Raw genomic sequence first — 56,829 nt, 5'->3', positions numbered from 1 at the left:
AAAGCTGGTTCCGAACCATGAGCATCATGCTATGCACTGCCCGCACCACCCCGATCGCGGCGCCTACCGCGCCGCGTGAATCCTGGCTCGCCCGTCTGGTCACGTCCGTACGCCGGCCGTCCCGTGACGAACTGGCCAACGATGCCTACGACTGCGGCAAGCTGTACGGCGAGCACCTCGGTCGCCTGCTGGCGTGGGACCTGTACCGGCCTCTTGTCGAGGCAGCGAAGGTCGGCAACCTCTCCTCGGAGCAGGTGGCCGCGGTCGCGGAGTTCGTCGACGAGTGCGCCACTGAGAAGCTGAACCCGGGTGCACGATGACCACGCCGGGTCCGGTGGCGCCCAACGCTGAGGATGTCCTGATGGCTGCCGCTGACAGCGCCCTAGGACGTCTCCTGAGGACCGTCACGGCGGAGCCTCACCGGCTGTCGGTAGAGGCGCTGGAAGAGCGTCTCGCGGCGCTCCAGGGTCGGCCGGAGGAAGAGATCCGGGCCGGCCTGCAGGAGATCGCCAACGAGCTCGAACTTCACCGCTTGGGCTATGACCACGGGTATGAGGATGGCGACGCTGCGGGGTACGACCGCGCCATCAACGACGCGATCGACCACCCGGACACCTTCGCGGACCGACTGCAGGAGATCCGGTCGTGACCGGCGAGCGCGTAATCGTCACGAGGACGGAGATCGGGCAGTTGCACGAGAAGGCCACCGAGATGCTGGCGATCATCAACGCCATCCTGCAGCGACCCGAACCGACGCCGGTCGAGAAGACCGAAGGCGGTTGGCCGGTCCTCGGACGGGATCCCGAGGAGCAGCCGTGAACCCCTACAGCGACGGCCTGCAGCACGGCTACGCCGACGCACACAAGGCGATCCGGGAGATCCTCGCCCTGGACGTCTCCGACGCCGAGAAGCTGAGGCTGATCGGCCACCGGGTCGCCGACCCGAAGTGGACCGACACCGGCAGTGGTCCAGGATGGCCGCCTGGCGGCGTCGTCGAACTGCCAGACTCACCGGATGACGAAGGAGGAGAGACGCTGTGAGAGATGAAACCGACAAGTGGTTACGCCCGATGGTTGAGGCAGCCGAGATTCGGGAGATCGACATCATGTCGCTGATGTCCGCGGCGACGATGCCCGCGGCCGAAGCCGATGACCCGTGGCTGGACAAGTTGCAGTCGTACGCACCCAGCGGGGCCCTGAGAGGTATCGCCTGGGTGCGGTTCGGCCAACTGCTCCGGCACGAGCTCGGATGGGACGACACCTATCCAGCGTTCCCGGACTACCCCGAGATCCGCGACTAGTTGCCGCAAGCAAAAAGACAGCACCCCCAGCCGAACGGGAAAGGCTGGGGGTGCTGCTGTGTGGGCGCTGGTCGAGTCATTGCCTTTCGCTACGAAGGGCTCTCCGGCCATCCGTTCCGCGGTGGGCCCAGAAGAGTCAGCCGGTCGCGGCGTGGTTGACGCCCCGCTTCGTCCGCGCCGGTGGTCGGCGCCGCGGCTGCTGCACGCCGCCTGTCGTCGTCCCGAGCTGCGCCTCGAGCGCCGCGGTGACCACGTCCGCGAGCGTGACCCCGTCAGCCTCGGCCCTGGCATACGCCGCCGCAACGAGGTCAGCCCGAATCGGTGCGTGCAGCAACCGGAACTCGCTCACGTGACGTCCAGGACCCGGAACGCGTTGTCGACGACGGAGTCCGAACCGGTCCGGAACCACAGCATCGCGCCACGCTGTCCGGTCGGCCGGCCGTTCGTGCCGACGACGTTCTGGATGAGCTCGATGCCGGTCCCGATCCGGTCCGCGATCACGAAATTCCGGAAGTCGCCGTAGAGCAGCACCTTGTTGGTCTGGGTGGCGTTGATGACGCCATCCATGTTGGACAGCTCGTGCAGCGGCCGGTTCAGCAGCCTGCCGTCGGAGATCTCCGGGAACAGCCGCGCGCCCGCGGTGGTCTCCATCTGCGACATCAGGTTGATGATCGGCAGCGCCGCACACCAGCGCGCGTTGGCCTGGAACCGCGGCGGCAGGTTCTCCTGCAGCTTGTACACGTCACCCTTCGCGAACACGTCCGTCGTCGTCGACGCGACGATCGACCCGACCGGCAGCGCGGTGATGATACCGGTCGGCTGCCCGGAGCCGGTGCCGGTCGTGTATGCCGTCGCCATCAGCTGATCGGCGGCGTCGTTCAGGAGGATCCCGAGCTCGTTGGCGAAGTTGCCGCCGGAGTCCATGCCGACCTCGTACGAGAACGGCACCCACGCGTCACCGAAGTACACCGGGATCGGCGCCGGGTCGGTCCCCGGCGTGAGCTCGGTCGCCTCCGCACCCTCGCTCTTCCACTCAGCCGAGACACCGGCAGACGTGACACCCTGCCAGGTGTTCGAGATCGTCTGCACGACGCGGGAGATCTGCCGCAGCGGGTTCGTCGACCCGTCGCTCGTGAGCATGATCGCCGGATCCAGGTTCAGCGGCAGCAGCTCGGAGTTCCCCGAGAGCGTCATCGCCTTGAGCTCGACCTGTACGGCCTTCGCCGTCCGGTAGGCCTCCTGCTCGCGCGCCGACCACAGCAAGTGTCCGCGGCTGGGGTCGGCGAGGAGCTTCCCGAAAGCCTTGCTGTACTCCGGGTCACCGGTCGCGGTCACCCACCGCGCCGCGAGCGTCCGATCACCGGCGTCGGGGAGGTCGAGCAGTCCGTGCGCCTTCTCCGCGGCGTGATCCGGCAGCTTCCGCGCCTTCACCACCTGGTCGAGCACCCGCTTGGCCTGGTCGACGACCGACCGGCCGTACACCGTGCCGCCGTCGGTGGCGCCCGGCTCGGAACCAGACTCGGTGCCGGCCTTGCCACCGTCCAGCGCGTCGTGGACCTTCAGTTCCTCGTTGCACATCTCGATCGCGGCCTCGCGGCGGCGGATGCCGACACGCAGGTTCTCCGCCCGATCGTCGTGGCCCTTCGTCATCGCGGTCGTCAGCTGACTTTTCAGCTGCTCGAGCTCGGCGGCGGAGTCAGCCTTGTACTGCTCAACCTGGGCACGTGTTCCGGCCATGGTTCACCTCTCAGCAAGTTCGTAAGGGGCGACGGTCGCGGGTGCGCACAGGCAGCGGCGGGAGTCGCGGGAATGTCGGGGTGAACCAATCAGCTCGACAAGGCTCATGTTAACCCGCCGTCCGACACGTAGCCGAGTCGGCGCGCTTCTGTCGGGTCCATCTGGCCGGCCATGAACCGGCGCGCGGCCGGGGACAACCTCGGCGCGGATGCGAGCGCGTCGTGCGCCGCGAAACTCAGCTCAGGGTGCTGGAGCTCGAACTCGTCGAAACGCAGACGGTCGATCTCATCCATGGTGGGTCTCCTTCTCGCTGATCTGCGCCCAGATCCGGGCGTGCAGGGCTTCCAGTTCGGCGGGCGGCGTGTACCAGAGGTGCCGGACGTCGCGCCGGCCGCAGCGCTTGCCGTACACGGTCTCCTTGTTCGGGCACATCCCGGTCAGGTGCAAAGCGTCAGGGTCATCGCCGACGAAGTGCGCCCAGCCGCTCTCATCCGGCCCCGGCTCGACCGGAGAGACCGCCTCAGTCCTACGGCGCGCCATCACGCACCCGCCTGTCCGCGTCGGCTCCAGCGGCTCTCAGCGGCCCGCTGCGCCTGTGCAGACCGCGGCGACGGAACCGCGTTGCCCTCCGGATCCGGCAACCCCATCTGCGCGATCAGCTTCGCCAGCACGCCGCGTGTCGCGTTCACCTGCGACACCGCCGGATGCACCCGCGTCTGTCCCAGCGACCCCAGCACGGTCACACCATCGCGCGAGATCGCCGCACGCAGGTCGTCCAGCTGATCCAGGCAACGGCACGCCTCAGCCAGCAACTCGAGCTCGTCGCGGTTCACCTCCCACACCGCGAGCACATCGCGCCAGAACGCGCGCCCACGGGCACCTAGACCGGCCGGCGCTTTCGGCTTAGTCGACATCAGACCTCCAAGTGGAAAACGAGAACAGGCAGTGCTCTGAGGGCGAGACGGGTGGACCGGGGGTCAGTCGTGGGGCCTCGGTTACGTCATGACCCCGCCCCCCCTGTTACGTGACACGGAACGCTCGGGGAGAGATGGCGACTGGCGCGGGGGTCAGCGCGTGGGGATGCTTCCTTGACGGCTTACCGCCCCCCTGGTGGTCGCACTGGTCGCAGCAAGCGCGGCCGGACAGCCAGCGCCTGACCTCGCAGCCGTTGCTTGTGGCACCACAGCTGGTGCAGTTGTCGGCCGTCATGACGCCTCCTGGTGCTCGGAGCACAACCACGTTGGGTCGTAGCGCATCTGCAGGCGCTGGCAGTTCGGGCAGTCGATGGCGGGTTCTGAGCTCTCCTGCGTCCCGTCCGTCCCGGCGTCCCGAGAGCCGTGTTTCCGCAGGTCACGCGGTGGGACGCTGTCTGAGACAGCGTCCGTCCCGTCATCCGTCCCACCCGGATTTGCGGCCTGACCTGCGTGTTCCTCGTCCCCTCGGTCGACGTGGGACGTTGGGACGCTTGGGACGTACCTCCCCCACGGATCGGTCAGGTCAGCGCGGTAGTACCCCTTGGCTTGCTCGCCACCGATCCGGACGTTCCGGGACCGGACACCGTACGGCTTGAGCAGCTTCGCCAACCCACGGTCGGTCAACGGCCTGCCGTACCAGTCCGCCCACGGGGCCTCAGGTACGGCGTGCAGCTTCGCCAGAACCTCCGCCGTGAACATCACCTCGGTGTCCGTGTCGTCGGCCCACAACTCGTACAGGTCGGCCAAGAGGCGTTCGCCCGCGGTGCTCTCCTCGGTCGCTGCCGTGCCGGTCATGATCAGGCAGGCGCGGCGCGCACGGTCCGGCCAGTCCCCGCCGGCATAGTCAGCGACGACCACGAGCGGTTCCCATGTGTCGGCCGCCCGATCCTGTACCGGCATGGTCGGCTCGAGCAGCGTGAGCTTGTCGACGGCCGGACGGATCCAGGCGTGCAGCTTGTCGCGCAGTTCGCGGAGCGCGGGAACGTTGCGGCGCCGGAAAGCCGACACCGTCTCGTTGGGTCCCCGGCGCCTCATGCCGACGATCACAGCGCGGTCCTCGATGGTGTCGGGCATGTCGCCGATGCCACCGAGCACGGCCATCCCGAATGTCGGGCACTCCTCGAGCTGGCGCGCGGTCATGTCCCACCGCAGGTACGGAACGCCGCGGGAGTGGCCGGCGTTGATGAACCCGCGCAGGTCCTCGGCGACGCCGTCCTTGCTGGACTTCTGCCCACCAAAGATCGTGTCCGCCTCGTCGAGCAGAATCGTCGGCGGGTCGTCACCGCCGATCGACCGGACCAGTGCGGCGGTCGAGCAGTTCGCGGTTCTCAGTGGCCGATAGCAGGTCTCGGCGATGATCTCCTGCAGACGGCTCTTGCCGCACCGCTTGATCGGCGACTTGATCACCAACCGGGTGGCGTGCTCCCACGCGGGCTGTGCATGGGTAGCGGCGACGTACAGAGTGACCGCGTCAGCGGCCTCCGCCGATGGGAACACGACGTACTTGGTGAGTGTCGCGTGCAGCTCGTCGAGCAGACGTGCGCCTGACCCCTCTTCGGCGAGCACCTCAGTCATCCACTTGTCGAACTCGGCTTGGTTCTGGGGGTCCATCACGCCACCCCCCGACCGACGAAGTCACCGGAGCGAGGCTTGGCCCACTCGGCGAGGTCGCGTAGGTGCTGCTGATACGTGGGGTCCGCTTCGAGTTGCTCTTGCTGCAGGCAACGGCTGGCGAAGTGGTCAGGGTCGGGGATCAGGTCCCATGGCGACGGCATCCGGCGTTCGCGCGGTGTCGACTGGCCACGGCGGTGGACAGTTCCGTCGTACAGATCGCGGAATCCCAACCCGAGCCCGGCTAGGACTTCCTCGGTCTCGCAGCCGGCGAAGCACGTCACGTGCAGCGGTCCGTCTGGGTTCCGCGGGTTGTTCCGTACGGCGAGCGTCAGTCCGCGGGAGCCGTGCGCAGGGCACTGTGACCGCGCGCCGTTGGCCGACTCGGTGACCTTCAGTCCCGCCGTACGCAGCGCGTCCACAACGTTGTCGTAGGCGGTCATACTGGCCACCCGCCATCTCTCAGCATGACGTGGACCAAACGACTCACGCTGGCGGTCTGGTGCTCTAACGAATCGATACCGTGCCGGTCGTCGACCCGCAGGACGAGCCAACCCTCGGACCGCAACCAGGCGTCACGCTCGGCATCTTTGGCCGCACCTTCCGGTGAGCGGTGAAACCAGCCGTCCACCTCGATAGCGACCTTGATTTTCGGCCACGCGAAGTCGAGCCGATACTTCCCCACGTTGTGCTGCTGCGCGAAGGTATGGCTGGCGCGCACGAGCCGGTAGGCAACACGGTCCTCAAGGTCAGTCCCAGCCTGAAATCCCGCCTCCTCGATGACGCGCTGCATGTGCTGACGGATCGGGGTCGCTCTCATGACTCACCGCCGCGCAGCTTCCACAACGGCTTGAGCTCGGCGAGGTACACGGTCGCGTTCTCACCGCGAGCGGTGGCTTTGCCGGCCGCGCGCTCGGCGGACGCCGCGGTCAGGAAGCAGCGACGTCGGTACTTGCCACCAGTGACCTCGACCACGAGCACGAACGCTCCGTCTACAGCAGTGGCAACGGCGTCCAGTCCGCCGAGTGGGGTTAAAGTGGACTCGAGCTTCTCGCTGTCGCTCCCAGGGGCCGCCTCCGGGCGGCTCTTGTCGTTCACGCGGCTGAGTTGTCGTTCTGTGCGGCACGCTGAGCCGCGATCCACGCATCGAGCTCGGACTCGTAGGCAACCACCTTCCGGCCGAGCTTGAACGTGAACGGCAGCTCACCGCGGTGCCGCTTGTATCGGATCGTTGCCTCAGGCATGCGTGTGCGGTTCGCGATCTCGGGCAGGTCCAACAGTCGATCTGTCACGACCGTTCCCTTTCGGCTAGATGACGTTGGCTCTATGGAACAGTCGTTGGCTATTGACGGTCAAGGCTAAGCGGGGTAGCGTCATTTCCGCTTAGGAATGGAGGCGAGATGCCGAGACCCAAGCCAGCCCGACAGCTGGAGAGCGAGAGAAACCTCGCCGAGCGCATCCGGTACGAGCGTGAGCGCAAGGGGTGGAGCTATGCCGGCCTTGCGGCACGCCTCACCAATGCTGGCTGCGCGATCGACCAATCCGCGCTCTACAAGATCGAGAAGTCTGACCCACCCCGGCGGATCACGGTGGACGAGCTGGTCGGCTTTGCTGCCGTGTTCGGCATCGCCATCGAGGATCTGCTGTTGCCACTCGAGGTCGCGCTGGACCGCGAAGTCCGGGGGTTGCTGAAGGAGTGGCGTAGCAAACGCCGCGAGCTCGACGAGGTGATCGGCAAGATCGCCCAGTACGGCATCGATCATCCCGACTCGGAAGCCTTGTTTGAGGAGATGATGACCGAGGGCGACCGTCGGGCCGCCATCAACTATGCGACGGCCGCCATCGATGAGGCGATCAAGTCAGGCCGGTTCAAGGGCAAGACGATCGAGGACATGAACGCTGCTGCTGCGGCGCAGGGTAAGAAGCGAGGCCGCAGCTAATGGGCTTCACGAAGGATCTGTGGCACAGCACGACCACGGACGCCGAGGGCAACAAGGTCAAGGCGCGGACCGCGCGGTTCGGTAAGGGCCGACGCTGGCTGGCGGTTTGGCACGAAGCTGACGGGCGCGAGCGAACGAAGGCGTTCGAGCGGAAGACCGACGCTGACCGGCACTGGCCGACGCAGGAGACTGACGTCAGCCGCGGCGCGTATATCACCCCGGCTGACGCCGCAACCACGGTCGACCAGTGGTGTGACACCTGGCTCGCTGGGTACGCCACCCGCCGAACGTCGACGGTACGGCAGGCGAAGACTCACGTCGCACTGATCCGGAAGGCGTTCGGCGCGCTACCGCTGACCGGCGTACGTCCCTCGGCAGTACGTAGCTGGTGCGCCCAGCTGAAGGCGGACGGGTACGAGCAGAGCTACGTCTACGCGCTGCATGCAAGGCTCTCGCAGATCATGAGTGACGCCGTGCACGACGGCATCCTGTCGCGAAACCCCTGCAGCCGCCGTACCTCTCCGGGCGCGGGCAAGCAGCGGCCCTACTGCGCGACCACCGAGCAGGTGTGGGCGATCTACGATCTGTTCCCGGAGCACCTGCGCCCAGCGGTCCTACTGGGCGCGTTCGCCGGTCTGCGGATCGCTGAGGCGTGCGGAGCTCGCTCGGAGGATACGGATTTCATGCGCGGCGTCTTCACTCCTGCCGTGCAGTGGCCGGCTGAGCCACTCAAGACAGAGACCAGCAAGACGCCCGTGCCGATCCCCTCGGAGCTGACGCTCGAGCTGTCGGCCGCGGTCGCCCGCTGGGGGAGTGCGTGGCTGGTCACGGATGCGGCTGGTGGGCAGGCGTCGCCGTGGTCGGTGGAGCGCGCGATGCGGACGGCGCGGAAGAAGGTGCCGGGCCTGCCTGAGGGCTTCCGGTTCCAGGACCTCCGCCACTTCCTGGCGAGCCTGCTGATCGCCTCCGGCGCCGACGTGAAGGTCGTACAGGCTCGGCTTCGTCACGCCAGCGCCAAGACCACACTCGACACCTATTCGCATCTGTGGCCGGACGCAGATGAGTCGACCCGCGCCGCCGTTGGTGCAGTGCTGGCGGCACGGGCCGAAGGTCTCACGGAACAGCCACGGAACGCGGGCCGGTCATGACCGCGTCCATGCAGGTCAGAGCAGGGTTACGACCTACACGTCGTAGTAGAGCTCGAACTCGTGCGGGTGGGGGCGGAGCTGGATCGGGGCGATTTCCTGCTCGCGCTTGAGGTCGACCCAGGTCTCGATCAGGTCGGAGGTGAAGACGTCACCCTCGAGCAGGAACGCGTGGTCGGCCTCGAGGGAGTCGATCACCGCCGGGAGCGAGGTGGGGACCTGCGGGATGCCCGCGTGCTCCTCCGGCGGCAGCTCGTAGAGGTCCTTGTCGACCGGGTCGGCCGGCTCGATCTTGTTGCGGATACCGTCCAGGCCGGCCAGCAGCTGGGCCGAGAAGGCCAGGTACGGGTTGGCGGACGGGTCCGGGCAGCGGAACTCGATCCGCTTCGCCTTCGGGTTGGACCCGGTGATCGGGATCCGGATGCAGGCGGACCGGTTGCGCTGCGAGTAGACCAGGTTGACCGGCGCCTCGAAGCCCGGGACCAGGCGGTGGTAGGAGTTCACCGTCGGGTTGGTGAAGGCCAGCAGCGACGGGGCGTGCTTGAGCAGGCCGCCGATGTACCAGCGGGCGATGTCGGACAGGCCGCCGTACCCGGACTCGTCGTAGAACAGCGCGTCACCGTTGGAGAAGAGCGACTGGTGGACGTGCATACCGGAGCCGTTGTCGCCGAAGATCGGCTTCGGCATGAAGGTCGCCGTCTTGCCGGCCGCCCAGGCGGTGTTCTTGACGATGTACTTGAACTTCTGCAGGTTGTCCGCGGTCTTCAGCAGCTCGTCGAAGCGGAAGTTGATCTCTGCCTGACCGGCGGTGCCGACCTCGTGGTGGGCGCGCTCGACGATCAGCCCGGACTTCTCCAGGTTCAGCGTGATCTGGTCGCGCAGGTCACCGAAGTGGTCGGTCGGCGCGACCGGGAAGTAACCACCCTTGTAGCGCACCTTGTACCCGCGGTTGCCGCCGTCCTCGACGCGGCCGGTGTTCCAGGCGCCGGCGACGGAGTCGATCGAGTAGTAGCCCGAGTTCTGCTTGGTCTCGAACCGGACGTCGTCGAAGACGTAGAACTCGGCCTCGGGCGCGAAGAACGCGGTGTCCGCGATGCCGGTCGACTTCAGGTACTCCTGCGCCTTCCGCGCGATGTTGCGCGGGTCACGCGAGTACGCCTCGCCGGTCAGCGGGTCGTGGACGAAGAAGTTGATCGCCAGCGTCTTCGTCCCGCGGAACGTGTCGAGGAAGGCGGTGGTCGGGTCCGGCAGCAGCTTCATGTCCGATTCGTGGATCTGCTGGAACCCGCGGACCGACGAACCGTCGAACATCAGGCCCTCTTCGAACACCTCGGGCCCGAACGACGACACCGGGACGGTGAAGTGCTGCATGATGCCCGGCAGGTCGGAGAACCGGACATCGATGATCTCGATGCCTTCGTCCTTGACGTAGGCGAGCAGCTCCTCAGCGCTGGAAAACATACGTACTCCTAGGGTGGCTCAGAGATTGATCTGAACGTAGGGCCTCGGCATTACTCGGTCGTGACCCCAATGTTTCGCGGATGTTACGCCCAGCGTGTCCGCGCTGACCCACTGGTGTACGGCGGTGACGCCCTGAGATCTCGCGGTCCGCTGTCGGCGGGGCGTGGGCGCTTCCGTAGGCTAGCCATCATGGCATCATCGGCGCAGCCGGGCACAGGACCCTCCGAAGAATTCCGTTTTCCGGGGAACCGGCTCGGCCTGCCACAGGACGGTCCGGGCTCGGTCGCGACGTGGGGCCGGCGCGTCCTCGCGCTGTTCGTGGACTGGCTGATCGCCGCGCTGATCGCGTCAGCGGTCACCTCGAAGCCCATCTGGGCCGGCGGGAACGACTTCAGCACCGCGCAGCTGGTCACGTTCTTCGCGATGACCGCGATCCTGACCGGCCTCGTGGGCGGGACGATCGGTCACCGACTGTGTGGGCTCCGGGTGATCCCGGTCCGCGGCGGTACGACGTACACCTCACAACCCGGCCTGCTCGCCGGTGTGATCCGCGCCGTGCTGATCTGCCTCGTCATCCCTGCAGTGGTTTTCGACCGGGACCGGCGAGGACTCCACGACCTCGCCGCAAAGACGGTCGTCGTCCAGCGACAAGTCAGCGGCGCGTGAGGCGGAGTTGCACGTCGTCTAGGTAACCGGTGCGGAAGCCGGCCTCGGAGTAGGCCAGGTAGAACTCCCACATCCGCTGGAAGGTGCCGTCGAAGCCGAGGGCCTCGATGGCCGGCGAGCGGTCCATGAAGCGGTTCCGCCAGATCCGCAGCGTCCGCGCATAGTCCGCGCCGAGGTGGCGGATCACCTCCGGCCGCAGGCCGGTGTGCCGGGTGGTGACGTCCTCGATCACCTTGATCGACGGGATCAGGCCGCCGGGGAAGATGTACTTCTGCACCCAGGTGAACGTGTTCCGGGTCGCGAGCATCCGCTCGTGCGGCATCACGATCGCCTGCACCACGGCGACCCCGCCCGGCGCCAGCCGTCGCTCGATCGCCTCGAAGTAGACCGGCCAGTACTTCTCGCCGACCGCCTCGATCATCTCCACACTCAGCACGGCGTCGAACTCGCCGATCTGGTCGCGGTAGTCACGCAGCGCCACCTGCACCCGGTCACTCACCCCGGCGTCCGCGATCCGGCGCTGCGCGAGCAACGCCTGCTGCGAGGCGATCGTGATCGCGGTCACCCAGGCGCCACGCTGGGCCGCGCGGATCGCCAGACTGGCCCAGCCACAGCCGATGTCCAGTACGCGCGACCCGGACACAACGCCGGCCGCGTCGAGGATCGAGTCCAGCTTGTTCAGCTGCGCCTGGGTGAGTTCGTCGTACGACGCCGTCGCGAGGTCGGCCGTGACAGCGGAGGAGGCGTCGCCGCCGAAGTACGCCGCGGAGTACGTCAGCGTGGGGTCGAGGAACTCGGAGAACATCGCGTTGCTCAGGTCGTAGTGCCGGCTGACGTTCTCGCGGGCGCCGGCCCGGTCGTTCTCCTGGTCACCCGGCTGTGAGCGGGTCACCAGCCAGCGCAGCGACTGTGCCCACTTCGGCAGCAGGTGCCGGGTCTCCTCGTTGCTGAACCGCTCGGCGAAGGGGACCAGCAGGTCGGCCAGGTCCGTGCCAGGCTCAGGGTCCCAGTCGCCGGCCAGATAGGCCTCGCCGAACCCTGATCCGGCGTCCTGCCCCAGCCGGTCCAGGAAATGTGCTCCCCGGTGGACCCGCATCGCCGGGCCGCCCAGGCCGTAGGTCCGGTTCTCCAGGTGGATCGTGGCCGGCAGGTCCTTGGCGATCAGACGGATCGCGGCCAGCGCGCCGGCCCGGCGTACCGGGTTCGAGCGCGGGCGGGCCAACGTCGGCCACGTCTCCGCCACCGGCTGGTGCACACCCGCCGGTAAAAGATCCGTCATGGTCGTCAACCTCGTGTCCTCGATCCGTCAGCGCCCGCACACAGTCGCACCTTAAGGCCCGACCGCCACCCCACGACGCGACACGAAGGCACACACGTGCCACGTCACGACTGATCAACTGCTGAGCGGCTGCCGGGTTACCGGCAGCTCACTCAGCGAAAGGTGTTCGTTCGCCCCCCGGCGCCGATCAGCGCCCCTGTCAGCGCCCCTGTCAGCGCCCCTTCATGGCCTGCCGTGCGCCCTTGAGGCTGGTCGGGACCGGGCCCTTCGGCATCGGCACCTGCGGGCGGACGGCGTCCAGCGCCTTCAGCCGCTGCAGCAGGTCGGTGATCTCCGACGGCTGCAGCGCCTGCGGCAGCTTCATCACGTGCTTGGTCAGCTTGCGGATGTCGATCTCGCCCTCGCCCTGACCGGCGACGATCTGGATCACCGGGGCGCCACCGGCCACCCGGGTGTGCTTCTTGCCCTCGGCGGCGAGCAGGTTCTTCACCCGGCTCGGCTGGCCCTCGCCGACCAGGACGATGCCCGGCCGGCCGACGACGCGGTGCACGATGTCGGCGTTCTTGGTGACCGCGATCGCGGGCGTCACGGTCCAGCCCCGGCGCAGCGTCTGCAGCGCGGACGCGGCCGCACCGGCCTGCCCCTCGATCTGGCTGTACGCCGCCTTCTCGACCTTGCGGCCGAAGATGATGGTGGCGGCCAGGAACCCGAGCGCGACACCGAGCGGGATCCAGATCATCAGCGGTCCGACCAGGAAACCGAGCAGGACGAACACGGCGACGACACCGAGGAAGATCCCGGCGAGCACCAGGCCGACCGTCGGGTCGGACTTCTTGGTCAGCTTGTACGCGGACCGGATCTGCTTGAGCCGACTGGTCTTCTCTTCGGGCGCGTCGTTCTTGGCCATGTCTCCCGGGTCCTTACTGAGCCTTTTGAGCGGAGTTCATCCGCGATTCCACAGCCTGACGGTACAGCCGACCGGCCCGGTACGACGAACGCACGAGCGGTCCCGACATCACTCCGGCGAAACCGATCGCCTCGGCCTCGTCCTGCAGTTCCACGAACTCCTCCGGCTTGACCCACCGCTCGACCGGGTGGTGCCGCACCGAGGGGCGCAGGTACTGGGTGATCGTGATGATCTCGCAGCCGGCGTCGTACAGGTCGAGCAGCGCCTGGCTGACCTCCTCGCGGGTCTCGCCCATGCCGAGGATCAGGTTGGACTTGGTCACCAGGCCGTAGTCCCGGGCCTGGGTGATGACGTTCAGCGAGCGCTCGTAGCGGAACCCGGGCCGGATCCGGCGGAAGATCCGCGGCACCGTCTCGACGTTGTGCGCGAACACCTCCGGCCGGGACGAGAACACCTCGGCCAGCTGCTCCGGTGCGGCGTTGAAGTCCGGCGCCAGCATCTCCACGCCGGTGCCCGGGTTGAGCTCGTGGATCTGGCGGATCGTCTCGGCGTACAGCCAGGCGCCGCCGTCGTCCAGGTCGTCGCGGGCGACGCCGGTCACGGTCGCGTACCGCAGGCCCATGGTCCGGACCGACTCGGCCACCCGGCGCGGCTCGTCGCGGTCCAGGTCCTCCGGCTTGCCGGTGTCGATCTGGCAGAAGTCACAGCGCCGGGTGCACTGGTCGCCGCCGATGAGGAACGTGGCCTCGCGGTCCTCCCAGCACTCGAAGATGTTCGGGCAGCCGGCTTCCTGGCACACCGTGTGCAGTCCCTCGGACTTCACGAGTTTCTGCAGCGCCTGGTACTCCGGGCCCATCTTGGCGCGGGTCTTGATCCACTCGGGTTTGCGCTCGATCGGGGTCTCCGCGTTGCGCACCTCGAGCCTGAGCAGTTTCCGTCCTTCTGGGGCGATGGTCACGCCCTCAAGGGTACGCGGCCCCGGTCAGCAGCCATCCACCCGTAGGCTGACGAGCTATGTCCACGCTCGAACTCGGTACGGCGTCGTCGAACGCCGAGCCCGGGACACCACCGGCCACCGGGACGACGGTGCAGGGCTGGGTGCGGCCCGGTCCGTCCCCGAAGCAGCGCAGCAACGACATCCTGCTGGGTCTGGCGATGGCCCTGGCCGGCGTCATCGGGACCGAGCTGGCCCGGGGCGCCGCCCCGATGCACGTCGACCTGGGGATCGGCGGGGTCGAGGCGTACGTACTGAGCGCGGCGATCGCCCTGCCGCTGTGCTTCCGGCGCCGCTTCCCGATCCCGGTGATGCTGGCGGTCGCGGTGCTGTTCGTGGTCAACGGCGAGCGGGCAACCTTCGCCTTCAGTGCGAACCTGGTCAGCCAGTCGAGCATGTTCATGGCGATCTACGCCGCGGTCGCCTGGGCCCGGGACCGGCGTCTGGTGAAGGCCTCGGCGGCGCTGGTGTTCGTCGCCATGTTCGGCTGGCTGACGATCAACTTCGTCAAGGCGCTGCGCAACAACGAGATCGAAGGGCCGAACCACGCACTGCTGTCGCCGTACGTGTCCAGCGTCATCATCACGCTCGCGCTGAACGCCCTGTACTTCTTCGGTGCCTACTTCTGGGGCCGCACCGCGTGGGGGATCGCCCGGCAGCGATACGAGCTCGAGCAGCAGGCCGCCGAGCTCGCCACCCAGCAGGAGGCGAACGCCCGGCGCGCGGTGATCGACGAGCGGCTGCGGATCTCCCGCGAGCTGCACGACGTCGTCGCGCACCACATCAGCAGCATCGGCGTCCAGGCCGGCGGTGCCCGCCGCGTGATGGACACCGACCCGGACGCGGCCAAGGACGCGCTCAGCGTGATCGAGCACTCCAGCCGCACCGCCGTGAACGAGATGCGCCAATTGCTCGGCATGCTCCGCGCGGCAGACCCGGACCTGGACATCGACGCACCCGTCGTCAAGGAGCCGCAGGCAGGCGCCGACCGGCTGCCCGCGCTGATCGCGGAGGTGAACGGCGAGGGCCTGTCCGTCGGATTCCACCAGATCGGTGCACCGGTCCGGCTGCCGGAGACCGTGTCGGTGTCGGTCTACCGGATCGCCCAGGAAGCCCTGACGAACGTACGCCGCCACTCGACAGCGCGCAGTGCGCACATCACATTGCGTTATCTCGGTGACGCGGTCGAGCTCGAGGTCCTCGACGACGGCCGGCCGAAACACGCGCCGGTGGGGAGCCGGCTGGGCCATGTCGGGATCCGTGAGAGGGTCGGTCTGCTCGGCGGCGAGAGCGAGATCGGGCCGCGTCCGGTCGGTGGCTTCCGGGTCCGGGTCCGGATCCCGCTCGACCCGCAGAACCGCCCACCGGCCCCGAATCCACTGGCCCCGAATCCGCCGGCCCCGAATCCGCTGGCCCCGAAGGAGAGTTCGGAATGACCGAGACCGCCCCGATGCGGGTGCTGCTCGTGGACGACCAGGACCTGGTCCGCGCCGGCTTCCGGATGATCCTGTCGGTCGAGCCGGACATCGAGGTGGTCGGTGAGGCCGCCGACGGCGAGAAGGCGATCGAGCTCGCGCTGGCGTTGCGGCCGGACGTCGTACTGATGGATGTCCAGATGCCCGGCATGGACGGGATCACCTCGACCCAGCAGATCGTCGCGGCCGACGCCGGCAAGGTCGTGATCCTGACCACGTTCGACCGCGACGACTACCTGTTCGAGTCGCTCGGCGCCGGGGCCAGCGGGTTCCTGCTGAAGAACACCGCGCCCGAGGACCTGGTCGACGCGATCCAGGTCGTGCACTCCGGCCACGCCCTGCTCGCGCCGGAGGTGACCCGCCGGGTGATCAAGCGGTTCACCGGCGGCGGCGAACGCGTCTACCGCCCGGACCTGCTGGCCGAGCTGACCGACCGGGAGCGCGAGGTCCTCGGCCTGATCGCCCGCGGCCTCACCAACACCGAGATCGCCAACCAGCTCTTCGTCGGCGAGGCCACCGTCAAGACCCACGTCTCCCGCGTGCTGCTCAAACTCGGCCTCCGCGACCGGGTCCAGGCCGTCGTCTTCGCCTACGAATGCGGCCTAGTCACCCCCGGCGACGACGCCTCCTCCTGATCCGTCCACCCCGCGGATGACCTGCGTGATCACCCGCGCGGACGACGTGCGCGCGTACCTGTCCTGACTAGCTTGGGGAGTGTCGGGCAGCGGTCCGGCGGGGGCTGAGCTGATTGGGAACGGTGACGGATGCTGAGGGTGGCTGGGCTCACTCGGCGATTCGGTGCGCAACTGGCGCTGGACGATGTGACTTTCGACGTGGTGCCGGGGCGGATGACCGGGTTCGTCGGGGCCAACGGGGCCGGTAAGACGACGGCGATGCGGATCATTCTCGGCGTGCTGGCCGCCAGCGCCGGCGAGGTGAGCTGGCAGGGCGAGCGGCTGACCCAGGAGGTACGGCGTGACTTCGGCTACATGCCCGAGGAACGTGGGCTGTACCCGAAGATGAAGATCCGCGACCAGCTGGTGTTCTTCGGCCGGCTGCACGGACTGGACCCGGACCGGGCCGCCGAGCGGGTCGACAAGCTGCTCGAACGACTCGGGCTGGCCGAGCGGGCAACCGACGTACTCGAGGCGCTGTCACTGGGCAACCAGCAGCGGGTGCAGATCGCGGCCGCGCTGGTGCACGAGCCGATCGCGCTGGTGCTGGACGAGCCGTTCAGCGGTCTCGACCCGCTCGCCGTCGACGCGATGGTGGACCTGCTCCGAGAGGAGGTCACCGACGAGGTGCCGGTGCTGTTCTCCAGCCATCAGCTCGACCTGGTCGAGCGGTTGTGCGACGACCTCGTCGTCCTGTCCCGCGGCAAAGTCGTTGCCGCAGGCCCCGTTGCCGACCTGGCCGCCGGACCTTCTTCGACGTACAGGCTCAGGGTGGACGGCGACGCGGGCTGGCTGCGCGACGTCCGCGGCATCCAGGTCCGCGACGTCGCCGGCGGTACGGCGCTCTTCGACGTCGAGGACGACGGTGCTGTTCAGCAGATCCTTCAGCAGGCGATCGCCCGTGGTCCGGTGCTCGAGTTCGGGCCGGAACGGGTGGCACTGAGCGACGTCTTCCGGGAGGCGACCCGATGAACGACCGTACTCTCGACCGGCCCCTTGATCGGGCATGGATGCTGATCGCCCAGCGCGAGGTGAGCACCAAGCTCCGGGACAAGACCTTCATCGGTTCGACCGTGGTGATGCTGCTGATCGTGATGGCCGCGGTGATCCTCCCCGCGGTGCTCGCCGGGCGCGGTGGCGCCGACAAGATCGCCGTGATCGACGACGCCGGCGCCAAGATCGTGCAGCAGGCGTCGACGACCAAGGGCGGTGACGGCTTCGAGGTGACCCGGGCAGCGGATCGGCCGGCCGCCGAGCAGCTCGTCACGAGCGGCGACGTCAAGGCAGCGCTGCTGCCCGGGCAGAACGGGTACGTCGTCCTCGGGAAGGACCGCGTCGACTCCGGGCTCGAGAGCGCGCTGCGCGAGGCGGCGGTGAACGTCGGCATGGAACAGAACGCGGCGCAGGCGGGGCTGACGCCTGACGAGCTGCGGGCCGGCACCAAGGTTGAGTTGCAGCTGCTGAAGCCCGGTCCGTTGCCGGACATCGTGTCCGACTTCGTCAACATCGGGCTGGCGCTGGTGTTCTACATGACCGCGCTCGGCTTCGGCATGATGATCGCGCAGAGCGTCGTACAGGAGAAGGAGAGCCGGGTCGTCGAGATTCTGGCCGCCGCGGTGCCGATCCGGTCGCTGCTGTGGGGCAAGGTGCTCGGCAACACCGCGCTCGCGCTCGGACAGATCGTGGTGATCGCGGGGACGTCGCTCATCGGGCTGCTGATCACCGACCAGGCCGACATCCTCGAGGTTGTCGCGCCGGTGGCCGGCTGGTTCGTGGTGTTCTTCGTGCTTGGGTTCGTCGCACTGGCCGGACTGTGGGCGGTGGCCGGCTCGCTGGCCACCCGGCAGGAGGACCTCGGGTCGACCACGCTGCCGGGGCAGATGATCCTGATGATCCCGTTCTTCTTCTCGGTGTTCGCCGGGTCGTCGGCCAAGACGGTCGCCTCGTTCATCCCGATCGCGTCGTCGATGTCGATGCCGGGCCGGATGCTGACCGAGGACGTACCGCTCTGGCAGCCGCTGGTGGCGATCGCGATCCTGCTCGCCGCGACCGTATTGATCATCCGCCTCGGCGCTCGCCTGTACGAGCGGACGCTGCTGCAGACCGGCCGCCGGCTCGGTTACCGGGAGGCGCTGGCGCTCGACGCGTCCTGACTCATCGTCACGGCCGGGCCGCGTGTTACACAGATGGCCCGGCTGTGACGAAACCGCAATGTTGGGTACCTGTGTGCTGTGCCTACACCTGGACTACGGTCTCAACGCATGAACGTCGAGCTGCGCCACCTGCGGGTGGTGGTCCTAGTGGCAGAAGCGGGGTCCGTCGGACGGGCCGCCCGCTGGCTGAAGGTGAGTCAGCCGAGCCTGACCGCGCAGCTCAAGCGGATCGAGGCGGCGTTCGGCGGCGAGCTGTTCGAGCGCTCCCGCACCGGGGTCACGCCGACGCCTCTGGGCCGGTACGCCGTCGATCGAGCCCGCGCGATCCTGGTCGACGTAGATCACCTGTCCGCGACCGTGTCCGCGATGACGGCGGTCGAGTCCAGTGCGGCCCGGCTCGGCGGGTTCCCGACCGCGCCGATGTCGGGGATCGCGTCGCGGCTGCGCGACCACGGCGAGATCGAGCAGGTCAGCATCGAGGTCGAGTGGTCCACCAGCGTGCTGCTGCAGCAGCTGGAGAGCGGGCGGCTCGACTTCGCGCTGCTACGGGAGTTCCCCGGGTTCGAGCTGCGGCTGCCGAGCGGCGTCGAGGCGATCACGGTCGTCGAGTCGGAGTCGGCGTACGTCGTGATGTCGGCCGACCACCCGATGGCGGTGGGCTCGCGGGCCCGCGGGGAGATCCAGCTGTCCACGCTGTCGGACGAGGAATGGATCGGGGAGCCGCCGGACGACAGCGGGTTCCACGTGCTGTTCCGGGCGGCGTGCGAGTCGGCCGGGTTCCAGCCGAAGGTCGAGCACCACTCGGTCGACACGTCCGTGCTGATGGGGTTCGTGACGAGTGGTCAGGGTGTCGCGCTGATCTCGCCGACGTCGTACCGGATGCTCTCCTCCGACGTCACCACGCGCACCCTGGTCGGCGACCCGATCCACCGCAAGCTGCTGCTGGCCTGGAGCACGGACTCACCGCGGGCGCAGATGGCGCCCGACGTGCTCGCGATGGCGACCGCGGCGTACGACGAGGCCATCACCGAGCACGCCCGGCGCGATCAGCACCAGCGCATGCACGTCGCTTGAACGCCTACGTTCCGGCGGGCCTGACAACCGGGACCTCGAACGCGGTGAAGTGGAACTCCCCGGTGTCCTCGGGGTCCTCCATCCGCTCCCGATACTGAGACCCCACCTGCTCCTTAGGACCCGGCACCTTCTCCGCCTTGCTCCCGGAAGCCTTCTGCTCCGGCACTTTCTGCTCCGCCGTAGGCTCTTCCTTCACCTCGGGCGCCTTCTGCTCCGCCGCGGGCTCTTCCTTCACCTCAGGCGCGCTCTGCTCCGCCGCGGGCTGCTGGTTCACCTCAGCCGTCGGGGCTGGCTCCTTCACCTCCGGCGCACTCTGCACCGCGGCCGGCTCTTCCTTCACCTCCGGCGCACTCTGCACCGCGGCCGGCTCTTCCTTCACCTCCGGCGCCTTCTGCTCCGCGGCCGGCTCTTCCTTCACCGCGACCGGCTCGGGCTCCTTCGCCGCCGGCGTCTCCGGCTTCGGGTCGGCCGGCACCTCCGACTTCGGTTCGGCCGGCGGCTCCGCCGTTTCCGGCTCGGCCGGCGTTTCCGCCTTCGGCGCAGCCGGGGCGACCTGCGTTACCTCGAGGTCGGCCGGAGGAGTCTGCTCCGCTCGCGGTTCTACTCGGGGCGCTTCCTGCGTCGGCTCGTCCTCGGGCTCAGCTACTGCTGTGTCCTCCGGCCCGGCTTCCGCGGGCTCGTCCGCCGGAGGAGTGGCCGGCACCTGGACCGTCTCGTCACGGTCCGTCGGCACGAGCACCGTCTCGTCTGGGTCGTTGCCTGGGGCATCGTTCTCGGGGAACTGGGTGGTCTGGTCAATGCCCCCGACCGGGAACTGCGAGGTCTGATCGTCCGCCTGGTTACGCGGGCGAACCGGCTCCGGATCCTCGTCGAACAGGTCGTCGAACCGGCTCCTCGTTTCGTAACCGGCGTACTGACCGCCCACCGGATAGGTGCTCCCGGCAACCGGGTACACCGACGCGGCATCCGCCTCCTCCTGCGCCTGCGCGACCTCCTGCTCGCGCTGCAGTCGCTCCGCCTCGACCCGCTCCCGCCGCCGGCGCTGCACACCGTGCACCATCAGCTGGATCGCGTAGACCAGCGAGATCACCGCGAGGATCGGTACGACGCCGTTCAGCGTGTACTGCTTCGACCCCTCGATCATCCCGGTGGTCACCCCGGGGACGTCGTTCAGGAAGTTCGTGGTCCGGTTCGGGATCCAGAGCCAGCAGTAGATCAGCGTGCCGAAGGCGAGGAACGCCCCCAGCGCGCCGGCGCCGGTGAAGTACGACACCACGGCCCAGAAGATCAGCGCGCCGATACCGTAGGCAAGCGCCATCTCCTTCGTATTCAGCTCGATACCGCCCGGCGCCGCGAGTACTCCGAACACCGCCGGCCCGGCGAGCGCTACGGCCACTCCGAGCAAGAACCCAAGAAATTTGGACACACCTCCAAGGTAGCGACGTTTTGCCGTCTCGCCCCGCAGACACTTCGGCACCACACGGAAGGGCAATCGCTTGCCTAAGGTAGATCCATGCGCCGTCCCAACATCCTGGTTGTCCTGTCCGACGAGCACACGGCCTCGGCAACGGGGTGGGCCGGGCACCAGCACGTCCGGACGCCGCATCTGGATCAGCTGGCCGCGGAGGGTGTCTCGTTCGACCGCGCGTACACGAACAGCCCTATGTGTGTGCCTTCCCGGCTCTCGCTGATGGCCGGGCAGTACGTGCACCAGATCGGGGCCTGGGACAACGGAGTGATCCCCGGGCCGTCGTTTCGCACGTGGGGTCACCATCTGCGCGAGGCCGGTTACACCTCGGTGATCGCCGGGCGCACCCACTTCAACGGACCGGACCGGCTGCTCGGGTTCGACCGTCGGCCGACCGACGACCTGGACTTCTGGCTCGACCACAGCGGCCGTCCACTTCGTCGTACGGCGGAGTGGCGGCGGCCGTCCAACTCCCACGTGACCGAAAACGGCCCTGGCGACCACGTCCACACCAGGCACGACGTCGAGGCGACCGACGCCGCACTGGAGTTCCTGGGTGATCCTGGACCGGATCCGTTCCTGCTGTACGTCGGGTATATGCATCCGCACTTCCCGTTGGTCGCACCGCCGTCGTTCCGCGCTCTCTACGATCCGGCCGACGTCGAACCGCCGTTGGCTACGGGCCACCAGCACCCGGTGATTTCGCTGCTGCGGCACGGTTTCCGCAACGACGAGCCGCTGACGGAGGAGCAGGTGCGTGAAGCGACCGTTTGCTACTGGGCGCTGATCAGTCACCTGGACCACCAGATCGGTCGGCTACTGGCGGCGGTGCCTGACGACACGGTCGTCATCTACACGGGTGACCACGGCGAGATGGCCGGCCACCACGGCATCTGGCAGAAGCAGTGCTTCTACGAGCCCGCCGTACGCATCCCTCTGCTGCTTCGCCATCCGTCCCAGCCCCCGGCTCGGATCGCCTCGCACGTCAGCCTGATCGATGTGCTCCCAACCCTCCGAGACATCGCTGGTCTGGCTCCCGACCCGGCTCTTCCCGGTGTGAGTCTGCTGGACCCTGTCGATCGACCGGTGTTGTCGGAGTACCACGCGCAGGGGATGGTCGACGGCGGTTTCATGCTGAAGTCCGGTCCGTGGAAGTACTGCTACTACGGTGCCGGGCAGCAGCCGCAAGTCTTCAACCTCGACACCGATCCGCTCGAGCTCCACGACCTCTCGACGGACGAGGCCCTGGTGGCCAAGCTCGATTCCGAACTTCGATCGATCGTGGACCCCGACCGGATCGACGTACTCGCGAAGTCCGACCAGGCGGAGCGCCTGGCCACCGTGCCGAGAGGATGATTCTGCTTGTCCGCGCCCAACATTCTGCTGATCGTTTCCGATGACCATGGCTACGCCGATCGCGGCGTACAGGGCGTCCATCACGACGTACGAACGCCTGCCCTTGATCGGCTCGCGGCGGAGGGAGTCAGCTGCACCGACGCGTACGTGACGGCGCCGATCTGCAGTCCGTCGCGAGCCGCGATCATCTCCGGGCGGTATCAGCAGCGGTGGGGCGGTCAGTGGTTCGACTCGGCCGCGTTCCCGCCGGACGACGTACCGACACTGGCGGAGATCCTGCGGGACCAGGGGTATCGCACGGGGTACTTCGGCAAGGTGCACTACGGGGGAGAGGCGGTCGGTGATCGGGCCTGTCCGCCGCATCATGGGTTCGAGGAGACGCTGTACGGGTTGGCCGGTCAGTCGTTCGGACGGCTCAACTACCTCCACCACTCGGAGAACGCGGTCTCGTCGTACGGGCAGCCGGCGGCGCATCACATGGCGGTCCAACCGTTGCTGTCCGGGGACGAACCGGTCGAGCACGAGGGTTTCCTGACCGCGGAGCTGGGACGGCGGGCGGCCGAGTTCATCACCGGTTCGGACGAGCGACCGTACTTCTGCATGCTCGCGTTCAACGCCGTGCACAACTTCTGCTGGCAGCTACCGGAGGCCGAGCTCGTGGCTCGCGGTCTCCCCACCTTCCGCGACTGGACACCGGACGTCGACGGCTCCTACACCGATTGGTACGACGACGTGATCGTGCCGAACCTGCCGCACGGGCGGGAGTACTACCTCGCGCAGCTGGAACTGATGGACGCCGAGATCGGACGACTGCTCGAGCTGGTCGACGACGACACCATCGTCGTCTACGTCACCGACAACGGCGGCTCGACCTGCAACTTCGGCGACAACGCGCCGTTGCGCGGCACGAAGTACACGCTCTGGGACGGCGGCATCCGCATCCCGATGCTCTGGCGCTGGCCGGCCCGGCTCCCGGCCGGTCGTCGTACGGACGCCCTAGTCAGCACCCTCGACCTAGTCCCAACCCTCGCCGCCGCAGCCGGCGCGACGGTCGCCGGCGCCGACGGTCTCGACATCCTTCCCGTGCTGTCCGGCGAGTCAGACGCCGCCCACGACACCCTCCACTGGGACTGCGAATTCCAATGGGCAGTCCGCTCCGGCCCGTGGAAACTCAGCTGGGTAGCCGACACCCCCGACGTAGACCACCTCAAGTCCTACGAACACGCCCCCATGGGCAACGGCTGGTTCCTAGCCAACCTCTCCAACGACATAGCCGAACAAACCAACCACGTCACCACCGACCCCACCATCGCAACCCACCTACAAACCCTCCACACCACCTGGCGAACCAAAGTAGGCCTACCACCCCTCACCAACCTCACCCCACCCACCACCTAACCCACCCACCACCTAACCCACCCACCAACCGCCCCAGCCACCAACCGCCCCAGCCACCAACCGCCTGACCCATCCAGCCCCATCTACCACCTGACGAGGCGCCACCCAGCCCCGCCCGCCAGTTGACCCGGCCGTCACCCGACCTGCGCAGCCAACCGCCCGCCCAGGCCACAAACACCGCGCAGGCGATCGCCGCCCGGTCGTCGGCGTCAACTCCAGCCGCACGCCCAAGCCACAAACCCAGCCCCCGCGACCGCCACCCGACCGACAGCGTCAACTCGAGCGCCCGCCCGGCCCCAAAACCAGCGCCCGCGATCGCCGAGCGTCCGCCAGCATCAACTCCGGCCGGCCGGGCCGCCCACCCAGCGCACCCGACCGCCGGCCGACCACCCCATCAACTCCGGCCGCCCGCCGAGGCCGCCGACCCAGCGCACGCGACAGCCCCCCGACCGCCACTCGACCGGCCGCGTTAACCCCAACCGCTCACATTCGGTGCTTTGCCTAGGCACCGAACGGTCACTCAAACACCAACCTGCAAAGCTCCGAATGGGAGCTACCCGCACCCACCCACAACGCAGCGGCAGCGGCACAGCGGCACCGTCACCGGACCCTCAAACAGTCAACCCATAGGTGATCGCCGTAGGCGGTTCCTCGGTGTGATCAATGTCCGGACTCCGCTCGTACTCCTCCCACGCCAGCAGCTGATCCAAATGCCGACGCACAGGCTCAAGCACCTCCGTCACCGACACATCCCGCCCCAGTTCCTTCGACAACGTGGTGACATCAGCATCCGCAATCCCACACGGCACAATCCGGTCGAACCAAGCCAAGTCGTTGTCGCAGTTCAGCGCGAACCCATGCATCGTCACCCCCGACGCAACCCGGATCCCGATCGCCGCGATCTTCCGCTCCCGCCCGCGATCATCCGCCGCCACCCAGACCCCACTACGACCCTTGACGCGCCCTGTCTTCACCCCGAGCTCAGCACAGACCGCGATCAGCGCTTCCTCCAGCCGCCGAACGTAATCCACGACGTACACATGTGAGGCCAGCTTCACGATCGGGTAGCCCACCAGCTGCCCCGGACCATGCCAGGTGATCTTCCCACCGCGGTCGACATCCACCACCGGCGTACCGTCGAACGGCCGCTCCTGCGGTTCGGTCCGCTTGCCCGCCGTGTACACCGGCGGGTGCTCGAGCAGGATGACCGTGTCCGAACCCGTGCCCTCGGCAACTTCCGCGTGCAGGCGCCGTTGCTCGGCCCACGCGGTCTCGTAGTCCACCGCGTCGGCGCCGAACCCGGCCTCCACATACCTGATATCCCTCACGCCTTCGAGTGTAGGCGGCGCCCGATCCCGTCGTACGCCGCCGTCCACAGGCACCCACCGTACGCCCGGATCGCGCGCTCCTGTGGATAACTTCCGCGGCGGTTCTCGCGATTCGTGCACTCTCTTGGACATGGACCTCGAAGACATCGCCGGCTACAGCCTGCGCCGGAAGCTCGGGTCCGGATCGGCCGGCACCGTCTGGCAGGTCCGCGACCTCGCGTCCGGCCGCAACGCTGTGCTCAAAAGCGTCCCGATCACCGCGATCCCCGACCAGGAGAAGCTCCGTGAAGACCTGACGATCCTGCAACGCATCCGTCACCCACACATCGCCCGCCTATTGGAGTTCCGCGAGACCCGCACCGAGTGGCTAGTGATCAGCCAGCACGTCGTAGCCGGCAGCCTCGCCGCCCTCCTCACCCGCCGCCCCCCGCTCTCACCGGGCGAACTAGTCACCCTCCTCACACCCCTGGCCGAAGCCCTAGACCACCTCCACCGCTCCGGCCTAACCCACGGCCGCCTGACCCCCACCAACACCCTCTTCGACGCCGACGGCCGCCCAGTCCTCACCGACACCGCCCTCCACCTCCAGGCTCCGTGCGCCCCCGCCCACACGCCCAACGACGACCTACGAGCCCTAGCCACCCTCTCCCACCAAGCCGGCGCCGACATAGCGGTATTCACCCCCACCCTCTTCACCACAACCCCACCCCACAACCTCCCCGCCAGCCTCCTAACCCTCGCCGCCCCCGAACCCATCGACCTCGCCTTCCCCCAAGACACCACCCCGGCCCGCCCCGCGCACCCACCCACCGCGCCACCCTCCGACGACCCCGTAGAACGCTCCCGCACCCCCCTCGCCCCACCCCCCGCCACTCCGTCCTCCCCGCCACCCTCACAAGCCACCAGCACCCCCCACCCGCCGACACCCCCCAAACTCCCCAAACGACGCCCCCGCCGCTCCCGCCCCCTCCGCCGCCCCACCCTCACCCGCCGAGCCCCCATCAACCCCCTAACCCGCCTAACCCCACCCACCCCAACCTCGCCACCAGCGACCCCACCCACCTGGACTCCGGCCCCCACTGCCGAACCGCCAGCGATCCCACCCACCCCAACCTCGCCACTCACCCCCACCCCGCCACTGCCCCCACCCACCTGGACTCCGGCCCCCACCGCCGAACCGCCAGCCATCCCACCCATCTCCACCACGGCACGCGCCATCCCACCGCTACCGACCCCACCCACCCCGACGTCGCCACTCGCCACCTCACCACTGGCGACCCCACCGACCTCAACCCGGGCACTCGCCGCTACATCATCCGCGATCCCACACGCCTCGACCTCACCAGTCGCCGCCGCACCGACCGCGACCCCACCCATCTCGACCTCGGCACTGGCCGCTGTCCCGGTGGGAACCCCAACGCGACCAGACCGCCCCCGAACGCGCCGCCACCCTTGGCGCCGCAACCAGACGCTCTGGCGCCGCTTAGCCCTGCGCCTGCCTCACCCCGCGTTCGGCGTCGTGGCCGCAACCGCCCTCGGAGCCGCAGTCGTCCTGGTCATCGGTATTGCAACTGTCAGCGCCCTAGACACTCCGAGCACCTCAACAGCCGCAGGCAACCAACCCACACCCTCAGCAACCCCCACCGACGCAGTGACCCCCACCGACGCCACAACCCCGGCAACCTCCACTGGCGCTACCACGCCACCAACATCCGCGGGCGTCACCACCCCGCCAGCAAGCACCGCCCCCACCACCACGACATCCACCGGCACCTCGACCTCAACAGGACCCACCGGCGCCACCAGCCCAACAACATCCACCGGCATCACCACTCCGACGACACCCAGCGGTGCCACCACCCCACCGACAGGCGCGCGACTCCCGACCACCGCCGGTTCACGCACCGAGACCACCGACTGGGCGCTGACTCTCAGCGCCCTGGATGCCCAACGTGCACACGCCTTCTGGACCCTCGACCCGCACATCCTCGACAAGATCTACGTCCCCGGCAGCCCACCATGGCAGACCGACCGCGAGCTGCTGGCGACCTACCGCAAACAACAAGTCCGCATACAGGGACTCCACATTCAGATCGACAAGACCACCATCTCCCACCAAACCCCCACCACCATCACCCTCAAGACCACCGACCACCTGTCCGCCGGCCAAGCCGTAGACCACACCGGCACCACAACCCCGCTCCCACCCGGCACCCCCACAACTCGCCTCATCACCCTCACCAAAACAACCCCCACCTGGCGAATAGCCACCATCACCCCAGCCTGACCCCGGCCCGCGACAGCACGCCGCTACAACTGCTGCCGCTCGCCACCACCGCTCCCACACGCGCTCGCAACAGCCGTTGCCGCCCACCGCCACCGCTCGCACACGCGCCCCGCTGCAGCAGCTGCCGCTCGCTCCAGCGCTTGGACGCGCGCCCGCTGTCGTCCGCGACCATCGCTCGCACACGCGCCCCGCTGCAGCAGCTGCCGCTCGCTCCAGCGCTTGGACGCGCGCCCGCTGTCGTCCGCCACCATCGCTCGCACACGCGCCCCGCTGCAGTAGTTGCGCCCGCTCCAGCGCTTGCACGCGCGCCCGCTGTCGTCCACGACCATCGCTCGCACACGCGCCCCGCTGCAGTAGTTGCGCCCGCTCCAGCGCTTGCACGCGCGCCCGCTGTCGTCCGCCACCATCGCTCGCACACGCGCCCCGCTGCGGCAGTTGCGCCCGCTCCAGCGCTTGCACGCGCGCCCGCTGTCGTCCGCCACCATCGCTCGCACACGCCCCCGCTACAGCTGTTGTCACCCGCAACCGCCCGTCTCGGGCAGGTGCTTCGTTCATCGACCGCTTGTGGTCAGCTCCGTGCAGTCGTCTGCGCCTGAACCGTCAACGGACTGGCGTCATCAGCGCTGGAGCAGCTCCTCCTCTCACGCAGCGGGGCCGCGAGCCGCGCCGTCCAGCGCTGAGCGAAGCGTGCCGCGTGCAGTATGTTGCTTTGGGCAACCTATTGCGATTGTCCACAGCGCTTGCCGGTTTGTGGATAGTTGAAGATCATCTGTGGATGACTGGAATCTCTGCAAAACAAGGGCTTCTGGGTTTGAGAACTGTCGGTGGGTGTGTCTAGGGTTGACGGCATGGAACTCCTGGGCGAGCGGCCGGTCTGGTCGATGAGCGGCGGCGAACTGCTGACCACTCTCGACCAGCTCGACGCCGACCTCGCCCGCCGACAGACCTACCGACTGCAGGTGATCGCGCGCCTCGACGAGATCGGCCACGCCCAGGAAATCGGCGCGCACGACACCGCCCAACTGCTGGCGTTCCGCTACCGTCTCGACCGCCCCGAAGCCCGCCGCGACGTCCACCTCGCACTAACGCTTTCGAAGTACCCCGCCGTGTCCGCTGCCCTGCCCGCCACCGCAGACATCGACCTGGAAGACCGACCCGGCGATCCGGGAGACCCATCCGGCGTCCCGGGAGACCCATCCGGCGATCCGGAAGATCTGCCTGCCGACGCGCGTGAACTGATCGACGATTCGGACGAGGCCGACGCCACGGAGACGGCGGAACTGTTTCTGCGCCCGGCCCAGGCCGGGGCGATCGTGTCCGCGCTCGAGAAAGTCCCGGCCACCGTGCCGGTCGAGGACCTCGAGGTGGCCGAACGTGAACTCGTCGGCCTGGCCCGCCACCTGTCCCCGGCGGAACTGCGTAAAGCCGGCCAGCGGGTTCGCGACGTACTGGACACCGACGGCCCCGAACCCGACGAACGCAAGGCCTACGACCGCGAAACGCTCACCCTCATCGGCGCGGACCGCGGCGTGAAGTTCCGCGGCTACCTGGCCAACGAGAACGCCGAACTCCTCCGGTCCCTCATCCACGCCGGCGCCCGCCCGCACCGCACGATCGACGGTGAGCTCGACCCTCGCCCCCGAGACAAGCGCCAAGCCGACGCCCTCACCACCGCCCTCACCCTCGCCACCACCGCCTACGACACCGCCACGACACCACCCAGCACGACACCACCCGGCACGATCGCAGCCGGTACGACTGGTCCCGGTACAACCGCGGCGGGTACGAGCGGTCCTGGCACTATCGCGGCCGGTACGACTGGTCCCGGTACAACCGCGGCGGGTATGAGCGATCCGGGTACAACCGCAGCGGGTGTGAGCGGTCCCGGCACGACCGCGGACGGTACGACTGGTGCTGGCACGAGCGCAGCGGCTGCAACTGGTCGTGGCGCCGCGGGTGCCAGTACTGCAGGTGCTGGTGTGGTGGATGCGGACGGGACGACCGGGGCTGGGAGGTCCGAGGCTGGGAGGTCCGGCCGGGTGCCGGGGTTCGGGGCCAAGGCCACTATCACCGTCACCATCGATCTGCAGGACCTGAAGTCGGCGGCCGCGGATGCGATCGGTGACACCGTGTACGGCGACGGACTGTCGGCGGCCGCGATCCGGCGGATGGCCTGCGACGCGAAGGTCATCCCGCTGGTGCTGGGGTCGAACTCCCAGCCGCTCGACGTCGGACGCGCCGAACGCCTCGTTACCGGCGCGATGCGCCGTGCCTTGAACGCCCGCGACAAAGGCTGCGTCGTCTGCGGAGCCCCACCCGTCCACTGCGACGCCCATCATCTGCAGTCCTGGATCGACGGAGGCATCACCGCGATCCACAATCTCGCCCTGCTCTGCCGCCGCCACCACATCGACCTGCATGCCGGCGACTGGATCATCACCATCACCAACGGCGTCGTCCACGTAGCCCGCCCCAGTTGGGCCGACCCATCACCACAACGACGTACGGCCCAACCACAACGGCGGGCCGACTCGAGTAGACCGCAGCGCCAACCCGCCACACCCTCACTGCGCACTGGACCGAGCCTGTCAGAATGCACGGCCGCATCGCAGACCGGAGCCAACCCAGCAGGTCCATCCCGCATGTCCTCACCGGACACCGGAGCTAGCTCGTCAGGTCCGTCGCGCACGGCCGCACTATTGGAGGTCCGGGGCTCGTTGAGCCCCACCGCAAGCGGAATGCGAGAAGGGATGTTGCAGCGGTTGCTGCTGGCTGACGGCGAGAGCAGCGGGGGCATGTCGCCTTGCTCGCTTCGCGAGGCGGCAAGTCTGGCCATCTGGGGTGAGGCACCTACCCCAGAAGCCGAACAGGCGAGTCAGGGCGGGAGTGCGATGCTCGGCGATCAAGCAGGCGAGCAACCAGGCGATCTCAGCGACGAAGGTGCGGCTGACCTGTGGTGCGAGGAGGCGGTCGTCAGACCTGCTTCGTAGGCAGGGATGCGCGCGGCCGCGTGGGGTCAAGGGGTGAGGGCGGCCGCGCGGGTCAGGAGATGAGGGCGGCTGCGTGGGGTTCGTAGGTACGCGCGGCGGCGTGCTGTCAGGAGGTGTGGGCGCAGCCGTGGGGCTAAGAGGTTAGGGCGGCGGCGTGCTGTCAGGAGGTGTGGGCGCAGCCGTGGGGTTAGGAGGTTACGGCGGCGGAGATGGCTGTGGGGGCGGTGGGGTGGTGGAAGGTGAAGTTGTGGGATTGGAGGCGGGTGGGGAGGGCTCGTTTGCTGCCGAGTAGTTCCCAGACGAACTCGCCCAGGGCGGCCTTCATGAGGAAGCCGGGGACGGGGAGGAACGCCGGGCGGTGGAGGGCGGTGGCCAGGGCCTGTGTGAAGTCCTCGTTGGTGGTGGGGACGGGGAGGCTGAGGTTGACGGGGCCGCTGAGGGTGTCGTGTTCGGCGACGAAGCGGACCGCGCGGAGCCAGTCGATGAGGGAGATGACCGGGAAGTACTGGGTGCCGGAGCCGAGGCGACCGCCGAGGCCGAGGCGGAAGGGGAGGGAGAGGAGCTGGAAGGCCGGCGCGTTGCGGTCGAGGACCACGCCGGTGCGGAGGGCGGCGACTCGGCAGCCGGCGGCGCGGGCGGGTTCGAGGGCGCCTTCCCAGAGCCGTACGACGTCCGAGAGGAAACCTTCACCCAGTTCGGAGTCCTCGGTGAGGATGCGGTCGCCGCAATCCATCCCGTAGCCGCCGATCCCGCTCTGCGTGATCACGACCGGCCGCCGCTCGAGCTGGGTCGCGACCGACGCGAGGGTGGCGGTGGTGCTGACGCGGCTCTCGCGGATGGTCTTGCGGTACGTCGGGGTCCACGGGCGGCCGATGTTCGCTCCGGCCAGGTTGACCAGTACGTCGGGGGTGCCGAGCGCGGCCGGGTCCAGTTCGCCGCGGGCCGGGTCCCACCGGATCTCGTCAGCGTTTGCCGGCGTACGGCGTACCAGTCGGAGGACCTGGTGGCCGTCGGCCACGAGATCGCGGGTGAGCGCCTTGCCGAGGAAGCCGGATGCGCCGGCCAGGACGTACTTCATCCGTGCTCCTTGGTGTAGTCCTGGGGAGATTCAAACGGAAAGGCGCCGGTGCCCGCTCCAGAGGAGACGGAAACCGGCGCCATCGTCCGATCGGGATCAGACGTCGAACTGGGCCTCTTCGAGGCGCTGCTTGACGGCCGTCAGGTAGCGGGCCGCGTCGGCACCGTCGACCAGGCGGTGGTCGTAGGTGAGGGCCAGGTACACCATCTGCCGGATCGCGATCGTCTCGCCGAGCTCCGGGTGGGTGATGACGACCGGGCGCTTCACGACGGCGCCCGTGCCGAGCATGCCGACCTGCGGCTGGTTCAGGATCGGGGTGTCGAACAGTGCGCCACGGCTACCGGTGTTGGTGATCGTGAACGTACCGCCCGCCATCTCGTCCGGCAGCACCTTGTTGTTGCGGGTGCGGTCGGCCAGGTCGGCGATCTTCTTCGCCAGGCCCGCGATGTTCAGGTCGCCGGCGTTGTGCACGACCGGGACCATCAGGCCCTTCTCCACGTCCACGGCGATGCCGAGGTGCTCGGCGGCGTGGTACGTGATCTCGCCGGCCTCCTCGTCGATCGACGCGTTCAGCTTCGGGTACTGCTTCAGCGCGTCGACCGCGGCGAGCGCGAAGAACGGCAGGAAGGACAGCTTGACGCCCTCGCGGGCCTCGAACTCGGCCTTCTTCTTGTTCCGCAGCTTGGCGATCTCGGTGACGTCGACCTCGACGACCGTGGTCAGCTGGGCCGAGACCCGCAGCGAGTTGACCATGTGGGCCGCGATCGCCTTGCGGATGCGGCTCATCTTTTCGGTGGTGCCGCGGAGGGGGCTGATCGTTGCCTGTGCCGGGGCGGCGGCTGCGGCTGGGGCCGCGGGCGCCGGGGCTGCTGCGGGGGCCTTCTTGGCTTCGGCAGCGGCGATGACGTCCTGCTTGCGGATTCGGCCGCCTACTCCGGTGCCTTGCACGGCGTTGAGGTCCACCTGGTGCTCGGCCGCGAGTTTGCGGACCAGCGGGGTGACGTAGTTGGGGCCTTCGGAGGTGGAGCCGTTGGGGGATGCTGCGGGTGCCGATGCGGCCGGGGAGGTCGCGGGGGCTGGGGCCGCTGCGGCCGGAGACGAGACGGAGGGAGCCTGAGTCGGCGCCGAGGCTGCCTGGGGGGCGGGGGCTGCGGCCGGTGCCTGGGCGGCCGGGGCCTGGGCTGGTGCGGAGGCGGCCGGAGCCTGAGCAGGAGCGGCGGCCGGAGCCTGAGCAGGAGCGGCGGCGGGGGCCGGGGCAGGAGCGGCGGCGGGGGCCGGGGCGGGTGCGGCGGCCGGAGCTGCGGCGGGGGCGCCGGCCTGTGCGGCGGGGGCGGCGGCCTGTGCGGCCGGGGCTTGCGGAGCCGGAGTGGCCTCGGCGGGGGCGGCGTCGGCTGAGCCGACGATGGCTAGTTCGGCACCTACCTCTACGGTTTCGTCTTCGGCGACCTTGATTTCGAGGAGCTTGCCGGCGACCGGGGACGGGATCTCGGTGTCTACCTTGTCGGTGGAGACCTCGAGGAGGGGCTCGTCTACTGCTACGTCGTCGCCTACCTGCTTGAGCCAGCGGGTCACGGTTCCTTCGGTGACGCTCTCGCCGAGGGCCGGCAGGGTTACCGGGGTACCGGATGCTGCGCCGCCTGAGGACGGTGCCGATGCGGCCGGGGAAGTCGCGGGGGCTGAGGCCGCTGCGGCCGGAGAAGAGGCGGAGGAGGCCTGAGCCTGGGCTGATGCCTGGGCGGCCTGCTCGGCCGGAGCCGGCGCGGCCTCGGCGGCCGCGGTCTGCTGGGCGGGGGCGGCCTGGGCGGCCGGCGCCTGCTGGGCGGGGGTGGCCTCGGCAGCGGGGGCTTGCTCGGCGGGTGCGGCCTCTGCGGCCGGGGCCTCCTGGGCTGGGGCGGAGGCGTCGGAGGCGGTGGATTCGCCGGCGTCGCCGATGACGGCTAGTTCGGCGCCTACCTCTACGGTTTCGTCTTCGGCGGCCTTGATCTCGAGCAGGGTGCCCGCGACCGGCGACGGGATCTCGGTGTCGACCTTGTCGGTCGAGACCTCCAGCAGGGGCTCGTCGACGGCAACCGTGTCACCGACCTGCTTGAGCCAGCGGGTGACGGTTCCTTCGGTGACGCTCTCCCCGAGGGCCGGCAGGGATACAGAGGTCGGCATGACGGTGGTTGCTCCTTCGTCTGATCGGTCGAGTGTCAGCCTACGGTGCCGCCGGAGTGCGCAGGATCCGGGTCACGGCGTACCCGCACGCCCCAGCGGCCTCAAACCTACTCGGGCGGCCCAGTGATCCGCCCGAGCGTCTCAGTCATGGAAATGCAAAGGCTTCCCGGCCAGCGCGAGGTGCGCTTCGCCGAGGGCCTCGTTCTGGGTCGGGTGGGCGTGGACGAGGGGGGCGACGTCGGCCGGGTACGCCTCCCAGTTGTAGATCAGCTGGGCTTCGCCGATCAGCTCGCCGACACGCGAGCCGACCATGTGCAGGCCGACCACGGCGCCGTCCTTCGCGCGGACCAGCTTGACGAAGCCGGACGTCTTGAGGATCTGGCTCTTGCCGTTGCCGCCGAGGTTGTAGTTGAGGATCTCGACGTCGCCGTACTTCTCCCGGGCCTGCTCCTCGGTCAGGCCGACCGACGCGACCTCCGGCTCGGAGTACGTCACCCGCGGGATGCCGGCCTCGTCGATCGGGGTCGGCGCGAGGCCTGCGATGTGCTCGGCAACGAAGATGCCCTGCTGGAAGCCGCGGTGCGCGAGCTGCAGCCCCGGCACGATGTCGCCGACGGCGTACACGCCCGGCACGCTGGTCTGCAGCGTCGCGTCGACGGTCACGAACCCGCGGTCGAGCGCGACCCCGACCTCCTCGTACCCGAGGCCGGTGGTGTTCGGTCCGCGGCCGACCGCGACCAGCAGCACCTCGGCCTCGATCACCTCACCGCCGGCCACGGTCACCTTCACGCCCGTGTCGGTCACGGAGACCGACTCGAACGACGTACCCGTCTTGAAGGCGATCTTCCGCTTCCGGAACGCGCGCTCCAGCGTCTTCGAACAGTCCGCGTCCTCGGCCGGGACCAGCCGGGGGAGGGCCTCGACGACGGTGACCTTGGTGCCGAAGGAGGTCCAGGCGGACGCGAACTCGACGCCGATCACGCCGCCGCCCAGGACGACGGCGGACTCCGGCACGCGGTCCAGGGTCAAGGCGTGTTCGCTGGCGATCACCCGGTGACCGTCCAGCTCGAGGCCGGGCAGCGAGCGGGAGTACGAACCGGACGCGAGGATCACGTTGCGGCCGGTGTAGGTGTTGTCGCCGACCTGCACGGTGGTGGGCGACGTGAGGCGGCCCTCGCCCTCGATCACGGTGATACCGCGGGCCTTGATCTGGCCCAGCAGCCCCTTGAAGAGCCGGTCGACGACGCCGTCCTTGTACTTGTTCACGCCACCCATGTCGACCCCCTCGAGCGTCGTACGGACGCCGAACTGCTCACCGTCGCGGGCCGAGTCGGCCACCTCGGCGGCGTGCAGGAGGGCCTTGGTCGGGATGCAGCCGCGGTGCAGGCAGGTGCCGCCGACCTTGTCCTTCTCCACCATGGCGACGGACAGGCCGAGCGAGGCGGCGCGCAGTGCGGCGGCGTAGCCACCGCTGCCGCCACCGAGGATCACCAGGTCGTACGTCGTACCACTCTCAGTCACAGGTTCCTCCGTGGGTCTGGTCGGCGGGCGCCCCGGATCGCGGGACCGGCCCGGCGTCATCTTTCCACCGATCGCCCCTGACGCCACCCCCGGGCCGGTCGCAGCTGGTGACCGGAACCGTTACGGGAGTTTTCTCCCGGGGACTTGCCGGGATAGGGGACACTAACCTCATGAAGTGGTTCGGTCGCCGGCAGAAGGCCGGAACGATGCGCCGGTCGGACAATCCCGATCAGGCGCACCTGCGGGAGTTCGCCCAGACCCGCCAGGGTGTCGAGGGGTTCGTCGAGCCGCGGACGGCGGTGACCGAGTACACGCTGTTACTGGTGGCCATCGACGGCGAGTGGACCCGGCGCCGGGTCCCGTCGGTCCGCTGGGCGCACGACTTCGCCAACAAGCTCGGCATCCCGTCGTACGACGCGGCCGTGGTCGGCTACCCGCCCCGCATGCGTGAGTACAACGCCCGCATGAAGAAGAACGGCCTGGCCTGAAGACGGCGTGCCCTAGAGGATGGGCACCCGGGCGCGGATCGGCGCCACGACTGCGGTGTCGATCGTGGCGTGCAGGGTGCCGGCAGCGGCGTCCAGGCGGGCCGAGGTCTGTCCCAGGGGAGTGGTGACCGAGCTGCGGCCGATTCCCAGGGGATCGGTGCCGACCGGCGGCACGTAGGCCTGGTCGCAAGCCAGCAGCCAGGCTTGGGCGTCGGCGGCGCGCGCCCGGGTCAGCAGGTCCCACTGCTCTTCCTTGCCAGGCCCCGCACCCCACGACGCCGGTACGGCGATCAGCTCCGCGCCGAGCCGCCCGAGTGCGGTGAACTGGTCCGCGAACCGCAGGTCGTAACAGGTCGCCAGCCCGATCGTCACGTCCCGCCACCCGAACGTCACCAGCTCGTTGCCCGGCGCAACGGTGTCCGACTCGCGCGAGCCGAATGCGTCGTACAGGTGGATCTTCCGGTACGACGTCTCCACGCCAGGACCCGTGACGAGCAACGTGTTGTGCACCCGCCCGTCCCCGGACGGCTCGAACAGGCCGGCCACGACCACGACCCCGAGATCGGCGGCTACCTTCCTCAGACCCGCCGCGAACGGCCCGTCCAACGGCTCGGCGACCGAGCGCAGGTCGGTGCCGAAGCAGGCCGACGTGGCCTCGGGGAGCACGACCAACTCGGCGCCCTCGGAGGCCGCCTGCTGGACCGCATCGGTCGCCGTGGCGAGGTTGGCGATCGGGTCCGGGCCGCTGCTGAGCTGGGCCGCGGCCACCTGCAGAACTGTCATCAGGATCTCCGAGGCTGTATACGTTGAGTATGCAATTGAGCGGGGACTCCGGTCGTGATCGTGCCTATCAGTACCTGCGCGGGACGGTCCTGAGCGACCCGGCGGTGTCGGGGACGTTCATCAACGAGCAGGTGGTCGCGACCGAGGTCGGCATCTCCCGGACGCCGGTCCGCGAGGCGTTGCTGATGCTCGCCGCCGAGGACCTCGTGCAGCTCGTCCCGCACCGCGGTGCGTTCGTCGCCCCGCTGCCGGGCCGCGAGATCGCCGAGTTGATGCAAGCGCGCGGCGTGATCGAGTGCTGGGCCGCGACGACCTCGCTCGCGGAAGGAGAGGCCCCTGTCGAGGCGATGTCCGGGATCCTCGAGCAGCAGCGGGCGATCGTCGAGCAGGGTGACGCGAAGGCGTTCATCGAGCTGGACAGCCAGTTCCACGCGCTCCTGGTCGCGGCGGGTGGCAACTCCGTACTCGGCCGGCTGTACGAGAACCTGCGGGCCAAGCACGTGCTGCTCGGGGTCGTCGCCCTCCAGCGCAGCGCTACCCGCCGGCAAGACGTCCTGGCGGAGCACCAGGCCATCGTCGACGGCCTGGCGGCGGGCGATCCGGCCGCGGCCGAGAAGGCGATCCTCAGCCACCTCGGCACCACCGGCTCGATCCTCATGCAGGGCTGACCGCAAGACCTTCCTTCCTCCTGGACATCGAGTGGACCTCTTCGGGACTGTGCTCCATACTCGTTGTATACGACATGTTCACGCAAGAGGTGGAGGAGCGATGGTCTTGCAGTTCACCCTTCCGGACGGCAGTGAGCGGGCCATCGAGGTCCGCTACGCCCTGAATGCGGGGTACGCCGGTCGTGACACGGCGCAGGTCCGGCACCACGTGGCCGAGCTGGCCGAGTTCGGCGTACCGGCACCGGGCCGCATCCCGACGCTCTACCCGCTGTCCGCATCACTGGTCGGGCGGCCGGACATCGTTCAGGTGGCGCACGCCAAGACGTCAGGCGAGGCGGAGTGGGCGCTCGTCGTCGGCGAGGACGACCTCCTGCTGGCGGCCGCCTGCGATCACACCGACCGGGCGCTCGAGGTGCACGGTGTTGCCTGGAGCAAGCAATCCGCCCCGGACCTGCTCGGCGACGTGGCCTGGCCGCTCGGTCAGATCGAGCGCGAGCTGGATCAGTTCACCCTGAAGGCCTGGGTCCGGCACGGCGACACCGAGCAGCTCATCCAGGACGGTACGGCGAGCCAGCTGCTGCCGCCGTCGTATTGGTTGAAGGAGCTCGGCGATCGCCTGGTGCCAGGCACAGTGCTGCTGAGCGGCACGATTCCGATGATCGCGGGCGTCGACCAGTTCGCCGATGCGTGGCGCGTGGAGCTGACCGACCCACGGGGTCTGACCAGCCGGGTCGTGTACACGGTCGAGCAGCTCGCACCGGCCTGGGTGTGACGTGAAGGAACAGAAGGAGTTCTTCGCAACCGCTGTCGGCCCGTGGACCGACGCGGGCGGGGGCATCACGGAAAAGGTGCTCAGCCACGATGCCCAGGACGGCGCGCTGACGAGGCTCGCTCGCTGGGCACCTGGTACCACGTCCGGGACCGAGGTCATCCGGCACGAGTACGTGGAAGAGGTGTACCTGCTCGAGGGTGAGCTGACCGATCTCACCCTCGAGCAGACGTTCGGCCCTGGCGACTACGCGTGCAGACCACCGGGCATGCCGCACGGCCCGTACGTCACGGTCGGCGGCTGCACGATGCTCGAGGTCCGGTACTCAGCTCGCTGAGGCGGCCAGTTCGATCAGGGTGCGTACGGCGTACCCCGTGCCGCCGGCCGGGGTGTAGCCGGAGCCGCTGCCCTCGTTGAAGGCCGGGCCGGCCACGTCCAGGTGGACCCAGTCGATGCCCTCGGCAACGAAGTCGCCGAGGAACGCGGCCGCCGCCAGCGCGCCGCCCCAAGGCTCGCCGGTGATGTTGGCCAGGTCGGCGACCTTCGAGTGCGACTTCAGCTTGTCCAGCATCTCGGCCGGGATCGGCAGCGGCCACATCGACTCGCCGGCCGCGACCGCGGCGTCGACGACCCGATCCCGGGCGGTGTCGGTGTTCGCGAACGCGCCGGCCACCTTGGTGCCCAGGGCAACGACACAGGCGCCGGTCAGGGTGGCCACGTCGACGATCAGGTCCGGCTCGTCCTCGGAGGCGCGGACCAGGGCGTCACCGAGGACGAGCCGGCCCTCGGCGTCGGTGTTCAGCACCTCGACGGTCTTGCCGCCGTACATGGTCAGCACGTCGGACGGCCGCGCCGCCGATCCGGACGGCATGTTCTCGGCCATCGCGGCGTACGTGGTGACCTGGACCGGCAGGCCGAGCCGGGCGATCGCGACGGTCGCGCCGATCACCGCGGCGGCGCCGGCCATGTCGGCCTTCATGCTGACCATCCCGCTGGCGGTCTTCAGCGACAGGCCGCCGGAGTCGAACGTGATGCCCTTGCCGACGAAGGCCAGGTGGGTGACCGGCTTCTTCGGCGCGTAGCTGATCCGGATCAGCCGCGGCGGGTTCGCCGAGCCCTGGCCGACGCCGAGGATGCCGCCGTACCCGCCCTTGAGCAGGGCCTTCTCGTCCAGCACCTCGACCTTGACGCCGTACTCCTTGCCGAGCTTCAGGGTCGCGGCGGCGAAGTCGGCCGGGTTCAGGTCCGAGGGCGGGGTGTTCACCCAGTCGCGCACCTGGGCGACCGCGTCGGCGGTCACCTCGGCCCGCTCGAGCGCGGCCTTGGCGTCCTTGTTCCGGGCCAGGTCGGTCAGGATGGTCACGTTGCCGGGTGCCTCGGTGGTGCCGTCCGACGACTTGTAGGCCGTGAACGAGTAGCGGCCGAGCAGCGCTCCCTCAGCGATCGCGCGGACGCACTCGGCGTCCGGCGTCGGCAGCGCGAACGCGACCGACTGGCCGGTCTTGACGGCCCGGACACCGCTACCGGCCGCGGTCCGCAGGTCCTCGGTCTTCAGCGCACCGTCGGGCGCCGCACCGAGACCGACCGCGATCAGCGTGGCCGACTTGCCCGGCTTCGGCCCCGGTACCTTGGTCACCTCCCCGGCCTTGCCGGTGGCGCCGAGGCCGGACAGCACCTCCACCAGCTTCCCGCCGTATGCGGCGTTCAGCGACTCGGTGCCGGCCGGCAGGGTGATCTTGCCGCCGAGTTTGACCACGCCGATGACCACGGCGTCGGTCTTGACACCGGCCGCATCGGACTTGCTCAGGGTGATGGTGGTCACGAAATCCTCAGTCCTCCTTGACCGGCCAGGCAGCGGGCCGGTCGTGACGGTACGTGCGTGCTGCCCCCGCATGCTACGCGTCAGGTAGTTTCCCCTCCATGACCGAGTCGCCGGAGTTGAAGAAGTCCCCGCTGCACGAGCGTCATGTCGCCCTCGGCGCGAAGTTCGCCGAGTTCGGTGGCTGGGAGATGCCGCTGGAGTACGGCGGTGTCGTGGCCGAGCACACCGCGGTCCGTACGTCGGTCGGTGTCTTCGACGTGAGTCACCTGGGCAAGGCGACCGTCAAGGGTCCGGGCGCCGCGGCGTACGTGAACGCGTGCCTGACCAACGATCTCGGCAAGATCGCTCCAGGGCAGGCGCAGTACACGCTGTGCTGCAATGAGCGCGGCGGAGTGGTCGACGACCTGATCGCCTACCTGCATGCCGACGACGACGTGTTCCTGATCCCGAACGCGGCCAACACCGCCGAGGTGGTCCGGCTGCTGCGGGCCGATGCGCCCGAAGGCGTCGTGGTGACCAACACCCACGACGACTACGCGATCCTCGCGGTGCAGGGGACGAACAGCGACGACGTTGTGGCCGCGATCGGTCTGCCGACCGGACACGACTACATGTCCTTTGCGGTAGCCGACTTCGCGGGTACGCCGGTAGTGGTGTGCCGGACCGGTTACACGGGCGAGCGCGGGTACGAGCTCGTCGTACCGAACGCTGCCGCCGTCGGCGTGTTCGACGCGCTGCTGGAAGCCGGTGCGCCGCACGGCATCGTCCCGGCCGGACTGGGAGCGCGAGACACGCTGCGGACCGAGATGGGCTACCCGCTGCACGGTCAGGACATCACTCCGGACATCACCCCGGTGCAGGCGCGGTCCGGATGGGCTGTGGGCTGGAAGAAGGAGCACTTCTGGGGTGACGAGGCGCTGCGAGCCGAGAAGGAACGTGGACCGGCCCGGATCCTGCGGGGTCTGCGGGCCGCCGGCCGTGGCATCCCGCGGCCGCACATGACCGTCCTCGACCAGTCCGGCACCGCACTCGGCGAGGTGACGTCCGGCACCTTCTCACCGACGCTGAAGAAGGGCATCGCGCTGGCACTGCTCAACGCGACGGTGAAGGAGGGCGACCAGGTGACCGTCGACATCCGCGGACGGCAGGAGCTGTTCGACGTGGTCAAGCCGCCCTTCGTCACCGTGCACGTACGGGAGAGCTGATCGGATCAGCCCCAGTCCCAGGCCCGAGCCATGGCGGTCCCCTTCCGTCGGTGAGGCTCGCATCCTGGACCGGGGCTGTTACCGCGCGCTTACCATCCGCCATCGGGACAGCCTTATGCTGACCCGGTGGAGTTCCGACTGCTCGGTCCGGTCCAGATCTGGTCCGAGGGCGAGCGGATCGGACTGAAGCGCCGGCAGGAGCGGCTGCTCCTCGCGGTGCTGCTGCTGGAGCCCGCCAAGGCGGTGCCCGCAGAGCGGTTGATCGAGCTGCTCTGGCCAGAGGCGATGCCCGCCAACCCACGGCGCGCTCTGCAGGTCTACATCTCTCGGCTGCGCACTGTGCTCGACGTCGAGCTCACCAGCGGGCGCGAGGGCTACGCGATCCAGACACCTCTGGGCACCACCGACATCGAGCAGTTCAGATCGCTTGTAGAGCAAGCCCGTCGGCACGACGACCTGGAACAGCGCAGCAAGCTGCTGACGGACGCGTTGGCCCTCTGGCGTGGCCCGGCTCTCGCAGACGTCACTACTGAGGACGTACGGCGGCGATTGTGCCGGGGACTGGAAGAGGCGCGGTGGGCGGCCGAGGAGCTTCGGCTGGCTACTGAGCTTGCACTCGGGCACCACCAGGAGTTGCTGCCCGCACTCGCCGAGCTGACCGCGGCACAGCCCACGCGGGAGTCGTTCGCCGCGGCCTCGATGCTCGCGTTGTACCGGTCCGGTCGCCAGGCCGACGCTCTGGCCGTGCATGCCGAGCTGGTCCGGCATCTCGACGAAGAGCTCGGTGTCGAGCCGGGGACCGAGGTACGGGACCTCCAGGTTGCGATCCTCCGGCAGGACCCGGCGCTCGAGCTGCCGACGGGATCACAGGTCCCGCGTGAGCTTCCCGCGGATATCGGCCTGCTCGTCGGGCGGGACGACGTACTGACAGAGCTGTGCGGTGTCCTGCTCGGCGCCGTGCAACCCGGCGTACCGGCTGTTGTCTGTCTGTACGGCGCTGCCGGGACGGGGAAGTCAGCGGCAGCCGTGCGGTTGGGCCATCAGCTGGCGGACTCGTATCCGGACGGGCAACTGTTCGCGCGGCTGCAGGACGTGGACGGGCAGGGGGCAGGGGTACGAACGCTCCTCGGCCAGTTGCTGCGGTCCCTCGGGGCGGACGGTGGCGAGATCCCAGATGCGGTGGAGGCTCGATCCGCGTTGCTGCGGAGCCGGCTGGCCGACAAGCGGGTGCTACTCGTGTTCGACGACGCCCTCGATGCCGGGCAGCTTCGTCCACTGCTCCCGGCCGGCGGTGGCTGTGGCGTGATCGTCACCTCACGACAGCCGATGCTCGGCCTCGAAGACGCCACTCATCGCGAGCTCACGCCGCTGTCCGACGCAACGAGCGCTGAGCTGCTGGGTGCGTTGTCAGGCATCCGCGCCGACCGTGTGACGGACGTCGTACCGCATTGCGCCGGGCTGCCGCTGGCCTTGCGCATCGTCGGCGCCCGGTTGGCCTTGATCCGCGAAGACGTCGCCGACGTGGTCAAGACGCTGGCCGACGAGTCACAGCGGCTGGACTACCTGGTCGCCGGTGACCGAGCCGTCCGGGCCAGCCTGGACCTCACGCTGAGCGTCGCCACGGCGCAAGCCAGGCAACTGTTCGCCCGCCTGGCTCTGGTCGGTGCGGACGAGTTCGCACCCTGGGTCGCGGCCCCGCTGCTAGGGCTGACCGAGCCCGCCGCGACCGCCGTCTTCGACACCCTCGTCTCTCTCGGCCTCGTCCAGCCCCGCCGCCTCACTCCACCCCGCTACGGACTCCACGGCCTGGTCCGCGCCCTCAGCATCGAACTGCTGAGCAACATCGAAGCGGAACAACTAGGGCAGCTCGAGCAGCGCTATCTCGAGACTGTTCTGCGCTTGGTCCACATCGCCGACGCACAGGTCGATCACGCGGTCACCACCAGGGCGGACTTCGATCCCGGGGATGAGCAACTCCTGCACGCGACGGTGGAGGCGGCCGGCGCCGGCGCCGGCTGGTTCGACATCGAGCTGCCGGTGCTGCAGGCCGCCGTCGACCTCGGCGTGCGGAGGTGGCCCCGGATGGCCGGCCTACTGGGCGTGCGACTGCACGGGTTCCTGGCGGTCCGAGATCACCGCGAGGCCCGTCAGTACATCCTGCAGACCACACGTGACGCCACCGCCGCCTCCGGGGACGTCGACCTGGAAGCCGAGCTGAACCGCGGGCTCTTCGCGGCGTACGCCCAGAGCGGTGGACTGTCGGCCGACGAGCTGACTCAGCTGGCGGAGCGCTGCCTGGACTCGGCAGAGCGCGCCGGGGATGTCGTCCTGCGGGTCCGCGCGCTCAATCAGGTGGCCTGGGCCGCGGGCGCGCAAGGCGACTTCGGTCGCAAGCTGGACGTCGCGGAACAGATGCTCGCGCTGGCCGAATCGAGCCCGGAAGCGGAATCGACGAGGCTGAACGCCCTGGATCAGCGAAGCTCGGCGCTCCACAGTCTCGGCCGGATGTCCGAGGCACAGGCGATCAGGCGCGAGATCTGTGCCCAGACCGAGCCGGGGAGCCGGTTGCACGCGATCCGCCTGGTGATGCTCGGGGAGTCGCTCCTCGGCGATGCCGATCTGGGTGCCGCGCACCTCGCGGAACTGACCGGTGTGATCGGCGCGGCCCGGGAGATCGTCGAGCGGATCGGCGACGAGCTGGGGGGTGCCCATGTGGACAACATCGAGGCAATGGCGCTGATCGCGGCCGATGAGCTGGAGCCGGCCGATGCCTTGCTGCGTCGTGCGGCGGACATCTTCGCCCAGCGGCCGGACGACTGGGGAGAGGGCATGAACGCCGTCGGACGGGCCCGGTCGGCGTTCGCGGCCGGCCGGCCGGGCGAGGCTCGCCGCATTCTCTGCGAGGCCGTCCGATCCGATCCCCGCAAGGCCCAGAGGTCCGAGCTGGATCGGCAGTTGAAGCTGCTGGGGTTGGGGTCCCGCGGGCCTGAGGAGCCGGAAAGCCATTACTAAGCGTGACCGTTACCCGTTGCCAGGTTTCCTTACGCTCTGTCATAAGTTGGCACAAAATGGCCGCTGGCTGGACTGTGCCGACGCGTTTTGCGTAGGAATGACTGCACAGGGTGACGGATCGGCGTAAATGTTCCGTTCCGGTACCTGTTCCGGTAACGATTTGTGCACTCGTGCCGGGCACCGCTGGTTTGGTGTCACAGTGTCAGGCAGGCTAGCCCGCGGTTGTGGGGGACTGGCCTGTCAAGGGGATTTGACGGCCGCCCGCCACAGAGCGATGCTTCGGCACGATATCCACCCGATAGGTGCCGGATCCACGGACCGAAATCCGGCTGACAGAGGCGACGGAGCGCGAATGAGTATTGGGTCACCCGACTCGACCGTAGGGATCGAGGACCACCCGGCGTCGGCGGAACCGGTACGTGCGGCGACCGTGGCGCACGGCAAGTCCCCGACCCGGATCGCAGTCGACCGGCTCCGCAAGGACAAGGTCGCCGTGATCTGCGTGTGCATCGTGCTGTTCTTCGTGCTGGTGGCGATCTTCGCGCCGCTGCTGGCCAAGCTCGAGGGCGGCGACGTTCAGACGTTCCACCCGGAGCTGGTCGACGAGTTCGGCTTCCCGACCATCGGCATCACCCCCGATCACTGGTTCGGCGTGGAGCCGAAGACCGGTCGGGACAACTTCGCCCGCTGGGTCTACGGTGCCCGGCCGTCGCTGATCGTCGCGTTCGTGGCGACCGTCTTCGGCACCACGGTCGGTGTCGTGATGGGCCTGCTGGCCGGCTTCCTCGGCGGCTGGGTCGACCGGGTGATCTCCTGGTTCATCGACTTCGTGCTGAGCCTGCCGTACCTGCTCTTCGCCATCGCGATGGTGCCGATCGTCGAGTCCTGGCGCGGCGGGTCCTTCAACCTGACGCCCGAGGAACAGGCCAGTACCAGGTTCTACGTGCTGATCTTCGTCCTGTCGTTCTTCGGCTGGGCCGGACTGGCACGCATCATCCGCGGCGAAGTGCTGTCGCTGCGCGAGCGTGAGTTCGTCCTGGCCGCCAAGGCGATCGGTGTCTCGACCCGGCGGATCCTGTTCAAGGAACTGCTGCCGAACCTGGTGGCCCCGATCGTCATCTCGGCCTCCCTCGCGCTGCCGGCGTACGTGACCGCGGAAGCGGGGCTGTCCTTCCTCGGCGTCGGCTTGATCGAGCCCCGGCCCTCGTGGGGCCAGACGATCGCCAGCGCGACGAACTGGTTCAAGGCCGACCCGTTGTATCTGTGGCTTCCGGTTGCGGCGATCACCATCCTGGTGCTCGCGCTCGCCCTCCTCGGCGACGCCATCCGGGACGCCTTCGACCCCAAGACTCGCCGGTAGTACGGCGATTGCCCCAGCGGCAGAAAAGGAGAAACCCGACCATGCAGTGGAAACGGATCACCGCAGTCGCGGCGACGGTCATGCTGGCCGCCGTGGCCTGTGGCAGCCCGTCCTCGAACAGCGGTACCTCGAGTGAGTCGAACGGGCCGGCCAACTCGACCCAGGAGAAGGTGACCGACGAGGCCGCCAAGGGCCCGGCGCCCGACGTCGACGGGTTCAAGAAGGGCGGAACGGCGACGATCCTGTCGGACGTCACTCCGGACACCTTCGACCCGACGAACACCTACTACGTCGACGGTTTCCAGATCGAGAAGCTGTACTTCCGGGCGCTGACCCAGTACCGGCTCGACGGACCGGACCACAAGCCCGTCCTGGTGCCCGACCTGGCCGAGGACCTGGGCAGGGTGTCGGACGACAAGTTGACCTGGACCTTCAAGCTGAAGCAGGGCATCAAGTACTCCGACGGCACCCCGGTCAAGGCCGAGGACTTCGCGTACTCGATCAAGCGCTCCTTCGCTCACGACCTGTACGACGCCGGACCCGCGTACCAGATCCAGTTCTTCAAGGACGGCGACAAGTACAAGGGCCCGTACGCCGCCGGCGGCGACGCCTACGCGGGCGTCGAGACTCCGGACGACAGCACCCTGGTCATCCACCTGGCCAAGCCGTTCCCGGACATGCCGTTCTTCGCGGCGTTCACGATGTTCACGCCGATCCCGAAGGCGAAGGACACCAAGCAGAACTACGAGCAGAAGCCGCTGTCGACCGGCCCGTACATGGTCGACTCGTACAACCCCGGCACCGAGCTCAAGCTGGTCAAGAACCCGAACTGGGACCCGGCCACCGACGCGGTGCGCCACCAGTACCTGGACGGTTACGACTTCAAGTTCGGTCTGGACACCCTGAAGATCCAGCGGCAGATCCTGGCCAGCTCCGGCCCGGACGCGAGCGCGCTGACCTACAGCAACATCGACTCGACGCTGGTGCCCGAGCTGACCGACCAGAACAAGGCTCAGCTCATCCAGGGCGAGACGCCGTGTAACCGGATGGTCCCGATGGACACCCGGAAGATCCCGTTGCCGGTCCGCAAGGCCGTCGCGGCGGCCTACCCGTTCGACACCGAGCGCAAGGTCGCGGGCTGGACCTCGCTGGCCGAGCCGGCGACCTCGACGTACATGTCGCCGTCGGTTCCGGGCTGGGAGAACTACGAGATCCCGGGCCTGAACGGCAAGGGTGACGGCGACCCCGTCAAGGCCAAGCAGATGCTGACGGACGCCAACGCGGTCGGCTTCGAGTTGTCCTGGTACTACTCCAACGACGACAAGATCGCGACGCAGCGCAGCCAGGTTCGCCAGCAGAAGCTGGAAGCCGCCGGCTTCAAGGTCAAGGCCATCGGCGTGCCGAAGGCTCAGATCCGCACCGTGACCGGTGACCAGAACGCTCCGGTCAACATGCTGAAGGCCCCGACCGGTTGGTGCTCCGACTGGCCGAGCGGTTCGTCCTGGGCCCCGGTCCTCTTCCGCTCCGACGCGATCGCCCTGGGCAACAGCGTCGGCCAGCTCGAGGACAAGGCGCTGGACGCGGAGATCGACAAGGTCTCGAACATGGACCCGAACGAGGCCCTGAAGCAGAAGTCCTGGATCGGCCTGGACAAGAAGATCATGCAGGACTACCTGCCGGCTCTTCCGCAGTACCAGTCGCGGTCGGCCTTCCTGGTCGGTACCAACATCGGCAACGCGATCAACGACCCGACACAGGGCATGCCCGAATTCACCTCGCTGTTCTTGAAGCAGCCCTGATCGGTACCAGTGACCGGACAGCCGTGAGGCGTCCGTTCTGATCGCAGGTAGGTGGCCGGACCGGTATCGGTCCGGCCACCGCCAGCGATCGGTGAGGAGAACCCCGTGTTGCACTTCCTGGCGCGTCGCATCGTGAGCGCCCTGTCCGTCGTGCTCGTCACCCTCGTCGCGACGTTCGCGCTGTTCTTCGTCGCGCCCACCGACCCCGCGGGCGCGATCTGTGGGCAGCGCAACTGTCCCCAGGAGCGGTACGAGGAAATCAAGAAGAACCTGAACCTGGACAAGCCGAAGGTGACCCAGTTCGCCGACTACATGAAGGGCATCGTCGCCGGCCGGACCTACGTGACCGCCGGGGCCGAGCGGGACTGCCCCGCACCGTGCCTGGGCTTCTCCTTCAAGAACGACCGCCCCGTCCTGCAGATGCTGGCTCAGCGCGTACCAGTGACGGTCTCGCTGGTCGCCGGTGCCGCGGCCATCATGCTGCCGGTCGGCGTCGCGATAGGTTCGATGGCCGCGAAACGACGAGGGACGACCGGCGACCGGGGGTTGGTGACCACGTCGCTGGTGATCAGTTCGATCCCGTACTACATCGTCGCGCTGATGGTCGCGCTCTACCTCACCATCTTTTACTCGGTGCTGCCACGCGGTAGCTGGACGCCGTTCTTCGACGATCCCGCCAAGTGGTTCGTCGGGTTGCTGACGCCGTGGCTGTGTCTCGGCCTGGTCAACACGACGCAGTACGTGCGGTACTCGCGAGGCTCGATGGTCGAGACGCTCAACGAGGACTTCATCCGGACCGCGCGGGCCAAGGGCCTGTCGGACCGGAAGGTCACCTACAAGCACGCTCTCCGCGCGGGACTCATCCCTGTCATCACGATCTTCGGTCTGGATGTCGCCGGCATGCTCGCCGGTGCGATCTTCACCGAGCGGATCTTCGATCTGCCGGGCCTGGGCAACCTGGTACTCGAGAGCCTGAACAACTACGACCTGCCGGTGATCATGGGGACCGTGCTGGTGGCCTCGGTGTTCCTGGTTGCGGCCAACCTGGTCGTCGATATCGTGTACAGCGTGATCGACCCGCGGGTGAGGCTTACGTGAGCACACCCGCCCCAGAAGACCGGAAGGACACCATGGTCGAGAGTGCAGACGGCCAGCCCGAGGCAGCGGCCGCCGAGAAGCGGGGTCCTTCGATCGCGACCCGCGAGAAGCGGCAAGGTGTGATCAACCCGAGCGGCGAGACGCCGTACCTGGTGGTCGAGGACCTGACGGTCAAGTTCCCGACCGCGGACGGCGTGGTCAGCGCGGTGAACGGGTTGAGTTATGCGGTCCCGCTGGGCCGGACGCTGGCGATCGTCGGCGAGTCCGGGTCCGGCAAGTCGGTGTCCAGCATGGCCGTGATGGGCCTGCACGACCGCAAGCGCACCCGGATCACCGGGTCGATCCGGATCGGTGGTGACGAGATCATCGGGTTGCCGGAGAGCGACCTGATGAAGGTCCGCGGCGACGCGGTGGCGATGGTGTTCCAGGACCCGCAGTCCTCGCTGCACCCGCTGTACACGGTCGGCAACCAGATCGTCGAGGCGTACCGGGTGCACCACAAGGTGTCCAAGGACGCGGCCAAGAAGCGGGCGCTGGAGATGCTCGACCTGGTCGGCATCCCGAACCCGGCGCGCCGGTTCGCGCAGTACCCGCACGAGTTCTCCGGCGGTATGCGGCAGCGTGCGATGATCGCGATGAGCCTGGTCAACGACCCGAAGCTGGTGATCGCCGACGAGCCGACCACCGCGCTGGACGTGACTGTGCAGGCGCAGATCCTCGACCTGCTGAACAACCTGCAGAAGGAGTTCGGCTCCGCCATCGTGATGATCACGCACGACCTGGGCGTGGTGGCCGAGATGGCCGACGACGTCCTGGTGATGTACGGCGGCCGCTGTGTCGAGTACGGCACCGCCGAGGACGTGCTGGCGAACCCCCGGATGCCGTACACCTGGGGTCTGCTCGAGTCCATCCCGACCGTGTCGGCGGCGAGCGAGCGGCTCCGCCCGATCAAGGGCCTGCCGCCGAGCCTGCTGAGCCTGCCGAGCGGTTGCTCCTTCAACCCGCGCTGTCCGTACGTGGACCGGGTGAAGGGCGAGCGCTGCACCACCGAGCTGCCGGAGCTGATGCCGGTCGACGGCGCCGGTGCCCACACGTCCCGTTGTCACCTGCACGACAAGGCCGCGATCTACACGGCCGAGGTCCTGCCGAGACTGAGCTGACAGGGGGCTGAGGAGAGAGATGAGCGACACAGAGCGCGTTCAAGGGCGCAAGGTCGATAGTGTTGTTGCGGCGTCCGGCGGTGCGGGGACCCCGCTGCTGGAGATCCGGGACCTGAAGATGCACTTCCCGATCAAGGAAGCGGCGGGTCTGTCCCGGACCAAGAAGGTCGTCCAGGCCGTCGACGGCGTGAGCTTCAAGCTGGAGGCGAGCGGCAGCCTGGGCCTGGTCGGCGAGTCCGGCTGTGGCAAGTCGACCACCGGGCGGATGATCACCCGGCTGCTGACCCCGACGTCGGGGCAGATCCTGTTCAAGGGCACCGACATCGCGCAGCTGAAGGAGAAGGACCTGCGGCCGTTCCGCCGGCAGTTGCAGATCGTCTTCCAGGACCCCTACAGCTCGCTGAACCCGCGGCAGACGGTCAGCAACATCATCAGTACGCCGCTGCGCGTGCACAACCTGGTGAAGAAGGGCAAGGAGGTCGAGCGGGTCCAGGAGTTGCTGGAGCGGGTCGGCCTGAACCCCGAGCACCACAACCGGTACCCGAACGAGTTCTCCGGCGGTCAGCGCCAGCGCATCGGCATCGCCCGGGCGCTCGCGGTGGAGCCGGAGGTGATCATCGCCGACGAGCCGGTGTCCGCGCTGGACGTGTCCATCCAGGCCCAGGTGATGAACCTGCTGGAGGACCTGCGCCGCGACCTCGGCATCGCGTTCGTCTTCATCGCCCACGACCTCGGCGTGGTCCGGCACTTCTGTGACCAGGTCGCGGTGATGTACCTGGGCAAGATCGTCGAGCAGGGCCCGCGGGACCAGATCTACAACGCACCGCAGCACCCGTACACGCAGGCGCTGCTGTCCGCCGCTCCGGACCTGGGCACCATTCGTGGTGTCCCGCCGAAGGAGCGGATCCGGCTGGTCGGCGACGTACCCTCGCCGATCGACCCGCCGAGCGGTTGCCGCTTCCGCACCCGCTGCTGGAAGGCGGAGGACATCTGCTCCACGCAGGAGCCGCTGCTGGAGATCAAGCCGCAGTCCGGCGCCGGCCACACGGCCGCCTGCCACTTCGCGGAGCCGAAGGTCGACCTGACCGCGGCCACCGCCTGAAACACCTTGAAAAGAAGGGCCTCCGGTGATCCGGAGGCCCTTCTTCATGCGTGCTGCTCGCCGTGTTTCAGCTCTTCGCGCTCCTGGGCGAACCGGACCGATTCGAAGGCGACCAGGCCGGCCAGCAGAGCCGTGAGTACGGCGAGTTGCCCGAGCGCGGGCACCCTGGCCAGCAGCGGTACGGCGATCAACGTGAGCGCGGCCGTGATCAGCCGGGAGACGCTCCACTGGTGCACCGTCCGCCGCTTGAAGCCCACGTGGCCGAGCAGGTAGAGCGCGACCCCGAAGAACAGTGCGGCCAGGCCGACACCCTTCAGCGGGTCGTCGAGGTGGTGATGCTCGACGTCGCCGACGTACTCGAGGACTTTCTTCAGTCCGAGCGCGAGCAGCACGATGCCGGCCACCATCGGCAGGTGCAGGAACGTGTACGCGTCCCGGGCCAGCTTCGGGCGTGTCTCCTGTGGTTCGGCCTCCAGCGCGCGTTCGCCGTACCGGACGGTCGCGTCGAAGTAGATCCACCACAGCGCGGTCGAGACCGCCAGGCCGAGCAGGGACGCGAGCAGGATCGGCCACGAGATCGGCAGGTCGGTCACCCCGACGCCGATCGCCACGATCGACTCGCCGAGCGCGATGATGATGATCAGCCCGTGCCGCTCGGCGAAGTGCGCGGCCGAGCGGAAGCGCCAGCCCCGCGCGTCGATCAGGTAGGTGCCGCCGTAGTCCGCCGCGAGTGCGGCCGCCCACAGCAACGTCTGCGTCGTGCCGTGGTACTGCGAGGCGATCAGGAGCAACGCCGTACCTGCGAGCATCGACGGCGCGAACCGGATCAGGGTACGGCGAAGCACCGGGTCTCCGTCCGCGACCAGCCAGAACAGGACCAGATGCAGTGCCCGGAAGACGAAGTACGCGCCGGCGATGACCACCGGTCCCGGTAAGCCACCGGGCAGATCGTGGAACGCCTCCGGAATCGCGAGGGCGATCACGAACATCGCCGCCATCGCCAGCAGCAGCACGACGCGGACCGAGCCCTCGTCGGCCTTGACGATGTTGCACAGCCAGGCGAATCCGATCCAGCTCCACCAGAGCAGTCCGACCAGCAGCACTCCGCGCAGAACGCCGTGCCAGCTGAGGTCGTGGGCCATCAACGCGGTGATCTGGGTCAACGCGAACACGAAGACCAGATCGAAGAACAACTCCAGCGTCGTGACCGACTGGTTCTCGCTGGTGACCGCGGCCCTGATGGGATTCCTGGATGGTGCCATGGCGCACATCCTGCCATCGCCACCAGGCCCCCGCGGGCCAGGTGGAACGGCGGGCTCCCGTCTGGTCAGGGTCAGGAAGGAGCCCGCCGGTCTGTTACGCGCGGCCGTGCGCCTGGCGGCTGCGGCGGCTGAGCGAGTCGATGGTGACGGCGATCAGGAGAACGCCGGCGGTGACCATGTAGCGCACGCTCGAGTTGAGGCTCAGCAGCGCAAGCCCGTTCGAGATCGACATGATCACGAGGGCTCCGAGGAGCGCGGAGTACGCCGAACCCCGGCCGCCGAACAGGCTCGTGCCACCGATCACGGCGGCCGCGATCGCGTTCAGGTTGGTGTCGGTGCCGCCGCTGCTCTGGTTCACGGCGACCAGACGGGCCGCGGCGAGCAGACCGCCGACCGCGGCGAAGGTGGAGCAGGCCGCGAACACGGACAGGTAGATCATCCGCACGTTGATACCGGCTCGCCGGGCGGCCTCGACGTTGCCGCCGACCGCCATCACCGAGCGCCCCCACCGGGTCCGCCGGACGGCGAGATCCGTGCCGACCACCAGCGCGAGGAAGAGCAGGAACATCGACGAGACGCCGCGATCGCCGTTCAGGATCAGCACCGGGATCAGCAGCACCACGGCGAGCGCGCCGGCCTTGATCGCGATCACCGAGTTCGGCGCTGCCGACAGTCCGGCACTCGCCCGGGCGCCGCGGGCGCGCAGCCGGGTCACCACGTACGCCGCCACGACAACGGCGATCAGCCCGTAGGCCAGGGCGGGGGAGAGGAAGCTGCGAGTGGCGAACCCGACGAGCGCGGAGTCGTACGGAAGGTTGAGTGAACCTTCCTTGCCGAGCACCAGTAGCTGGAGCCCGAGGAACCCGAGCAGACCGGCCAGCGTGATCACGAAACTCGGTACGCCGAAGCGTGTGTACAGAGCGCCGTAGAACAGTCCGATCACCAGGCCAATGGCGACGCCGGCCAGCAGCGACAGCAGCAACGGCCAGCCCTGGTTGACGAACGTCACGCCGAGGACGGCGGCGGACAGACCGCTGACCGAGCCGACGGACAGGTCGATCTCGCCCAGCAGCAGGACCAGAACGATGCCGAGGGCAATCACTCCGACCGAGGTGGTCTGCAGGGTCAGGTTGACCAGGTTGCGGCTGGACAGGAACGAGCTGTTCGCGATCTGGAAGACCGCCCAGATGATGATCAGGCCGACTACCACCGGCACCGAGCCGAGGTCGCCGGAGCGGAGCCGGGAGGTGAACGCCGCGATCGCGCCGCTGATCCCGTGACCGGCGATGAGTCGCTCGTCCTGGAGGTCGGCGGGTAGTTGTGCGGCGTCCGTCGTACCGGTGTCGCCGTTGGCCGGCGTACCCGGTGTTGTTCCGTTCACGGCCGCCGGGTCGGTGGAGTCGGGGCGCGGGGTGTCCTGAGGGCGGGTGCCGGATCCGTGCAGGCTCATGATGCGGGGCCCTCCTCCCGGGTCCGGCGCGCGGCGCGCTCGGAAACGGCGTTGTCGGTCGCGCCGGTGATGGCGGCGATGATGTCCTGCGTCTTGGTGTCACTCACCATGAAGACGCCGTTGTTGCGGCCGAGGCGGAGGACGGCGACGCGGTCGGCGACCGCCATCACGTCGGCCATGTTGTGGCTGATCAGGATCACGGCCAGGCCGCGTTCGCGCAGCCGCTCGACCAGGTTGAGGACCTCGGCGGTCTGAGCTACGCCGAGGGCCGCGGTCGGTTCGTCCAGCATCACGACCTTGGGCTGGCCGAGCAGGCTGCGCGCGATCGCGACGGTCTGCCGCTGGCCGCCGGACAGGCTGGCGACCGGGATCCGGACCGAGGGGATCTTGGCGGACAGCTGGCGGAGCAGCTCCCAGGACGAGCGTTCCATCTCGACCTCGTCGAGCACCCGGCCCCGGCGGAGCTCGCGGCCGAGGTAGAGGTTCGCGACCACGTCCAGGTTGTCGCACAGCGCGAGGTCCTGGAACACGGTGGCGATCCCGAGCTGCTGTGCCTCCGCCGGACTGCCGACCCGGACCTCCCGGCCGTCGAACACCATGGTCCCGTCGTCGGCGGTGTAGACCCCGGCGATCGTCTTCACCAGCGTCGACTTGCCGGCGCCGTTGTCACCGACCAGCGCCAGTACCTCACCGGCGCGGACGTCCAACTCGATGTTCTTCAGAGCCTGCACCGCGCCGAAACGCTTGGAGACCCCTCGCAGCGACAGCACCGTACCGGTGCCGACGTCGAGGGGTGTCGGGGTAACAGTCACTCGATCAGCCTCCTGGGCTTTGCGTTCAGGCCATGATCCCGGCGTTCGGCCCCGCGGGACAGGGCGACGGGGCAACAATTCCGGACTGGGCCGGGACAGCTGCCCGGTGTTGCCCCGCACCTCACTGCGGGGCAACACCAAGGGGGCGGTCAGTTGGTGCTCAGGCCCGCGGCGCTGCAGGCAGCGGCGAACGAGGCGGTGCAGATGTCGGTCACCTTGTAGATGCCGTCCTTCACCACGGTGTCCTTGATGTTGGCCTTGGTGACGGCGACCGGGTCGAGAATCGTCGACGGTACGCCGCTCTTGTCCGTGGTGGACTCGGGCTTGTTCCCGTTCGCCAGCGCGACCGCACCCTTCGCGGCGGCCTCGGCCTGCGGCTTCACGGCCTTGTAGATCGTCATCGCCTGGTCGCCGGCGACGATCCGCTGGATCGCGGCCAGTTCGGAGTCCTGACCGGTGACCGGCGGCAGCGGGGTCACGCCGCCACCCTTGAGCGCTGCGATCGCGCCACCAGCGGTGCCGTCATTAGCGGCGTACACGCCGACCAGGCCGTTCTTGATCGCGCTCAGCTGGCCTTCCATCCAGGCCTGCGCCTTGTCCGGGCTCCAGTCCGGGGTGTCGAACTCGGCCGCGACCTTGAAGCCGCTGGAGTCGAGCACGCTGTGCGCGCCCTTCTTGAAGTCGGCCGCGTTCGGGTCGGTCGGCGAACCGTTGATCATCGCGATGTTGCCGGACGTCTTGCCGGCCGCCTTCAGCGCGTCGAGCAGGGTCTGGGCCTGCAGCTTGCCGACCGCCTCGTTCTCGAACGACACGTAGTAGTTGGCGTTCTCGATGAACCGGTCGTAGGCGACCACGGGGACGTTCTGGCCCTTCGCGGAGGCGACCACCGCGGCGGCGGCCTTGCCGTCGACCGGGTCGAGGACGAGCACGTTCGCGCCCTGGGTCAGGGCCGCCTCGGCCTGCTGTTGCTGCTTGGCCGCGTCCTGGTCGGCGTTGCTGTAGATCAGCTCGCAGTCGCCGCAGGCCGCTTTGAGCGCCTCGGTGAACAGCGGCCGGTCGAGGGCCTCGTAACGGGTCGTCTTCGACTCGGGCAGCAGCAGCGCGACCTTCTTCGCGCCGCCCGAGCTGCCGGAGTCGCCGTCGTCGGAGCCACAGGCCACGAGGGAGACGGCGAGTGCGGAAACGGCGATGCCGAGGCCGACGAGACGGGATGCTGACAGGGACATACGGCGGCTCCTTGACGTGACAGGCCCGAGTAGGCCTGCCCCGAAGTCAAGCGGCCGAGGGCCTTGACGTCAAGACTTGAATTCAAGAAATAGACATATTGGCGTAACAGAGTCAGGTGGGACTGCCGGGGCGGTGGATGGTGCAGGGACTCAGGCGGGGGCGCTGAGGGCGTGCGAGTGGCTCAGGACGGACGCCAGGTGGATGGCGCCTTGTATGTCGGCGTCGTCGCCGAGCTCGGGTCGCCGCAGCTCCACCGTCGCGGCGGCGCTCGGGATCGCGCACCGGTCCAGCGCCTCCCGGAGTGGATCCATGATCAGCTCGCCGGCCTCGGCCATCAGACCGCCGACCACGATCACCTCGGGGTTGAACAGGTTCACCAGGCCCGCCACCGCGACGCCGACCCGGCGGCCGGCGTCCTCGATGACCCGGCGGCAGCCCAGGTCACCGGCCAGAGCGCGGGTGACGATGTCCTTCAGCCGGAGCGGACCGTGCGACGCCGCCAGGCTGTTGATGAGGGCCCGCGAGCCCACGAATGTGTCCAGGCAGCCGCGGTTGCCACACCGGCAGATCGGCCCGTTCTCGTCGATCGTGACGTGGCCGATCTCGCCCGCCGTGCCGGCCGAGCCGCGGAACACCTCGCCGTCCAGCACGATCCCGGCGCCCACGCCGTACGAGAACTTCAGGTAGCAGCCGTGCCGGACGCCGCGCAGGGCGCCGTTGCGCAGTTCGCCGAGGGCGGCGAGGTTCGCTGTGTTGTCGAGCGCGACCGGCGCGCGGAGGTGGCCGGCCATCGCCTCGGCGACGTTGACGCCGCGCCAGCCGGGCAGGACTGCGTCGGAGCCCGCCTCACCGCTGACCGAGTCGACCGGCGCGGGCAGGCCGAATCCGATCGCGGCGATGTCCTCGACACCGGAGCTGACCGTCTCGGCGAGGTCGGCGAGCAGCCGGGCGGCACGTTCCATCCCGTCGTCGGCGACGTGGTCGGCCTGTAGCGGCATCAGTTGCTGGGCGAGGATCTCGCGGGACTCGTTCGCGATCGCGACCCGGACATCGCGCTCGCCGAACGCGACGCCGGCCAGTAGGCCGCCGCCGGACGCGAGTGAGACGAGCACGGCGCGGCGGCCGTTGCGGATGCTCCGGGACAGGCCGACCGCGCCGGCCTGGTCGAGCTCGCGGACCATGTTCGACACCGTGGCGGCGGACAGGCCGGACGCGGCGGCGATCTCGACCTGGGTCAGCGGGCCGTGCTGGCGGACGACTCCGAGAACGCGCGCGCGGTTGGCTTCGCGCAGCGAAGCCTGTGATCCCGGCGCCGGGCGGGTTGCGTTCATTACATAAAGATAACGGATCGCGGGGCGTATGCCGCCGCACACCGGCCGTGAACCACAAACATCATCCTTCGACCTCGCCGTCACTACCCCACTTCACCGTCCATCGGTGACATTAATGCACCCCGTCTCCTGCGTGGTGGAGGAGCCGCACGGCGTGTGCAACTGCAGCGAGCACGACGTGGGGAAGCTCTGAGGCAAGCGCACGACGGAAGCGCCGCACAGCGAGCGCGCGATGGAACTTGAAGGCGCGCGGCGAGCGGGTGCTCGCAGCGCGATACGGCGTATGCCGGCGGTGCTCCACCCACGAGTGCGGACCGCCAGGCCATCACAATCGCTCCGGCACGCCCGACTCCCGCGGCGGGTGCCGTGACGGGTGGGATTGTGATGGCCTGGCGATCCGGACCTGCCCCACTCACCAACCGTGCTCTCCGTAGCTGGGTCACGCTCACCGGCCGGATCGCGGCGCCCGGCCGGTCAGGTTGGTGAGTGGCGCAGGTCCGCGGGCGGG

General features: G+C 68.6%; 54 protein-coding genes. 28 read left to right on the top strand and 26 right to left on the bottom strand.

Features of this window, described 5'->3' with window-relative positions:
• The first annotated feature begins 17 nt into the window (after positions 1-17).
• Genes AB0E63_RS06295 through AB0E63_RS06275 form a run of 5 tightly spaced genes read left to right on the top strand, consistent with a single transcriptional unit; the run spans position 18 to position 1,300 of the window.
• The gene (locus AB0E63_RS06295) at positions 18-320 is read left to right on the top strand and encodes a hypothetical protein (protein WP_360362219.1); all 303 of its coding nucleotides are present in this window, start codon (positions 18-20) and stop codon (positions 318-320) included.
• Between the two features lie 41 nt (positions 321-361).
• Positions 362-649, top strand: coding sequence for a hypothetical protein (locus AB0E63_RS06290; protein ID WP_360362217.1), 288 nt, complete (start codon positions 362-364; stop codon positions 647-649).
• A complete protein-coding gene (locus AB0E63_RS06285) occupies positions 646-819 on the top strand; it encodes a hypothetical protein (protein WP_360362214.1) in 174 nt (57 codons plus the stop codon). The genes AB0E63_RS06290 and AB0E63_RS06285 overlap by 4 nt, the downstream gene beginning before the upstream one ends.
• Positions 816-1,040, top strand: coding sequence for a hypothetical protein (locus tag AB0E63_RS06280; RefSeq protein WP_360362211.1), 225 nt, complete (start codon positions 816-818; stop codon positions 1,038-1,040). The genes AB0E63_RS06285 and AB0E63_RS06280 overlap by 4 nt, the downstream gene beginning before the upstream one ends.
• A complete protein-coding gene (locus tag AB0E63_RS06275) occupies positions 1,037-1,300 on the top strand; it encodes a hypothetical protein (RefSeq protein ID WP_360362208.1) in 264 nt (87 codons plus the stop codon). The genes AB0E63_RS06280 and AB0E63_RS06275 overlap by 4 nt, the downstream gene beginning before the upstream one ends.
• A 136-nt stretch (positions 1,301-1,436) precedes the next feature.
• Here AB0E63_RS06275 and AB0E63_RS06270 read toward each other — a convergent pair whose 3' ends face one another.
• The 10 genes from AB0E63_RS06270 to AB0E63_RS06225 all read right to left on the bottom strand — a co-directional run bounded on the left by AB0E63_RS06270 (position 1,437) and on the right by AB0E63_RS06225 (position 6,914).
• Entirely contained in the window at positions 1,437-1,649 is a 213-nt protein-coding gene (locus AB0E63_RS06270) for a hypothetical protein (RefSeq protein ID WP_360362206.1), read from the bottom strand.
• Positions 1,646-3,037 carry a phage major capsid protein gene (locus tag AB0E63_RS06265; protein ID WP_360362203.1) on the bottom strand — a complete coding sequence of 464 codons (1,392 nt, stop codon included), beginning with the start codon at positions 3,035-3,037 and terminating at the stop codon, positions 1,646-1,648. Before AB0E63_RS06265 ends, AB0E63_RS06270 begins: the two co-directional genes overlap by 4 nt.
• 104 nt (positions 3,038-3,141) lie before the next feature.
• Entirely contained in the window at positions 3,142-3,330 is a 189-nt protein-coding gene (locus AB0E63_RS06260; RefSeq protein ID WP_360362200.1) for a hypothetical protein, read from the bottom strand.
• A complete protein-coding gene (locus tag AB0E63_RS06255) occupies positions 3,323-3,577 on the bottom strand; it encodes a hypothetical protein (protein ID WP_360362197.1) in 255 nt (84 codons plus the stop codon). The genes AB0E63_RS06260 and AB0E63_RS06255 overlap by 8 nt, the downstream gene beginning before the upstream one ends.
• The gene (locus AB0E63_RS06250) at positions 3,577-3,951 is read right to left on the bottom strand and encodes a P27 family phage terminase small subunit (RefSeq protein ID WP_360362194.1); all 375 of its coding nucleotides are present in this window, start codon (positions 3,949-3,951) and stop codon (positions 3,577-3,579) included. The genes AB0E63_RS06255 and AB0E63_RS06250 overlap by 1 nt, the downstream gene beginning before the upstream one ends.
• A gap of 291 nt (positions 3,952-4,242) precedes the next feature.
• Entirely contained in the window at positions 4,243-5,622 is a 1,380-nt protein-coding gene (locus AB0E63_RS06245) for a DUF3631 domain-containing protein (protein WP_360362191.1), read from the bottom strand.
• Positions 5,622-6,065, bottom strand: a complete 444-nt coding sequence (locus AB0E63_RS06240) for a hypothetical protein (RefSeq protein WP_360362188.1) — start codon at positions 6,063-6,065, stop codon at positions 5,622-5,624. The genes AB0E63_RS06245 and AB0E63_RS06240 overlap by 1 nt, the downstream gene beginning before the upstream one ends.
• Positions 6,062-6,415, bottom strand: coding sequence for a DUF559 domain-containing protein (locus AB0E63_RS06235; RefSeq protein WP_360362186.1), 354 nt, complete (start codon positions 6,413-6,415; stop codon positions 6,062-6,064). The genes AB0E63_RS06240 and AB0E63_RS06235 overlap by 4 nt, the downstream gene beginning before the upstream one ends.
• A gap of 23 nt (positions 6,416-6,438) precedes the next feature.
• Complete coding sequence (locus AB0E63_RS06230) at positions 6,439-6,720, bottom strand: hypothetical protein (protein ID WP_360362184.1); 282 nt, start codon at positions 6,718-6,720, stop codon at positions 6,439-6,441.
• The gene (locus AB0E63_RS06225; RefSeq protein ID WP_360362181.1) at positions 6,717-6,914 is read right to left on the bottom strand and encodes a helix-turn-helix domain-containing protein; all 198 of its coding nucleotides are present in this window, start codon (positions 6,912-6,914) and stop codon (positions 6,717-6,719) included. The genes AB0E63_RS06230 and AB0E63_RS06225 overlap by 4 nt, the downstream gene beginning before the upstream one ends.
• Before the next feature lie 108 nt (positions 6,915-7,022).
• Here AB0E63_RS06225 and AB0E63_RS06220 point away from each other — a divergent pair, with 108 nt between their 5' ends.
• Positions 7,023-7,562 (top strand): helix-turn-helix transcriptional regulator, encoded by a 540-nt coding sequence (locus tag AB0E63_RS06220; protein WP_360362179.1) that lies wholly within the window; start codon positions 7,023-7,025, stop codon positions 7,560-7,562.
• Positions 7,562-8,710, top strand: a complete 1,149-nt coding sequence (locus AB0E63_RS06215; protein ID WP_360362176.1) for a site-specific integrase — start codon at positions 7,562-7,564, stop codon at positions 8,708-8,710. The genes AB0E63_RS06220 and AB0E63_RS06215 overlap by 1 nt, the downstream gene beginning before the upstream one ends.
• 33 nt (positions 8,711-8,743) lie before the next feature.
• On the opposite strand, the gene glnA is transcribed toward AB0E63_RS06215, so the two are convergent.
• Positions 8,744-10,168 (bottom strand): type I glutamate--ammonia ligase, encoded by a 1,425-nt coding sequence (gene glnA, locus AB0E63_RS06210; protein ID WP_360362173.1) that lies wholly within the window; start codon positions 10,166-10,168, stop codon positions 8,744-8,746.
• Between the two features lie 189 nt (positions 10,169-10,357).
• On the opposite strand from glnA, the gene AB0E63_RS06205 reads away from it, so the two are divergent.
• Positions 10,358-10,834, top strand: coding sequence for an RDD family protein (locus AB0E63_RS06205; RefSeq protein WP_360362170.1), 477 nt, complete (start codon positions 10,358-10,360; stop codon positions 10,832-10,834).
• Here AB0E63_RS06205 and AB0E63_RS06200 read toward each other — a convergent pair.
• The 3 genes from AB0E63_RS06200 to lipA all read right to left on the bottom strand — a co-directional run bounded on the left by AB0E63_RS06200 (position 10,821) and on the right by lipA (position 13,978).
• The gene (locus tag AB0E63_RS06200) at positions 10,821-12,113 is read right to left on the bottom strand and encodes a cyclopropane-fatty-acyl-phospholipid synthase family protein (RefSeq protein WP_360362167.1); all 1,293 of its coding nucleotides are present in this window, start codon (positions 12,111-12,113) and stop codon (positions 10,821-10,823) included. The genes AB0E63_RS06205 and AB0E63_RS06200 overlap by 14 nt on opposite strands.
• 211 nt (positions 12,114-12,324) lie before the next feature.
• Entirely contained in the window at positions 12,325-13,020 is a 696-nt protein-coding gene (locus AB0E63_RS06195) for a DUF4191 domain-containing protein (RefSeq protein ID WP_360362164.1), read from the bottom strand.
• Positions 13,021-13,033: 13 nt separating this feature from the next.
• A complete protein-coding gene (gene lipA / locus AB0E63_RS06190) occupies positions 13,034-13,978 on the bottom strand; it encodes a lipoyl synthase (RefSeq protein WP_360362161.1) in 945 nt (314 codons plus the stop codon).
• Positions 13,979-14,034: 56 nt separating this feature from the next.
• Between lipA and AB0E63_RS06185 the strand changes: the two genes are divergently transcribed.
• The 5 genes from AB0E63_RS06185 (at position 14,035) to AB0E63_RS06165 (ending at position 19,390) form a co-directional block, all read left to right on the top strand.
• Positions 14,035-15,450 carry a sensor histidine kinase gene (locus AB0E63_RS06185; RefSeq protein ID WP_360362158.1) on the top strand — a complete coding sequence of 472 codons (1,416 nt, stop codon included), beginning with the start codon at positions 14,035-14,037 and terminating at the stop codon, positions 15,448-15,450.
• On the top strand, positions 15,447-16,124 hold the full coding sequence (locus AB0E63_RS06180; RefSeq protein ID WP_360362155.1) for a response regulator transcription factor: 678 nt from the start codon (positions 15,447-15,449) through the stop codon (positions 16,122-16,124). The genes AB0E63_RS06185 and AB0E63_RS06180 overlap by 4 nt, the downstream gene beginning before the upstream one ends.
• 129 nt (positions 16,125-16,253) lie before the next feature.
• Positions 16,254-17,135: an ATP-binding cassette domain-containing protein gene (locus tag AB0E63_RS06175; protein WP_360362152.1), complete on the top strand. Its 882-nt coding sequence runs from the start codon at positions 16,254-16,256 to the stop codon at positions 17,133-17,135.
• Positions 17,132-18,316, top strand: a complete 1,185-nt coding sequence (locus tag AB0E63_RS06170) for an ABC transporter permease (RefSeq protein WP_360362149.1) — start codon at positions 17,132-17,134, stop codon at positions 18,314-18,316. The genes AB0E63_RS06175 and AB0E63_RS06170 overlap by 4 nt, the downstream gene beginning before the upstream one ends.
• Before the next feature lie 108 nt (positions 18,317-18,424).
• The gene (locus AB0E63_RS06165; protein ID WP_360362146.1) at positions 18,425-19,390 is read left to right on the top strand and encodes a LysR family transcriptional regulator; all 966 of its coding nucleotides are present in this window, start codon (positions 18,425-18,427) and stop codon (positions 19,388-19,390) included.
• Between the two features lie 4 nt (positions 19,391-19,394).
• On the opposite strand, the gene AB0E63_RS06160 is transcribed toward AB0E63_RS06165, so the two are convergent.
• Positions 19,395-20,816, bottom strand: a complete 1,422-nt coding sequence (locus AB0E63_RS06160) for a hypothetical protein (RefSeq protein ID WP_360362144.1) — start codon at positions 20,814-20,816, stop codon at positions 19,395-19,397.
• An 87-nt stretch (positions 20,817-20,903) separates the two neighbouring features.
• Here AB0E63_RS06160 and AB0E63_RS06155 point away from each other — a divergent pair, with 87 nt between their 5' ends.
• Positions 20,904-22,214 (top strand): sulfatase-like hydrolase/transferase, encoded by a 1,311-nt coding sequence (locus AB0E63_RS06155; RefSeq protein WP_360362141.1) that lies wholly within the window; start codon positions 20,904-20,906, stop codon positions 22,212-22,214.
• A gap of 6 nt (positions 22,215-22,220) precedes the next feature.
• On the top strand, positions 22,221-23,612 hold the full coding sequence (locus AB0E63_RS06150; RefSeq protein ID WP_360362138.1) for a sulfatase-like hydrolase/transferase: 1,392 nt from the start codon (positions 22,221-22,223) through the stop codon (positions 23,610-23,612).
• A 611-nt stretch (positions 23,613-24,223) separates the two neighbouring features.
• On the opposite strand, the gene lipB is transcribed toward AB0E63_RS06150, so the two are convergent.
• A complete protein-coding gene (gene lipB / locus AB0E63_RS06145; protein WP_360362262.1) occupies positions 24,224-24,895 on the bottom strand; it encodes a lipoyl(octanoyl) transferase LipB in 672 nt (223 codons plus the stop codon).
• Between the two features lie 175 nt (positions 24,896-25,070).
• On the opposite strand from lipB, the gene AB0E63_RS06140 reads away from it, so the two are divergent.
• Both AB0E63_RS06140 and AB0E63_RS06135 read left to right on the top strand, forming a co-directional pair.
• Positions 25,071-27,227 carry a protein kinase gene (locus AB0E63_RS06140; RefSeq protein ID WP_360362136.1) on the top strand — a complete coding sequence of 719 codons (2,157 nt, stop codon included), beginning with the start codon at positions 25,071-25,073 and terminating at the stop codon, positions 27,225-27,227.
• Positions 27,228-28,075: 848 nt separating this feature from the next.
• Complete coding sequence (locus AB0E63_RS06135) at positions 28,076-30,217, top strand: DUF222 domain-containing protein (RefSeq protein ID WP_360362133.1); 2,142 nt, start codon at positions 28,076-28,078, stop codon at positions 30,215-30,217.
• A 187-nt stretch (positions 30,218-30,404) separates the two neighbouring features.
• Here the strand turns inward: AB0E63_RS06135 and AB0E63_RS06130 are convergent, their stop codons facing one another.
• The 3 genes from AB0E63_RS06130 to lpdA form a co-directional block, all read right to left on the bottom strand.
• Entirely contained in the window at positions 30,405-31,295 is an 891-nt protein-coding gene (locus tag AB0E63_RS06130) for a TIGR01777 family oxidoreductase (protein WP_360362130.1), read from the bottom strand.
• Positions 31,296-31,391: 96 nt separating this feature from the next.
• A complete protein-coding gene (gene sucB, locus AB0E63_RS06125; RefSeq protein ID WP_360362127.1) occupies positions 31,392-33,452 on the bottom strand; it encodes a 2-oxoglutarate dehydrogenase, E2 component, dihydrolipoamide succinyltransferase in 2,061 nt (686 codons plus the stop codon).
• A 141-nt stretch (positions 33,453-33,593) separates the two neighbouring features.
• Complete coding sequence (gene lpdA / locus AB0E63_RS06120; protein ID WP_360362124.1) at positions 33,594-34,973, bottom strand: dihydrolipoyl dehydrogenase; 1,380 nt, start codon at positions 34,971-34,973, stop codon at positions 33,594-33,596.
• 170 nt (positions 34,974-35,143) lie between these two features.
• Between lpdA and AB0E63_RS06115 the strand changes: the two genes are divergently transcribed.
• Positions 35,144-35,461: a hypothetical protein gene (locus AB0E63_RS06115; protein WP_360362121.1), complete on the top strand. Its 318-nt coding sequence runs from the start codon at positions 35,144-35,146 to the stop codon at positions 35,459-35,461.
• 12 nt (positions 35,462-35,473) lie between these two features.
• Here the strand turns inward: AB0E63_RS06115 and AB0E63_RS06110 are convergent, their stop codons facing one another.
• Positions 35,474-36,244: a carbon-nitrogen hydrolase family protein gene (locus AB0E63_RS06110; protein WP_360362118.1), complete on the bottom strand. Its 771-nt coding sequence runs from the start codon at positions 36,242-36,244 to the stop codon at positions 35,474-35,476.
• 29 nt (positions 36,245-36,273) lie between these two features.
• Here AB0E63_RS06110 and AB0E63_RS06105 point away from each other — a divergent pair, with 29 nt between their 5' ends.
• The 3 genes from AB0E63_RS06105 (at position 36,274) to AB0E63_RS06095 (ending at position 38,018) form a co-directional block, all read left to right on the top strand.
• Positions 36,274-36,912: a GntR family transcriptional regulator gene (locus tag AB0E63_RS06105; RefSeq protein ID WP_360362115.1), complete on the top strand. Its 639-nt coding sequence runs from the start codon at positions 36,274-36,276 to the stop codon at positions 36,910-36,912.
• Between the two features lie 100 nt (positions 36,913-37,012).
• Positions 37,013-37,684 (top strand): DUF2848 family protein, encoded by a 672-nt coding sequence (locus tag AB0E63_RS06100; RefSeq protein ID WP_360362112.1) that lies wholly within the window; start codon positions 37,013-37,015, stop codon positions 37,682-37,684.
• A gap of 1 nt (position 37,685) precedes the next feature.
• A complete protein-coding gene (locus AB0E63_RS06095) occupies positions 37,686-38,018 on the top strand; it encodes a cupin domain-containing protein (RefSeq protein ID WP_360362110.1) in 333 nt (110 codons plus the stop codon).
• On the opposite strand, the gene AB0E63_RS06090 is transcribed toward AB0E63_RS06095, so the two are convergent.
• On the bottom strand, positions 38,007-39,503 hold the full coding sequence (locus AB0E63_RS06090) for a leucyl aminopeptidase (protein WP_360362107.1): 1,497 nt from the start codon (positions 39,501-39,503) through the stop codon (positions 38,007-38,009). The genes AB0E63_RS06095 and AB0E63_RS06090 overlap by 12 nt on opposite strands.
• A 98-nt stretch (positions 39,504-39,601) precedes the next feature.
• On the opposite strand from AB0E63_RS06090, the gene gcvT reads away from it, so the two are divergent.
• The 7 genes from gcvT to AB0E63_RS06055 all read left to right on the top strand — a co-directional run bounded on the left by gcvT (position 39,602) and on the right by AB0E63_RS06055 (position 50,239).
• Complete coding sequence (gene gcvT / locus AB0E63_RS06085) at positions 39,602-40,708, top strand: glycine cleavage system aminomethyltransferase GcvT (protein ID WP_360362104.1); 1,107 nt, start codon at positions 39,602-39,604, stop codon at positions 40,706-40,708.
• A 126-nt stretch (positions 40,709-40,834) separates the two neighbouring features.
• Positions 40,835-43,720 (top strand): BTAD domain-containing putative transcriptional regulator, encoded by a 2,886-nt coding sequence (locus tag AB0E63_RS06080; RefSeq protein ID WP_360362101.1) that lies wholly within the window; start codon positions 40,835-40,837, stop codon positions 43,718-43,720.
• Positions 43,721-44,072: 352 nt separating this feature from the next.
• Positions 44,073-45,080, top strand: a complete 1,008-nt coding sequence (locus AB0E63_RS06075; protein ID WP_360362098.1) for an ABC transporter permease — start codon at positions 44,073-44,075, stop codon at positions 45,078-45,080.
• A gap of 41 nt (positions 45,081-45,121) precedes the next feature.
• Entirely contained in the window at positions 45,122-46,879 is a 1,758-nt protein-coding gene (locus AB0E63_RS06070; protein ID WP_360362095.1) for an ABC transporter substrate-binding protein, read from the top strand.
• Between the two features lie 105 nt (positions 46,880-46,984).
• Positions 46,985-47,977, top strand: a complete 993-nt coding sequence (locus tag AB0E63_RS06065; protein ID WP_360362092.1) for an ABC transporter permease — start codon at positions 46,985-46,987, stop codon at positions 47,975-47,977.
• A gap of 32 nt (positions 47,978-48,009) precedes the next feature.
• Positions 48,010-49,137 carry an ABC transporter ATP-binding protein gene (locus AB0E63_RS06060; RefSeq protein WP_360362088.1) on the top strand — a complete coding sequence of 376 codons (1,128 nt, stop codon included), beginning with the start codon at positions 48,010-48,012 and terminating at the stop codon, positions 49,135-49,137.
• Positions 49,138-49,156: 19 nt separating this feature from the next.
• The gene (locus AB0E63_RS06055; RefSeq protein WP_360362085.1) at positions 49,157-50,239 is read left to right on the top strand and encodes a dipeptide ABC transporter ATP-binding protein; all 1,083 of its coding nucleotides are present in this window, start codon (positions 49,157-49,159) and stop codon (positions 50,237-50,239) included.
• 44 nt (positions 50,240-50,283) lie between these two features.
• Here AB0E63_RS06055 and AB0E63_RS06050 read toward each other — a convergent pair whose 3' ends face one another.
• The 5 genes from AB0E63_RS06050 to AB0E63_RS06030 form a co-directional block, all read right to left on the bottom strand.
• On the bottom strand, positions 50,284-51,501 hold the full coding sequence (locus AB0E63_RS06050; RefSeq protein ID WP_360362083.1) for a low temperature requirement protein A: 1,218 nt from the start codon (positions 51,499-51,501) through the stop codon (positions 50,284-50,286).
• Between the two features lie 94 nt (positions 51,502-51,595).
• Positions 51,596-52,951 (bottom strand): sugar ABC transporter permease, encoded by a 1,356-nt coding sequence (locus tag AB0E63_RS06045; RefSeq protein WP_360362082.1) that lies wholly within the window; start codon positions 52,949-52,951, stop codon positions 51,596-51,598.
• On the bottom strand, positions 52,948-53,763 hold the full coding sequence (locus AB0E63_RS06040; protein ID WP_360362079.1) for an ATP-binding cassette domain-containing protein: 816 nt from the start codon (positions 53,761-53,763) through the stop codon (positions 52,948-52,950). Before AB0E63_RS06040 ends, AB0E63_RS06045 begins: the two co-directional genes overlap by 4 nt.
• Before the next feature lie 149 nt (positions 53,764-53,912).
• A complete protein-coding gene (locus AB0E63_RS06035) occupies positions 53,913-54,989 on the bottom strand; it encodes a substrate-binding domain-containing protein (RefSeq protein WP_360362076.1) in 1,077 nt (358 codons plus the stop codon).
• Positions 54,990-55,139: 150 nt separating this feature from the next.
• Positions 55,140-56,321 carry an ROK family transcriptional regulator gene (locus tag AB0E63_RS06030; protein ID WP_360362074.1) on the bottom strand — a complete coding sequence of 394 codons (1,182 nt, stop codon included), beginning with the start codon at positions 56,319-56,321 and terminating at the stop codon, positions 55,140-55,142.
• Positions 56,322-56,829: the final 508 nt, after the last annotated feature.

Origin of the sequence: Kribbella sp. NPDC026596 (assembly GCF_040638415.1) — a bacterium.
Classification (GTDB): Bacteria; Actinomycetota; Actinomycetes; order Propionibacteriales; family Kribbellaceae; genus Kribbella.
The sequence above is the reverse complement of the archived record's forward strand: the minus strand, read 5'-3'. Positions and strand labels throughout refer to the sequence as shown.

Bases quoted from the DNA above. Each gene is read 5' to 3' on its own strand.
- AB0E63_RS06295 (WP_360362219.1), top strand. From the start codon at position 18: ATGAGCATCATGCTATGCACTGCCCGCACCACCCCGATCGCGGCGCCT.
- AB0E63_RS06290 (WP_360362217.1), top strand. From the start codon at position 362: ATGGCTGCCGCTGACAGCGCCCTAGGACGTCTCCTGAGGACCGTCACG.
- AB0E63_RS06265 (WP_360362203.1), bottom strand. From the start codon at position 3,037: ATGGCCGGAACACGTGCCCAGGTTGAGCAGTACAAGGCTGACTCCGCC.
- AB0E63_RS06260 (WP_360362200.1), bottom strand. From the start codon at position 3,330: ATGGATGAGATCGACCGTCTGCGTTTCGACGAGTTCGAGCTCCAGCAC.
- AB0E63_RS06255 (WP_360362197.1), bottom strand. From the start codon at position 3,577: ATGGCGCGCCGTAGGACTGAGGCGGTCTCTCCGGTCGAGCCGGGGCCG.
- AB0E63_RS06250 (WP_360362194.1), bottom strand. From the start codon at position 3,951: ATGTCGACTAAGCCGAAAGCGCCGGCCGGTCTAGGTGCCCGTGGGCGC.
- AB0E63_RS06245 (WP_360362191.1), bottom strand. From the start codon at position 5,622: ATGGACCCCCAGAACCAAGCCGAGTTCGACAAGTGGATGACTGAGGTG.
- AB0E63_RS06240 (WP_360362188.1), bottom strand. From the start codon at position 6,065: ATGACCGCCTACGACAACGTTGTGGACGCGCTGCGTACGGCGGGACTG.
- AB0E63_RS06235 (WP_360362186.1), bottom strand. From the start codon at position 6,415: ATGCAGCGCGTCATCGAGGAGGCGGGATTTCAGGCTGGGACTGACCTT.
- AB0E63_RS06220 (WP_360362179.1), top strand. From the start codon at position 7,023: ATGCCGAGACCCAAGCCAGCCCGACAGCTGGAGAGCGAGAGAAACCTC.
- AB0E63_RS06215 (WP_360362176.1), top strand. From the start codon at position 7,562: ATGGGCTTCACGAAGGATCTGTGGCACAGCACGACCACGGACGCCGAG.
- glnA (WP_360362173.1), bottom strand. From the start codon at position 10,168: ATGTTTTCCAGCGCTGAGGAGCTGCTCGCCTACGTCAAGGACGAAGGC.
- AB0E63_RS06205 (WP_360362170.1), top strand. From the start codon at position 10,358: ATGGCATCATCGGCGCAGCCGGGCACAGGACCCTCCGAAGAATTCCGT.
- AB0E63_RS06200 (WP_360362167.1), bottom strand. From the start codon at position 12,113: ATGACGGATCTTTTACCGGCGGGTGTGCACCAGCCGGTGGCGGAGACG.
- AB0E63_RS06195 (WP_360362164.1), bottom strand. From the start codon at position 13,020: ATGGCCAAGAACGACGCGCCCGAAGAGAAGACCAGTCGGCTCAAGCAG.
- AB0E63_RS06185 (WP_360362158.1), top strand. From the start codon at position 14,035: ATGTCCACGCTCGAACTCGGTACGGCGTCGTCGAACGCCGAGCCCGGG.
- AB0E63_RS06180 (WP_360362155.1), top strand. From the start codon at position 15,447: ATGACCGAGACCGCCCCGATGCGGGTGCTGCTCGTGGACGACCAGGAC.
- AB0E63_RS06175 (WP_360362152.1), top strand. From the start codon at position 16,254: ATGCTGAGGGTGGCTGGGCTCACTCGGCGATTCGGTGCGCAACTGGCG.
- AB0E63_RS06170 (WP_360362149.1), top strand. From the start codon at position 17,132: ATGAACGACCGTACTCTCGACCGGCCCCTTGATCGGGCATGGATGCTG.
- AB0E63_RS06165 (WP_360362146.1), top strand. From the start codon at position 18,425: ATGAACGTCGAGCTGCGCCACCTGCGGGTGGTGGTCCTAGTGGCAGAA.
- AB0E63_RS06155 (WP_360362141.1), top strand. From the start codon at position 20,904: ATGCGCCGTCCCAACATCCTGGTTGTCCTGTCCGACGAGCACACGGCC.
- AB0E63_RS06140 (WP_360362136.1), top strand. From the start codon at position 25,071: ATGGACCTCGAAGACATCGCCGGCTACAGCCTGCGCCGGAAGCTCGGG.
- AB0E63_RS06135 (WP_360362133.1), top strand. From the start codon at position 28,076: ATGGAACTCCTGGGCGAGCGGCCGGTCTGGTCGATGAGCGGCGGCGAA.
- AB0E63_RS06130 (WP_360362130.1), bottom strand. From the start codon at position 31,295: ATGAAGTACGTCCTGGCCGGCGCATCCGGCTTCCTCGGCAAGGCGCTC.
- sucB (WP_360362127.1), bottom strand. From the start codon at position 33,452: ATGCCGACCTCTGTATCCCTGCCGGCCCTCGGGGAGAGCGTCACCGAA.
- AB0E63_RS06115 (WP_360362121.1), top strand. From the start codon at position 35,144: ATGAAGTGGTTCGGTCGCCGGCAGAAGGCCGGAACGATGCGCCGGTCG.
- AB0E63_RS06110 (WP_360362118.1), bottom strand. From the start codon at position 36,244: ATGACAGTTCTGCAGGTGGCCGCGGCCCAGCTCAGCAGCGGCCCGGAC.
- AB0E63_RS06105 (WP_360362115.1), top strand. From the start codon at position 36,274: ATGCAATTGAGCGGGGACTCCGGTCGTGATCGTGCCTATCAGTACCTG.
- AB0E63_RS06100 (WP_360362112.1), top strand. From the start codon at position 37,013: ATGGTCTTGCAGTTCACCCTTCCGGACGGCAGTGAGCGGGCCATCGAG.
- gcvT (WP_360362104.1), top strand. From the start codon at position 39,602: ATGACCGAGTCGCCGGAGTTGAAGAAGTCCCCGCTGCACGAGCGTCAT.
- AB0E63_RS06075 (WP_360362098.1), top strand. From the start codon at position 44,073: ATGAGTATTGGGTCACCCGACTCGACCGTAGGGATCGAGGACCACCCG.
- AB0E63_RS06070 (WP_360362095.1), top strand. From the start codon at position 45,122: ATGCAGTGGAAACGGATCACCGCAGTCGCGGCGACGGTCATGCTGGCC.
- AB0E63_RS06060 (WP_360362088.1), top strand. From the start codon at position 48,010: ATGGTCGAGAGTGCAGACGGCCAGCCCGAGGCAGCGGCCGCCGAGAAG.
- AB0E63_RS06055 (WP_360362085.1), top strand. From the start codon at position 49,157: ATGAGCGACACAGAGCGCGTTCAAGGGCGCAAGGTCGATAGTGTTGTT.
- AB0E63_RS06050 (WP_360362083.1), bottom strand. From the start codon at position 51,501: ATGGCACCATCCAGGAATCCCATCAGGGCCGCGGTCACCAGCGAGAAC.
- AB0E63_RS06045 (WP_360362082.1), bottom strand. From the start codon at position 52,951: ATGAGCCTGCACGGATCCGGCACCCGCCCTCAGGACACCCCGCGCCCC.
- AB0E63_RS06035 (WP_360362076.1), bottom strand. From the start codon at position 54,989: ATGTCCCTGTCAGCATCCCGTCTCGTCGGCCTCGGCATCGCCGTTTCC.
- AB0E63_RS06030 (WP_360362074.1), bottom strand. From the start codon at position 56,321: ATGAACGCAACCCGCCCGGCGCCGGGATCACAGGCTTCGCTGCGCGAA.